General features: G+C 72.0%; 53 protein-coding genes (2 of these 53 cut by a window edge). 22 read left to right on the top strand and 31 right to left on the bottom strand.

Translation table 11 applies throughout. From position 1 onward, the window contains the following. Positions 1–1,130, bottom strand: partial view of a helicase HerA-like domain-containing protein gene (locus FFT10_RS05070; RefSeq protein ID WP_137731697.1) — the 5' portion only. The gene continues 424 nt to the left of window position 1, outside the view; 1,130 of the gene's 1,554 nt are visible here — the first part of the coding sequence; it begins with the start codon at positions 1,128–1,130; the stop codon falls past the left edge of the window. Positions 1,131–1,240: 110 nt separating this feature from the next. Here FFT10_RS05070 and FFT10_RS05065 point away from each other — a divergent pair, with 110 nt between their 5' ends. The 9 genes from FFT10_RS05065 to FFT10_RS05025 all read left to right on the top strand — a co-directional run bounded on the left by FFT10_RS05065 (position 1,241) and on the right by FFT10_RS05025 (position 8,669). Then, a complete protein-coding gene (locus FFT10_RS05065; RefSeq protein ID WP_137731696.1) occupies positions 1,241–1,972 on the top strand; it encodes a YebC/PmpR family DNA-binding transcriptional regulator in 732 nt (243 codons plus the stop codon). Continuing rightward, positions 1,969–3,252 carry a phosphoribosylamine--glycine ligase gene (purD, locus tag FFT10_RS05060; protein ID WP_137731695.1) on the top strand — a complete coding sequence of 428 codons (1,284 nt, stop codon included), beginning with the start codon at positions 1,969–1,971 and terminating at the stop codon, positions 3,250–3,252. The genes FFT10_RS05065 and purD overlap by 4 nt, the downstream gene beginning before the upstream one ends. A 49-nt stretch (positions 3,253–3,301) precedes the next feature. Continuing rightward, positions 3,302–4,219, top strand: a complete 918-nt coding sequence (gene hemF / locus FFT10_RS05055; protein ID WP_137731694.1) for an oxygen-dependent coproporphyrinogen oxidase — start codon at positions 3,302–3,304, stop codon at positions 4,217–4,219. Beyond that, positions 4,219–4,848, top strand: coding sequence for a nicotinate (nicotinamide) nucleotide adenylyltransferase (gene nadD, locus FFT10_RS05050; protein ID WP_137731693.1), 630 nt, complete (start codon positions 4,219–4,221; stop codon positions 4,846–4,848). Before hemF ends, nadD begins: the two co-directional genes overlap by 1 nt. Positions 4,849–4,859: 11 nt before the next feature. Continuing rightward, positions 4,860–5,714, top strand: a complete 855-nt coding sequence (rsfS, locus tag FFT10_RS05045) for a ribosome silencing factor (RefSeq protein WP_137731692.1) — start codon at positions 4,860–4,862, stop codon at positions 5,712–5,714. A 21-nt stretch (positions 5,715–5,735) separates the two neighbouring features. After that, entirely contained in the window at positions 5,736–6,206 is a 471-nt protein-coding gene (rlmH, locus tag FFT10_RS05040) for a 23S rRNA (pseudouridine(1915)-N(3))-methyltransferase RlmH (RefSeq protein ID WP_137731691.1), read from the top strand. A gap of 3 nt (positions 6,207–6,209) precedes the next feature. After that, positions 6,210–6,821, top strand: a complete 612-nt coding sequence (locus FFT10_RS05035) for a Maf family protein (protein WP_137731690.1) — start codon at positions 6,210–6,212, stop codon at positions 6,819–6,821. Positions 6,822–6,859: 38 nt separating this feature from the next. Continuing rightward, complete coding sequence (rng, locus tag FFT10_RS05030) at positions 6,860–8,332, top strand: ribonuclease G (RefSeq protein WP_137731689.1); 1,473 nt, start codon at positions 6,860–6,862, stop codon at positions 8,330–8,332. Between the two features lie 118 nt (positions 8,333–8,450). After that, positions 8,451–8,669, top strand: coding sequence for a response regulator transcription factor (locus FFT10_RS05025; protein ID WP_228026957.1), 219 nt, complete (start codon positions 8,451–8,453; stop codon positions 8,667–8,669). Between the two features lie 27 nt (positions 8,670–8,696). Here FFT10_RS05025 and FFT10_RS05020 read toward each other — a convergent pair whose 3' ends face one another. Then, complete coding sequence (locus tag FFT10_RS05020) at positions 8,697–9,296, bottom strand: TetR/AcrR family transcriptional regulator (protein ID WP_162520695.1); 600 nt, start codon at positions 9,294–9,296, stop codon at positions 8,697–8,699. Between the two features lie 122 nt (positions 9,297–9,418). On the opposite strand from FFT10_RS05020, the gene FFT10_RS05015 reads away from it, so the two are divergent. Continuing rightward, positions 9,419–10,603, top strand: a complete 1,185-nt coding sequence (locus tag FFT10_RS05015) for a pyridoxal phosphate-dependent aminotransferase (protein WP_137731686.1) — start codon at positions 9,419–9,421, stop codon at positions 10,601–10,603. A gap of 88 nt (positions 10,604–10,691) precedes the next feature. Next, positions 10,692–11,393 carry a class I SAM-dependent methyltransferase gene (locus FFT10_RS05010; protein WP_137731685.1) on the top strand — a complete coding sequence of 234 codons (702 nt, stop codon included), beginning with the start codon at positions 10,692–10,694 and terminating at the stop codon, positions 11,391–11,393. A 6-nt stretch (positions 11,394–11,399) separates the two neighbouring features. Here FFT10_RS05010 and FFT10_RS05005 read toward each other — a convergent pair whose 3' ends face one another. From FFT10_RS05005 to FFT10_RS04990, 4 genes are all read right to left on the bottom strand, one after another. Further along, positions 11,400–11,801, bottom strand: coding sequence for a hypothetical protein (locus FFT10_RS05005; protein WP_137731684.1), 402 nt, complete (start codon positions 11,799–11,801; stop codon positions 11,400–11,402). Beyond that, on the bottom strand, positions 11,798–12,397 hold the full coding sequence (locus FFT10_RS05000) for an exopolysaccharide biosynthesis protein (RefSeq protein WP_137731683.1): 600 nt from the start codon (positions 12,395–12,397) through the stop codon (positions 11,798–11,800). The genes FFT10_RS05005 and FFT10_RS05000 overlap by 4 nt, the downstream gene beginning before the upstream one ends. Positions 12,398–12,488: 91 nt before the next feature. Beyond that, positions 12,489–12,893: a TerB family tellurite resistance protein gene (locus FFT10_RS04995; protein ID WP_137731682.1), complete on the bottom strand. Its 405-nt coding sequence runs from the start codon at positions 12,891–12,893 to the stop codon at positions 12,489–12,491. Positions 12,894–12,923: 30 nt separating this feature from the next. Further along, entirely contained in the window at positions 12,924–13,271 is a 348-nt protein-coding gene (locus FFT10_RS04990; RefSeq protein ID WP_137731681.1) for an HPF/RaiA family ribosome-associated protein, read from the bottom strand. A gap of 100 nt (positions 13,272–13,371) precedes the next feature. On the opposite strand from FFT10_RS04990, the gene FFT10_RS04985 reads away from it, so the two are divergent. Further along, on the top strand, positions 13,372–14,256 hold the full coding sequence (locus FFT10_RS04985) for a LysR family transcriptional regulator (RefSeq protein WP_137731680.1): 885 nt from the start codon (positions 13,372–13,374) through the stop codon (positions 14,254–14,256). Positions 14,257–14,262: 6 nt separating this feature from the next. Here FFT10_RS04985 and FFT10_RS04980 read toward each other — a convergent pair whose 3' ends face one another. The 4 genes from FFT10_RS04980 to FFT10_RS04965 are packed head-to-tail and all read right to left on the bottom strand — an operon-like array spanning position 14,263 to position 17,110. Further along, positions 14,263–14,922, bottom strand: a complete 660-nt coding sequence (locus tag FFT10_RS04980) for a LysE family translocator (RefSeq protein WP_137731679.1) — start codon at positions 14,920–14,922, stop codon at positions 14,263–14,265. 5 nt (positions 14,923–14,927) lie between these two features. Next, positions 14,928–15,470, bottom strand: coding sequence for a chromate transporter (locus FFT10_RS04975; RefSeq protein ID WP_137732058.1), 543 nt, complete (start codon positions 15,468–15,470; stop codon positions 14,928–14,930). Between the two features lie 20 nt (positions 15,471–15,490). Then, a complete protein-coding gene (locus FFT10_RS04970; protein ID WP_174246076.1) occupies positions 15,491–16,084 on the bottom strand; it encodes a chromate transporter in 594 nt (197 codons plus the stop codon). Between the two features lie 18 nt (positions 16,085–16,102). After that, entirely contained in the window at positions 16,103–17,110 is a 1,008-nt protein-coding gene (locus FFT10_RS04965; protein ID WP_137731677.1) for a D-2-hydroxyacid dehydrogenase family protein, read from the bottom strand. An 88-nt stretch (positions 17,111–17,198) separates the two neighbouring features. Here FFT10_RS04965 and FFT10_RS04960 point away from each other — a divergent pair, with 88 nt between their 5' ends. Continuing rightward, positions 17,199–17,711, top strand: a complete 513-nt coding sequence (locus FFT10_RS04960) for a DUF1993 domain-containing protein (RefSeq protein ID WP_137731676.1) — start codon at positions 17,199–17,201, stop codon at positions 17,709–17,711. Between the two features lie 22 nt (positions 17,712–17,733). On the opposite strand, the gene FFT10_RS04955 is transcribed toward FFT10_RS04960, so the two are convergent. Further along, complete coding sequence (locus FFT10_RS04955) at positions 17,734–18,111, bottom strand: hypothetical protein (protein ID WP_137731675.1); 378 nt, start codon at positions 18,109–18,111, stop codon at positions 17,734–17,736. After that, complete coding sequence (locus FFT10_RS04950) at positions 18,108–18,575, bottom strand: hypothetical protein (protein ID WP_137731674.1); 468 nt, start codon at positions 18,573–18,575, stop codon at positions 18,108–18,110. The genes FFT10_RS04955 and FFT10_RS04950 overlap by 4 nt, the downstream gene beginning before the upstream one ends. Positions 18,576–18,760: 185 nt before the next feature. Here FFT10_RS04950 and FFT10_RS04945 point away from each other — a divergent pair, with 185 nt between their 5' ends. Further along, entirely contained in the window at positions 18,761–21,217 is a 2,457-nt protein-coding gene (locus tag FFT10_RS04945) for a penicillin acylase family protein (protein ID WP_137731673.1), read from the top strand. A gap of 45 nt (positions 21,218–21,262) precedes the next feature. Here the strand turns inward: FFT10_RS04945 and FFT10_RS04940 are convergent, their stop codons facing one another. Together FFT10_RS04940 and lexA are read right to left on the bottom strand one after the other, a co-directional pair. Further along, positions 21,263–21,565, bottom strand: coding sequence for a helix-hairpin-helix domain-containing protein (locus FFT10_RS04940; protein ID WP_137731672.1), 303 nt, complete (start codon positions 21,563–21,565; stop codon positions 21,263–21,265). A gap of 25 nt (positions 21,566–21,590) precedes the next feature. Further along, the gene (gene lexA, locus FFT10_RS04935) at positions 21,591–22,286 is read right to left on the bottom strand and encodes a transcriptional repressor LexA (protein WP_137731671.1); all 696 of its coding nucleotides are present in this window, start codon (positions 22,284–22,286) and stop codon (positions 21,591–21,593) included. A gap of 55 nt (positions 22,287–22,341) precedes the next feature. Between lexA and FFT10_RS04930 the strand changes: the two genes are divergently transcribed. Beyond that, entirely contained in the window at positions 22,342–23,307 is a 966-nt protein-coding gene (locus tag FFT10_RS04930) for an asparaginase (RefSeq protein ID WP_137731670.1), read from the top strand. Here the strand turns inward: FFT10_RS04930 and FFT10_RS04925 are convergent. The 3 genes from FFT10_RS04925 to FFT10_RS04915 form a co-directional block, all read right to left on the bottom strand. Next, a complete protein-coding gene (locus FFT10_RS04925; RefSeq protein WP_137731669.1) occupies positions 23,282–24,913 on the bottom strand; it encodes a choice-of-anchor I family protein in 1,632 nt (543 codons plus the stop codon). The two genes, FFT10_RS04930 and FFT10_RS04925, sit on opposite strands and share 26 nt — an antisense overlap. Before the next feature lie 120 nt (positions 24,914–25,033). Then, a complete protein-coding gene (locus tag FFT10_RS04920) occupies positions 25,034–25,459 on the bottom strand; it encodes an organic hydroperoxide resistance protein (protein ID WP_137731668.1) in 426 nt (141 codons plus the stop codon). Positions 25,460–25,501: 42 nt separating this feature from the next. Then, positions 25,502–26,035 (bottom strand): MarR family winged helix-turn-helix transcriptional regulator, encoded by a 534-nt coding sequence (locus FFT10_RS04915; RefSeq protein WP_137731667.1) that lies wholly within the window; start codon positions 26,033–26,035, stop codon positions 25,502–25,504. 199 nt (positions 26,036–26,234) lie between these two features. Here FFT10_RS04915 and FFT10_RS04910 point away from each other — a divergent pair, with 199 nt between their 5' ends. Next, positions 26,235–27,689, top strand: a complete 1,455-nt coding sequence (locus FFT10_RS04910; RefSeq protein WP_137731666.1) for a DUF2868 domain-containing protein — start codon at positions 26,235–26,237, stop codon at positions 27,687–27,689. After that, entirely contained in the window at positions 27,686–29,251 is a 1,566-nt protein-coding gene (locus FFT10_RS04905; protein ID WP_137731665.1) for a DUF3482 domain-containing protein, read from the top strand. Before FFT10_RS04910 ends, FFT10_RS04905 begins: the two co-directional genes overlap by 4 nt. On the opposite strand, the gene FFT10_RS04900 is transcribed toward FFT10_RS04905, so the two are convergent. The 8 genes from FFT10_RS04900 to FFT10_RS04865 form a co-directional block, all read right to left on the bottom strand. Next, on the bottom strand, positions 29,233–29,820 hold the full coding sequence (locus tag FFT10_RS04900) for a DUF5655 domain-containing protein (RefSeq protein WP_137731664.1): 588 nt from the start codon (positions 29,818–29,820) through the stop codon (positions 29,233–29,235). The genes FFT10_RS04905 and FFT10_RS04900 overlap by 19 nt on opposite strands. 99 nt (positions 29,821–29,919) lie before the next feature. Next, positions 29,920–31,965, bottom strand: coding sequence for an ABC-F family ATP-binding cassette domain-containing protein (locus tag FFT10_RS04895; protein ID WP_137731663.1), 2,046 nt, complete (start codon positions 31,963–31,965; stop codon positions 29,920–29,922). Further along, entirely contained in the window at positions 31,962–32,855 is an 894-nt protein-coding gene (gene prmB / locus FFT10_RS04890; protein ID WP_137731662.1) for a 50S ribosomal protein L3 N(5)-glutamine methyltransferase, read from the bottom strand. Before prmB ends, FFT10_RS04895 begins: the two co-directional genes overlap by 4 nt. Beyond that, positions 32,852–34,006: a succinyl-diaminopimelate desuccinylase gene (dapE, locus tag FFT10_RS04885; RefSeq protein ID WP_137731661.1), complete on the bottom strand. Its 1,155-nt coding sequence runs from the start codon at positions 34,004–34,006 to the stop codon at positions 32,852–32,854. Before dapE ends, prmB begins: the two co-directional genes overlap by 4 nt. 12 nt (positions 34,007–34,018) lie before the next feature. After that, positions 34,019–35,218 (bottom strand): PilT/PilU family type 4a pilus ATPase, encoded by a 1,200-nt coding sequence (locus FFT10_RS04880; RefSeq protein ID WP_137731660.1) that lies wholly within the window; start codon positions 35,216–35,218, stop codon positions 34,019–34,021. A 30-nt stretch (positions 35,219–35,248) separates the two neighbouring features. Further along, positions 35,249–36,082 carry a 2,3,4,5-tetrahydropyridine-2,6-dicarboxylate N-succinyltransferase gene (dapD, locus tag FFT10_RS04875; RefSeq protein WP_137731659.1) on the bottom strand — a complete coding sequence of 278 codons (834 nt, stop codon included), beginning with the start codon at positions 36,080–36,082 and terminating at the stop codon, positions 35,249–35,251. Between the two features lie 20 nt (positions 36,083–36,102). After that, positions 36,103–37,317: a succinyldiaminopimelate transaminase gene (gene dapC, locus FFT10_RS04870; protein ID WP_137731658.1), complete on the bottom strand. Its 1,215-nt coding sequence runs from the start codon at positions 37,315–37,317 to the stop codon at positions 36,103–36,105. Between the two features lie 42 nt (positions 37,318–37,359). Then, positions 37,360–38,820, bottom strand: coding sequence for a TIR domain-containing protein (locus FFT10_RS04865; protein ID WP_162520694.1), 1,461 nt, complete (start codon positions 38,818–38,820; stop codon positions 37,360–37,362). Between the two features lie 82 nt (positions 38,821–38,902). Here FFT10_RS04865 and FFT10_RS04860 point away from each other — a divergent pair, with 82 nt between their 5' ends. Continuing rightward, positions 38,903–40,804: a B12-binding domain-containing radical SAM protein gene (locus tag FFT10_RS04860; protein ID WP_137731656.1), complete on the top strand. Its 1,902-nt coding sequence runs from the start codon at positions 38,903–38,905 to the stop codon at positions 40,802–40,804. A 4-nt stretch (positions 40,805–40,808) separates the two neighbouring features. Here the strand turns inward: FFT10_RS04860 and FFT10_RS04855 are convergent, their stop codons facing one another. Genes FFT10_RS04855 through queF form a run of 4 tightly spaced genes read right to left on the bottom strand, consistent with a single transcriptional unit; the run spans position 40,809 to position 43,354 of the window. Beyond that, entirely contained in the window at positions 40,809–41,276 is a 468-nt protein-coding gene (locus FFT10_RS04855) for an SET domain-containing protein (RefSeq protein ID WP_137731655.1), read from the bottom strand. Then, on the bottom strand, positions 41,276–41,659 hold the full coding sequence (locus FFT10_RS04850; protein WP_137731654.1) for a VOC family protein: 384 nt from the start codon (positions 41,657–41,659) through the stop codon (positions 41,276–41,278). Before FFT10_RS04850 ends, FFT10_RS04855 begins: the two co-directional genes overlap by 1 nt. A gap of 46 nt (positions 41,660–41,705) precedes the next feature. Continuing rightward, on the bottom strand, positions 41,706–42,926 hold the full coding sequence (locus FFT10_RS04845; RefSeq protein WP_228026956.1) for an MFS transporter: 1,221 nt from the start codon (positions 42,924–42,926) through the stop codon (positions 41,706–41,708). Then, positions 42,923–43,354: a preQ(1) synthase gene (gene queF / locus FFT10_RS04840; protein WP_137732056.1), complete on the bottom strand. Its 432-nt coding sequence runs from the start codon at positions 43,352–43,354 to the stop codon at positions 42,923–42,925. Before queF ends, FFT10_RS04845 begins: the two co-directional genes overlap by 4 nt. 211 nt (positions 43,355–43,565) lie before the next feature. Here queF and smc point away from each other — a divergent pair, with 211 nt between their 5' ends. From smc to FFT10_RS28555, 3 genes are read left to right on the top strand one after another with little or no spacing between them, the layout of a single operon-like run. Then, entirely contained in the window at positions 43,566–47,102 is a 3,537-nt protein-coding gene (gene smc / locus FFT10_RS04835) for a chromosome segregation protein SMC (protein WP_137731653.1), read from the top strand. Next, positions 47,102–48,208, top strand: a complete 1,107-nt coding sequence (locus FFT10_RS04830; protein ID WP_228026955.1) for a cell division protein FtsZ — start codon at positions 47,102–47,104, stop codon at positions 48,206–48,208. Before smc ends, FFT10_RS04830 begins: the two co-directional genes overlap by 1 nt. Positions 48,209–48,259: 51 nt before the next feature. Beyond that, positions 48,260–49,690, top strand: coding sequence for a sensor histidine kinase (locus tag FFT10_RS28555; RefSeq protein WP_137731652.1), 1,431 nt, complete (start codon positions 48,260–48,262; stop codon positions 49,688–49,690). A 1-nt stretch (position 49,691) separates the two neighbouring features. Here FFT10_RS28555 and gorA read toward each other — a convergent pair whose 3' ends face one another. Beyond that, positions 49,692–51,044: a glutathione-disulfide reductase gene (gorA, locus tag FFT10_RS04820; RefSeq protein WP_137731651.1), complete on the bottom strand. Its 1,353-nt coding sequence runs from the start codon at positions 51,042–51,044 to the stop codon at positions 49,692–49,694. Between the two features lie 159 nt (positions 51,045–51,203). Here gorA and FFT10_RS04815 point away from each other — a divergent pair, with 159 nt between their 5' ends. Next, positions 51,204–53,051, top strand: coding sequence for an ATP-binding protein (locus tag FFT10_RS04815; RefSeq protein WP_137731650.1), 1,848 nt, complete (start codon positions 51,204–51,206; stop codon positions 53,049–53,051). Positions 53,052–53,094: 43 nt separating this feature from the next. Here the strand turns inward: FFT10_RS04815 and FFT10_RS04810 are convergent, their stop codons facing one another. Beyond that, on the bottom strand, positions 53,095–54,431 hold the 3' portion of the coding sequence (locus FFT10_RS04810; RefSeq protein WP_137731649.1) for a M1 family metallopeptidase. It continues 1,351 nt past the right edge of the window; 1,337 of the gene's 2,688 nt are visible here — the last part of the coding sequence; its start codon lies off the right edge, out of view; the stop codon is at positions 53,095–53,097.

Genomic DNA, 54,431 nt, shown 5'->3' with positions numbered 1-54,431 from the left:
ACCCGCTCGGTCACGCTGGGCCGGCCCTTGGCATCGAGGAAGCTCACCAGCGCCTCGCCCACGCCCAGCTCGGTGATGGCGGTCTCGATGTCCAGCCCCGGGTTGGCGCGCATGGTGCTGGCGGCGCTCTTCACCGCCTTCTGGTCGCGCGGGGTGAAGGCGCGCAGGGCATGCTGCACCCGGTTGCCCAACTGGCCCAGCACGGTGTCGGGCACGTCCAGCGGGTTCTGGGTGACGAAGTACACCCCCACGCCCTTGGACCGCACCAGGCGCACCACCAGTTCGATGCGCTCGAGCAGCACCGCCGGCGCGTCCTTGAACAGCAGGTGGGCCTCGTCGAAGAAGAACACCAGCTTGGGTTTCTCAAGATCACCCACCTCGGGCAGCAGCTCGAACAGCTCGCTCAGCATCCACAGCAGGAAGGTGCCATACAGCCGCGGCGCGTTCATCAGCTTGTCGGCGGCCAGCACGTTGATCACGCCCATGCCGTCGGTGGTCTGCATGAAGTCGCTGATGTCGAGCATCGGCTCGCCGAAGAACTGGTCGCCGCCCTGCTGCTCGATCTGCAGCAGGCCGCGCTGGATGGCGCCGATGCTGGCCGCGCTGACATTGCCGTAGCTGGTGGTGAACTGGCTGGCGTTGTCGCCCACATGCTGCAGCATGGCGCGCAGGTCCTTCAGGTCCAGCAGCAGCAGGCCCTGGTCGTCGGCGATCTTGAACACCATGTTCAGCACGCCGGCCTGGGTGTCGTTCAGCGCCAGCATGCGCGCCAGCAGCAACGGACCCATGTCGCTGACGGTGGCGCGCACCGGGTGGCCGGATTCGCCGAACACATCCCACAGCGTGGTGGGGCAGGCTTGGGGCGCGGGGGTGTCGATGCCACGCTCGGCCAGGATGCCGGCCAGCTTCGGGCTGATGCTGCCGGTCTGGCTGATGCCGGTGAGGTCGCCCTTCACGTCGGCCATGAACACCGGCACGCCGATCTTCGAGAAGTTCTCGGCCAGCGTCTGCAGGGTGATGGTCTTGCCGGTGCCGGTGGCGCCGGTGATCAGGCCGTGGCGGTTGGCCAGGGCGGGCAGCAGCTCGCAGCGGATGTCGCCACGCTGGGCGACGAGGATCGGATCAGCCATCGGAAAGCGCTCCAGCGGGACTACGGTGCCAGCAGTCTAGCGGCCCGTCAGCCGGCCGCAGGCGGCCACCACTTAAACTCGCGGCCTCAAGCACAAGGAGCAAGACCCCCATGGCAGGGCATTCCAAATGGGCCAACATCCAGCACCGCAAGGGCCGGCAGGATGAGAAGCGCGGCAAGATCTGGACGCGGATCATCCGCGAGATCACTGTGGCCGCGCGCCAGGGCGGGGGAGATGTCTCGGCCAATCCGCGCCTGCGCCTGGCCATCGACAAGGCCAAGGCGGCCAACATGCCGGCCGACCGCATCAAGTACAACATCGACAAGGCCTCGGGCGCGCTGGAAGGCGTGAACTACGAGGAAATCCGCTACGAGGGCTACGGCATCGGCGGCGCGGCGATCATCGTCGACACCATGACCGACAACCGTGTGCGCACCGTGGCCGAGGTGCGCCACGCCTTCAGCAAGTACGGCGGCAACCTGGGCACCGAGGGCTCGGTGGCCTTCCAGTTCAAGCACTGCGGGCAGCTGGTCTTCGCCCCCGGCACCAGCGAGGACAAGGTGATGGAAGTGGCGCTGGAAGCCGGCGCCGAGGATGTGATCACCGACGACGACGGCGCCATCGAGGTGCTGTGTGCCCCGCCTGACTACGAAGCGGTGAAGCACGCGCTGGAGGCCGCCGGCCTGAAGCCCGAGATCGCCACCGTCACGATGCGTGCCGAGAATCCGGTGGCCCTGTCGGGTGAGGATGCCGAGCGCATGCAGAAACTGCTGGATGTGATCGAGGACCTCGACGACGTGCAGGACGTGTTCCACAACGCCGAGATGGCCGATTCCGCATGAATGTTCTCGTGATAGGCGGCGGTGGCCGCGAGCATGCCCTGGCCTGGAAGCTGGCGCAGAGCTCGAAGGCGCAGCAGGTGTACGTGGCGCCGGGCAACGGCGGCACCGCCCGCGATGCCCGCCTGAAGAACGTGGCCCTCACCGACCCGGTGGCCCTGGCCGATTTCGCCCAGGCCAACAAGGTGGCGCTGACGGTGGTGGGCCCCGAGGCGCCGCTGTCGGCTGGCGTGGTGGATGTGTTCCGTGCCCGCGGCCTGCGCATCTTCGGGCCGACGCAGGCGGCGGCGCAGCTGGAATCGTCCAAGGCCTTCGCCAAGGACTTCATGGCGCGCCACAACATCCCCACCGCCCACTACGCCACCTTCACCGATCCGGCCGCCGCCCATGCCCACATCGACACAGTGGGCGCGCCCATCGTCGTCAAGGCCGACGGCCTGGCCGCCGGCAAGGGCGTGGTGGTGGCGATGACGCTGGACGAGGCCCATGCGGCGGTCGACTTCATGCTGGTCGACAACACCCTGGGCGTGGTGCACAACGCCGGCGGCGCACGGGTGGTCATCGAGGAGTTCCTGGTCGGCGAGGAAGCCAGCTTCATCGTGCTGGTGGACGGCAAGAACGTGCTGGCCCTGGCCAGCAGCCAGGACCACAAGCGCCTGGGCGACGGCGACACCGGCCCCAACACCGGCGGCATGGGCGCCTACAGCCCGGCCCCGGTGGTCACGCCCAATGTGCATGCCAAGGCCATGCAGGACATCATCCTGCCCACCGTGGCCGGCATGGCCAAGGACGGCATCCCGTTCACCGGCTTCCTGTATGCCGGGCTGATGATCGACGCCCAGGGCCGGCCCAAGACGCTGGAATTCAACACCCGCATGGGCGACCCCGAGACCCAGCCCATCCTGATGCGCCTGAAGAGCGACCTGGTCGACGTGCTGCTGCATGCCACCGACGGCACGCTCGACAAGGTGGAGCTCGACTGGGACCGCCGCCTGGCGCTGGGCGTGGTGATGGCCGCCGCCGGCTACCCGGCCGATCCGCGCAAGGGCGATGCCATCGCCGGCCTGCCCGTCGACCGCGAAGATGCGGTGGTGTTCCACGCCGGCACCGCCATCGACGACACCGGCACGCTGCGCGTGACCGGCGGCCGGGTGCTGTGCGTCACTGCATTGGGCGATTCGGCCAAGCTGGCGCAGCAGAAGGCCTATGAGCACCTGGGTGGCATCCGCATCGACGGCGTGCAGTACCGCCGCGACATCGGCCACCGCGCCATCAAGCGCTGACCCGGCCACGACGACAACAGGCGGCCGCAGGCCCCGACGAGGAGACCCGATGGACACCAACGCCGTGCGCGGCTACCTGCTGGGCTTGCAGCAGCGCATCGTCGATGCGCTGCAGGCGGCCGACGGCAAGGCCTTCACCACCGATGCCTGGGTGCGCGCGCCCGGCGAGCGGCTGCAGGGCGACGGCAAGACCCAGCTGGTGGAAGACGGCGCCCTGCTGGAACGCGGCGGCTGCAACTTCAGCCATGTGAAGGGGCCGCAGCTGCCGCCTTCGGCCACCCAGCACCGGCCCGAACTGGCCGGCGCGCCGTTCGAGGCCATGGGTGTCAGCCTGGTGTTCCACCCGCGCAATCCGATGGTGCCCACGGTGCACATGAACGTGCGCATGTTCGCCGCGCTGCCGGCCGGCAAGGACCCGGTGGTGTGGTTCGGCGGCGGCATGGACCTGACGCCGTACTACGGCCAGGAAGACGACGCCCAGCACTTCCACCGCACCTGTGCCGACGCGTTGGCGCCGTTCGGTGACGGGCTGTACCCGCGCTTCAAGGCCTGGTGCGACGAGTACTTCTTCCTCAAGCACCGCGGCGAGCCGCGTGGCATCGGCGGCATCTTCTTCGACGACTTCGCCGAGCTGGGCTTCGACCAGAGCTTCGCCATGCTGCGCGCGGTGGGCGATGCCTTCCTGCCGGCCTACCTGCCGATCGTCGAACGCCGCCGCAACCTGCCGTTCGGTGAACGCGAGCGGGATTTCCAGGCCTACCGCCGTGGCCGCTATGTCGAGTTCAACCTGGTATTCGACCGCGGCACGCTGTTCGGCCTGCAATCGGGCGGGCGCACCGAGAGCATCCTGATGAGCATGCCGCCCATCGTGAAGTGGCGCTACGACTGGAAGCCCGAGTCCGGCACGCCCGAGGCGCGGCTGTACACCGACTTCCTGCGTCCGCGCGACTGGCTGGCCGGGGGCTGATGGCCGTCCGCAAGATCGGCCTGCTGGGTGGCAGCTTCGACCCGCCGCACCTCGCCCACCTGGCGCTGGGCCGGCTGGCCATGCAGCAGCTGGCGCTGGACGAACTGCGCTGGCTGCCCGCGGGCGCGCCCTGGCAGAAGGCCGGCCGGCAGATGGCCCCCGGCGCCGACCGCGCAGCGATGCTGGCCGCGCTGCTGCACGGCGAGCCCTGCCAGGTGATCGACACCCGCGAGCTGGCGCGCAGCGGCCCCACCTACACCATCGACACCGTGCGTGAACTGCAGGCCGAGACGCCCGGCGCCGACTGGTTCTTCATCCTGGGCCAGGACCAGTACGGCCGTTTCGACACCTGGCGCGACTGGCCCGAACTGCTCCAGCGGCTGACGCTGGCGGTGGCCGGCCGCGCCGGCACACCGCCCACGCCACCGGCGGCGATGGCGGCGGTGCCACACCGGGTGGTGGCCTTGCCGTTGCCAAGGCACGACATCGCCGCCAGTGACATCCGCCGCCAACTCGCCGCCGGCGCCACCGGTGCGGCCCTGGCCCCGCTGGTGGGGCCGGCCGTGGCCGGCTATATTGACCAGCACCAGCCCTATCCCCGGGGCGATGCACACCATCAACAAGGCTGAATCGAGGCTGAATGGACATTCGCAAACTGCAACGGGCCATCGTCGATGGCCTGGAAGACGTCAAGGCCCAGGACATCCTGGTCTTCAACACCGAGCATCTCTCGCCGCTGTTCGAGCGGGTGATCATCGCCACCGGCAGCAGCAACCGCCAGACCAAGGCGCTGGCCTCCGGCGTGCGTGAATCGGTGAAGGCGGCGGGCTTCCCGGTGCTGGCCACCGAGGGTGGCGACAACGGCGAATGGATCATCGTCGACTGCGGCGCCGCCGTGGCCCATGTGATGCAGCCGGCCATCCGCGAGTACTACCGCCTCGAAGAGATCTGGGGCGGCAAGCCGGTGAAGATGAAGCTGGGCGCCGCCAAGACCGGCCTGGTCAAGGCCAGCGAGCCCGATGAGGACGACGACGCCCCGGCCATGGCGCCCGAGCGCAAGGCCGCTGCCCGCAAGGCCGCAGCCCCCGCCAAGCAGGGCCCGGCGCGCGCCGCCAAGGCGCAAAAGGTGGCTGTGAAGCCGGCCGTGGTGGCCAAGAAGGCGCCTGCCAAGAAGGCCCCGGCGCGCAAGCGGGCCGGTGAGCCGGCGGTGCGCACCACCAATGCCGAGCGCGCTGCGGCCGCCGCGGCTGCCATCGCCGCCAAGGCTGCCGAGGCCCAGGCCGCTGCCGCCAAGTCCGGCCGCAAGCCCGCCGCCCGCAAGGCCGCGGCTGGCAAGACCGCCGCGCCCGCCGGTCCCAAGGTCAAGACCATCGTCGTCAAGCCGGTCGCGCGCAAGACCGCGGCGGTGAAGACCGCTGCCGGCCGCGCCCCCGCCCGCAAGGCGGCGCCGGCCAAGAAGGCGGCAGCGCGCAAGACCCCGGCGCGCCGCGGCTGACGCCCGGCGCCCGCGGTCGCCATGCGCCTGCTGCTGGCCTCGGTCGGCCAGAAGCCGCCGACCTGGGCGGAGGCCGCCTACGACGACTTCGCCAAGCGCTTTCCGCCCGAGCTGCGGCTGGAGCTGAAGGCGGTGAAGGCCGAGCCGCGCACCACCGGCAAGACGGCGCCCCAGCTGATGGCCGCCGAGGCGCAGCGGCTGGAGGCGGCCATCCCCAAGGGCGCCCGCCGCGTGGTGCTGGACGAACGTGGCAGCCGGCTGACCACGGTGCAGCTGGCCGAGCGCCTGCGCTTCTGGCTGGGCGACGGCCGCGACGTGGCCCTGCTGGTGGGCGGCCCCGACGGGCTGGACCCGGCGCTGAAGGCGACAGCCGACGAAACCCTCCGCCTCAGTGACCTGACCCTGCCGCATGCCTTTGTGCGGGTGCTGCTGGCCGAGGCGCTGTACCGCGCCTGGAGCGTCACCACCAACCATCCGTACCACCGCGAGTGAGCGATGCAGGATCTGATCTACCTCGCCAGCCAGAGCCCGCGCCGCCGCCAGCTGCTCGACCAACTGGGCGTGCGCCATGACCTGCTGGTGCCCGCACCCGGCGCAGAGGCCGATGCGGCCGAGGCGCTGGAAGCGGTGCTGCCGGGCGAGCTGCCGGCCGCCTATGTGCAGCGGGTCACCGCCCTGAAGCTGCAGGCCGCCCGCGCCCGGCTGAAGGCCCGTGGCCTGCCGCCCGCGCCCATCCTGTGCAGCGACACCACGGTGGCCATCGGCCGGCGCATCCTGGGCAAGCCGGCCGATGCCGATGAAGCCCGGGCCATGCTGCGGGCACTCAGCGGCCGCAGCCACCGGGTGCTCACCGCCGTGGCCGTGGGCACGGCGCGGCGCGGCTGGGCCGCACTGAGTGTGTCCACCGTGCGCTTCGCGCCGCTGGACGACGTGCTGATCGACGCCTACATCGCCAGCGGCCAGCCCTTCGGCAAGGCCGGCGCCTATGCCATCCAGAGCCAGCTGGCGGGCTGGATCCCCGAGGTGCGCGGAAGCTACTCCGCTATCATGGGACTGCCCCTCTTCGAGACGGCCCAGTTGCTGAGACAAGCGCGCGTGCGGTTCTAGATCCGTGCCTCACGGCGCACGCAGAAGACACCCGCGCCATGCATGACATCCTGATCAACTGGACCCCGCAGGAGACCCGCGTCGCCCTGATCGAGAACGGCGCGGTGCAGGACCTGCACATCGAGCGCACGCTGGAGCGTGGCCTGGTTGGCAATGTGTATCTGGGCAAGGTGGCGCGGGTGCTGCCGGGCATGCAGAGCGCCTTCATCGACGTGGGCCTGGAGCGCGCCGCGTTCCTGCATGTGGCCGACCTGCACGGCGGTGGCCACCACCCCAAGCACGACGTGGCGGTGCAGGTGCCGATCGAGCGCCAGGTGTTCGAGGGCCAGACCCTGATGGTGCAGGTGATCAAGGATCCGATCGGCACCAAGGGCGCGCGGTTGTCCACCCAGGTCAGCATTGCCGGGCGCATGCTGGTCTTCCTGCCGCAGGACAACCACATCGGCATCTCGCAGAAGATCGGCTCGGCCGAGCTGCGCGAGCAGCTGCGCCTGCGCATGCAGAAGCTCACCGCCACGGCCGACGGCACGCCCACCGGCGGCTTCATCCTGCGCACCAATGCCGAAGACGCCAGCGACGACGAGCTGGCCGACGACATCGCCTACCTGCGCAAGGCCTGGGCGGCCATCCGCGCCCAGGGCATGAGCCAGCCGCCGGGCACGCTGCTGCATGAAGACCTGAACCTGGCCCAGCGGGTGCTGCGCGACCTGGCCACCGACAGCACCCAGTCCATCCGCATCGACAGCCAGCTGCAGTTCGATGCACTGAAGTCATTCGGTGCCGCCTACACGCCAGGATCAGCGGCCAAGCTGGAGCTGTACAAGGGCGAGCGGCCGATCTTCGACCTGTTCGGCATCGAGGAGGAGATCGCCCGCGCGCTGGCCCGCCGGGTGGATCTCAAGAGCGGCGGCTACCTGATCATCGACCAGACCGAGGCCCTGACCACGGTGGATGTGAACACCGGCGGCTTTGTCGGTGCGCGCAACTTCGACGACACCATCTTCAAGACCAACCTGGAGGCGGCCGGCGCCATCGCCCGCCAGCTGCGGTTGCGCAACCTGGGCGGCATCATCATCGTCGACTTCATCGACATGGTGCGCGACGACCACCAGGCCGCGGTGCTGGCCGAGTTCCGCAAGCAGCTGAGCCGTGACCGCACCAAGGTCACGGTCAGCGGCTTCACCCAGCTGGGCCTGGTGGAGATGACGCGCAAGCGCACCCGCGAGAGCCTGGCCCACATGCTGTGCCAGCCCTGCCCCACCTGTGAAGGCCGCGGCCAGGTCAAGACCGCGCGCAGCGTCTGCTACGACGTGCTGCGCGAGATCCTGCGTGAAGCCCGGCAGTTCAACCCCAAGGAATTCCGCGTGGTGGCCAGTGCGGCGGTGGTGGAGATGCTGCTGGACGAGGAGAGCCAGCACCTGGCCGGGCTCAGTGATTTCATCGGCAAGCCGATCTCGCTGAGCACCGAGCCCAGCTTCAGCCCCGAACAGTACGACATCGTCCTGCTGTAGCGCCACGACACCCCGCACGCCTTGTTGTACCATTCGGTACGAAAACATTCGGCCGCCGTGGTGGTGCGCCGACCGAGCGGAGCAACTGTGGATGCGCAGGCCAGGCAAGGCGGGGTTGGTGACCGAACGCGGCGATGCGCCGCACCGTGACCTGTCGGCGCGCGAGCGCCAGGTGCTGCAGGGCCTGCTGGCCGGCGATGCGATGGACGCCATCGCCGCCCGGCTGCAGCTCAGCGCCAAGACCGTGGCGAACTACCAGTCGCTGATCCGCCGGAAGCTCGGCGTGGGCTCGGCGATGGCGCTGTTCCGCTACGCCCAGCGGCACCGCCTGTTCTAGTGCCGAGGCGGCCCCGGCGCAGCGCACTCAGACCAGCGCCGACGTGGCCAGCACCAGCCAGGCCCGCACCGTCGCGGATGGCACGCCGGCTGCACGCTGGCTGAAGGCCAGCCCGACCTGCTCATGCAGGTAGCCGGCGGCCAGCGCCGGATCCAGATGGCCACGCCAGTTGCCGCGGGCAGCACTGTCCCGGAAGAGCCGGGTGTACACCGCCAGCATGTGCGTCTCCAGGTCGGCCAGGCCGCGCTGCGTCTGCGGGCCGAAGCGCGAGCGTGTGGCGCGCATCTTCGCGTACAGGCAACCGGCCGCCATGCCGGGGTCGTCGCTGACGATCCGGATCAGCGTGTCCAGCTTGTCGGCCAAGGCGGCCGGACTGGACAGCAAGTCCTCCAGCGGGCCCAGCACCGACTGGGCGTAGTGCGCCAGCACGGCGGCGGTCAGGCCATCCTCGCTGCCGAAATCCCGGTAGAGCGACGGCTTCGACACACCGGCCAGCTGGCACAGGGCGTTGATCGACACCGCCGCCCGGTCGTCCTGCCAGTAGGCCTGCATGGCCGTCTCCAGCAGGGCCGCCCGGTTCCTGGTGACGGGGCGACCCCGGCGCGGGCCTGGTTCGGTGGTGTTCATGGCAGCTGCATTGTGTCGCCCGGCAACCGACCGATCCACGCGCAAACCCGGCTGCCTGATCCTCGGCGCGTGACAATGCGTCCGGTCCACCCCACCGTCTTCCATTCCGTCGACCTTCGTCCATGCGCACCGCTTCCATCCTCGACCGGGTTGCCGGCCTCGGCTCCGACAAGTGGCGGGTGCACTTCCGCGCCCGGCAGATGATCGCCAGCGGCGAGCCGGTCATCCTGCTGACCATCGGCGAGCCCGACCAGCCCACGCCCGACGACCTGATCGCCGCCACCCACCGCGCCCTGCAGGCCGGCCGCACCGGCTATTCCAACGGCCGGGGCGAGGCCCGTGTGCTGCAGGCGCTGGCCGCCAAGTACAGCGCCCGCAGCGGCCGCACCGTGGGCACCGACCAGTTCATCTGGGTGCCTGGCACGCAAAGCGCGCTGTACCTGCTGCTGACCGGCCTGGTCGAAGCCGGCGACGAGGTGCTGGTGGCCGACCCCTGCTACGCCACTTACCACGGCCTGGTGCGGGCCACGGGTGCCGTCACCGTGCCGGTGGCGCTGCGGCAGGACCGCGGCTTCCGCCTGGATGCCGACGATCTGGCCCGGGCGGTGACGCCGGCCACGCGGCTGATCTTCCTGAACTCGCCGCACAACCCCACCGGTGCGGTGCTCACGCGGGACGACATCCGCGCCATCGGCGCCGTGGCGCGGGCGCATGACCTGTGGATCCTCAGCGACGAAGTCTATGAAGCGCTGATCTTCGGCGGCGGCGCGTCGTTCGCCTCGCCGTTCGACGAGGCCGACCTGGCCGACCGCACGGTGGTGGCCTCGTCGCTGTCGAAGTCGCATGCCGCGCCGGGCTTCCGCGCCGGCTGGGCGGGCGGCCCGGCGGCCTTCATCAGCCGGCTGCTGCCGCTGGCCGAATCGATGCTGTTCGGCGCCCAGCCCTTCATCGCCGACATGGCCACCGAGGCACTGTCGCGCGACTTCGCCATCACCGCGCAGATGCGCGATGCCTATGCCCGCCGTGCGGCCCTGGTGGCCGAGGTGCTGGGCGCCGTGCCGGGCCTGCGGGTGCACGCGCCGCAGGCCGGCATGTTCGTGATGCTGTCGGTCGACGGCCTGGGGCTGGATGGCGAAGCCTTCGCCGACCGGCTGCTGACCGAGGCGCAAGTGGCGGTGATGCCCGGTGCGGCCTTCGGCGCCGCCGCCGCCGGCATGGTGCGCATGAGCCTCACCGTGCCCGATGCGGCGCTGGCCGAGGGCTGCGCACGGCTGGCGGCGCTGGCCCGGCGGCTGGCGGCGCGCTGAGCGGCGTGCGCACGCTGCGGCCCCAGCGGCCGTAGACTCGGCCACCGCTTTCCACCAGAAGCCGCCCGTCCGGGCTTCGTGCCCCACGATGCCCGGCTACCGCACCAAGCAGGAGTCCATCGCCATTGCCGGCGAGGACGACCTGCAGATCCGCTCCCTGCTCGACCTGCAGCAGCATGCCGACCCGCTGGGCGAGGCGGCGCAGCTGGGCATTTCGTCGGCGCAGTGGCCGCTGTTCGGTCTGCTGTGGCCGTCGGGTGCGCACCTGGCGGCGCGGCTGGCGCTGCGGCCGGTGGTGCTGGCCGAGCGCATACTCGAGATCGGCTGCGGCCTGGGCCTGGCCAGCCTGGTGGCCCACCGCCGCGGTGCCGACGTGACCGCCAGCGATGTGCACCCCCTGGCTGCCGCCTTCCTGCGCGAGAACCTGCGCCTGAACCAGTTGCCGCCGATGAAGTACCGCCACGGCCCCTGGACCGCGCCCGCGGTGCCGGCCACGGGCGATCTGCGGGGCCTGTTCGATCTCATCATCGGCAGCGACGTGCTCTACGAGCGGGACGACGATGCCGCGCTGGCCGGCTTCATCCAGCGCCACGCGGCGCCGGTGGCCGAGGTGTGGATCGTCGACCCCGACCGCGGCAACCGGCCGGCCTTCAACCGGCAGATGGCCGCGCGCGGCTTCGCGCGGGAGGAACTGCGCCTGGCCCATGCGCTGCCGGTGGGCGCCGGCACGCTGCCCAGCTACAAGGGCCGGCTGCTGGTCTACCGGCGCGGCCTGCCGGTGCCGGATTGACGGGCCTCAGGCGCTGGCCTGCTGCCGCGCCGCCGCCGGCGCGCGGATGGCCACCACCAGCACGCTGCCGGCCACGCCCAGCAGCACCAGCACCAACAGGCCCAGGCCCCAGCCGATCCAAAGCACGGGCGTCAGCCAGGACAGCATGCCGGGGGCGTGCGCCAGCAGCGATTCGACCCATGGGCCGAGCATCGTCAGCCAGGCCTGCAACTCGCCGATGGCGCCCAGCGGCAGCCAGTCGCCCAGCCAGGCGGGCACACGCCAGCTCCCCAGCCAGTCCATCCAGGCGCCGTCGCCCAGGGCCCGCCAGTCGGGGCCGGTGATCAGCAGGTGGACCAGCCAGCAGAGCAGGCTCCAGGCCAGGGCGCAGAGCGCGGTCACGCTCCAGACGAGGGCATGCCAGATCACCGCAGCCACTCCAGCAGCCGGCCCAGTCCCCATTGCCAGGCCAGCACGCCCAGGCCGGCGGTGTAGGCCACCGCGGCGCCACCGGCCAGCAGCGACAGCAGCACCGCCAGGCCATCACGGAACGCCAGGCCGAGGCCCAGCAGGCTCAGCGCCAGTGCCGGCAGCACATTGCCGAAGGGGATGGGCAGGAAGATCAGCGCGCCCATCAGGCCCACCTTGGGCGCCAGCCAGGGCTGCGGCCCGTCGATCATGCGGGGCAGGCGCTCGCGCGACCAGCGGCTGGCCAGGTCGTAGAACCGCGCCAGCAGGCCCAGCACCCGCTGCGCCCAGTGCGCCGGCATCTGCCAGCCGGCCACCCGGCTGGGCAGTTCATGGGCGGCCTGGCCGCGCCACATCGCCAGGGCCATCAGCAGCAGGCCGATGCCCAGCATGTTGCCCACGCCGGGCACCGGCAGCACGCAGGGCGCCGACAGCAGCACCAGCAGGGTGCCGCGGGCGGCGTTGCCATGCACATCGGCCAGGTGGGAGAGGGCCACCGGCTCGCCGGTGAGGGCGTTGGCGGCGTCGCGCAGGCGCTGGTGCAGGGTGTCGGTCATCGGCTGGCCATGGGATGGTGACCCCGGTTGACCGTCGCCGGGGCCGGCTGGTTCCCCAACGTCCTGTGCAAACCCTCCCGGCCCCGGCCATTCATGCCGGCAGCATGTCGCGGTGCAGGCCCCAGTGGTCGACGGCCGCCATCAGCATCACCGATTCACCTTCGGCCACATGGTCGTCGGCCTCGACGATGGCCAGGCACAGCTGCAGCAGCGTGCGGCGCAGTGCGGGGTCGTCGATGTCGGCCATCAGCGCGGCCAGCGTGGCCTGGTCGACCTGGCAGGCATCGCCCCAGCTCAGGTGCATGCTCGACAGCAGGTCTTCGCAGAAGCCGTGCACGACGGTGTGCAACTCGGTGCGGCCCAGGCCCAGCTGCACATGGGCGTCCAGCCGGTCGAGCATGTCGAGCTCGCGTTTGGACAGGTGGCCGTCGGACAGCAGGGCCAGGGCCAGGATGCGGCCGGCGGCCTGCGGGCTGTTGCGGGGATAGTGGCGCATGGTCATCTCCTCGTGGACTGTGGCGGGGGCTCAGCCGTTCGGCAGCGCCGGCGGGTGGCGCGGCGTGCCGCGCGGGCGGCTGCGGCCGCGCTGCCACAGGCGCAGCAGCACCCGCGCTGCGCGCGACAGCGCGTTGTCGATGGCGCTGCGCCAGTCGCGCGCCAGGGCGGTGATCACCACCTTGCCGCTGCCGTCGGTGTCCAGTTCCACCTGGCAGCGCTTGTCCACGCCGCCGCGGGGCCCGTTGACGTCCGACAGGCGCACCGTGGCGCGCGGCACCAGCCACTGGATGCGCCGCAGCACGAACTGCAGACGCGTCACGGCCAGGTGGCGCAGGTTGGCGGCTTGCGGGTCGCGGGACTCGAAGATCACTTGCATGGCAAACGCTCCTAGGGGTTGCGGGAGCCCGCACGATAGGCAGCGAAAGCTGCTCGAAAAAGCAGACAATGACTGAACGACTGTTCTGCTGAGCCTGAAGATGAGCCTGGAATTCAGCTACCGCCACCTGTACTACTTCTGGGTCGTCGCCAAGGAAGGCGGCATGGCCAAGGCGGCCGGCCGGCTGGGCATGGCGGTGCAGACCGTCAGTGCCCAGGTGCGCGAGCTGGAACGTGCGCTGGGCCAGCAGCTGCTCAAGCCCGCCGGCCGCGGCCTGGTGTTGACCGACGCCGGCCAGGCCGCGCTGCGCCAGGCCGAGCAGATCTTCGCGCTGGGCGAGCAGCTGCCGGCGGTGGTGCGCGACGCGGTGTCGGCGCCCCAGGTGCGGCTGGCCGTGGGCATCAGCGATGGCTTGTCCAAGCTGGTGGTGCGCCAGTTGCTGGAGCCGGTGATGGCCGCGCCGCGGCTGCGCCTGCTGTGCCACGAGGACGAGTTCGACCGCCTGCTGGCCGACCTGGCCTTGCACCGGCTGGACGTGGTGCTGTCGGACCGGCCGGCGCCGGCCAACCGCAACCTCAAGGTCTACAGCCACCCGGTGGGCAGCTCACCGCTGGCCTGGTATGCGCCGCCGGCGCTGCTGGCCCGGGCGTCCGAGGGGTTTCCGCAGAACCTGGCCACGCTGCCGGTGCTGCTGCCCACCGCCCATGCGGCCATGCGGCAGCGGCTGGACACCTGGTTCGAGCGCCGCGGCGTGCATCCGCAGGTGGTGGGTGAATTCGAGGACAGCGCGCTGCTGGTCACCTTCGGCGCGGCCGGCATGGGCGTGTTCCCGGCGCCGGTGGCGGTGCACGACAAGCTGGTGGCCAGCGACGGCCTGCAGCGCTTTGCCGACGGCGACGGCCTGGAAGAGCAGTTCTACGCCATCGCCACCGAGAAGAAGGTGCTGCACCCGCTGGTGCAGCGGCTGCTGCCGCAGCCCCGCTGAGCAACGTCAGCGCCCCGGCGCCCCCAGCGCCAGCTTCAGCCCCAGCGCGACGAACAGCGCGCCCACGCCGCGGTTCAGCCAGGGCCCCAGCCGCTGCCAGCCTGGCCGGGCCGCCAGGCGGCGGTGCAGCACCGCGCCCAGCCCCGCGATGGCCAGGCTGACCACGGTGCTGTTGACCACGAACACGCTGCCCAGCAGCACGAAGGCCCAGCCCGGATGGGCCGGCGCCGGCACGATGAACTGCGGCACGAAGGCCAGGAAGAACAGCGCCACCTTGGGGTTCAGCGCATTCGTCAGGAAGCCCTGGGCGAACAGCCGGCGCAGCGCGCGCGCCGGGTCGGGCGGCGGCGCGCCGGTGGCTGCGCCGGCACGCGCGCGCAGCAGGCCGATGCCCAGCCAGACCAGGTAGGCCGCGCCGGCCCATTGCAGCAGTGCCAGGGCCGCCGGCGACTGCGCCAGCAGCGCGCCGATGCCCAGTGCCGCGGTGGCGATGTGCACCGAACAGCCGGCGCTGATGCCCAGCGCCGCGGCCGCCCCGGCGCGGAAGCCCTGGGCCGCGCTGCTGCGCAGCACCAGCGCCATGTCGACCCCCGGCGTGATGTTCAGCAGCAGGCCGGCGGCCACGAACAGCGGCAGCTGCTGGATGTCGGCGAGCAGCGCGGGCATGCCGCTCAGCCGGGTTGCAAGGCCAGCGCGCCGGCCACCGCACCGGCGGCGATCAGCCACATCGGGCTGACGCGGGTGCGCACGCTGGCCAGCACCGTGCCCAGCACCAGCAGCGCGGCCACCCATTCGCTGCGCACCGGTGCGGTCAGCACCCAGCCGGTGGACAGCAGCAGGCCCAGGGTCAGCGGCGTCAGCCCGGCGGTGAAGGCCCGCAGGGCGATGCTGTCGGCGCGCCGCCGGCCATAGCGCCCCACGGCAAAGGCCAGCACCGACGACGGCCCCATGATGCCGGCCATGGTGGCCAGCACGCCCGCCACGCCGGCCACATGCCAGCCCATCACCGCCACGAACAGGATGTTGGGCCCCGGCGCCGCCTGGGCGATGGCCACGCCGGCGGTGAACTGCGCATCGCTCATCCAGCCCTGCTGGCCGACCAGGTAGCGCTGCATGTCGGGCGCGGTGGTGATGGCACCGCCCACCGCCAGCAGCGACAGCAGGCTGAAGTGCAGCCACAGGCCCAGCAGGTCGGTCCAGCCCAGGCCGTGCATGGCCAGCGCTTGCGTCCAATTCACCGGGCGCCCTCCGCCGCGCGCAGGCGCCGCCAGGCCAGCGCCATGCCCAGGCTGCCCAGGCCCAGCACCACCCACACCATCGGCCAGCGCAGCCCGCCCACCAGGGCGAAGGTGCCCACGCCGATGGCGGCGCTGGCCGGCAGGCCCAGCGGGTTGCCGCGCAGCGTGCGCGCCAGCTTCACCCCGGTCGCGATGATCAGGCCGGCGGCCACCGCGCCCATGCCGCGCAGCGCACCGGCCACGGCCGGATGGGCCGCCTGCTGCTGGTAGGCGATGGCCAGCCCCAGCACGATGAACAGCGGCACCAGCAGCAGCCCGCCGCAGGCGGCCAGCGCACCGCGCCAGCCGAAGAAGCGGTCACCGATGACGATGGCCATGTTGATGATGTTGGGCCCGGGCAGCACCTGGCCCAGGGTCAGCAGCTCGACGAACTGCTGCGGGCTCAGCCAGCGCAGGCGCTCCACCAGCTCGCGGTGGGCCACCGGCAGCACGCCGCCGAAGCCCTGCAGCGCCAGCCGGTTGAAGGCCAGGAACAGCGCGCCCAGGCCGTCCGGGCGCTGCAGCGGCGCCTCGGCCGCGGCGTCAGCCACCGGCAGGGCGCCCGGGCCTCACCGGATCACCTTCAACGCCTCGGGGTTGACGATGTGGCTGGGCTCGTTGCGGATGAAGTTGATGACGTTGTCGAAGGCCTGGCCGAAGTACAGCTCGTAGCTGTCCTGCTCCACATAGCCGATGTGCGGCGTGCAGATGGCGTTCTCCAGCCGCAGCAGCGGGTGGCCCTGCAGGATGGGCTCGGCCTCGAACACATCCACCGCGGCCAGGCCGGGGCGGCCCTTGTTCAGCGCCGAGACCAGGGCGTTGTCCTCCACCAGCTCGGCGCGCGAGGTGTTGACGAACAGCGCCGTGGGCTTCATCAGCGCCAGGTCTTCCAGCTTGATCAGGCCGCGGGTCACGTCGTTCAGGCGCAGGTGCACGCTGAGCACATCGGTCTCGGCGAAGAACTGCTGGCAGCTGCCGGCGGCCTGGTGGCCGTCGGCCACGGCACGGGCGCGCGAGGCCTCGCTGCCCCACACCAGCACCTGCATGCCGAAGGCACGGCCATAGCCGGCCACCAGCGAGCCGATCTTGCCGTAGCCCCACACGCCCAGCGTGCGGCCGCGCAGCACCAGGCCCAGGCCGAAGTTGGGCGGCATGCTGGCGGCCTTCAGGCCGCTCTGCTGCCAGGCGCCGTGCTTGAGGTTGCCGATGTACTGCGGCAGCCGGCGCATCGCGGCCATGATCAGCGCCCAGGTCAGCTCGGCGGCGGCCACCGGCGAGCCGGTGCCCTCGGCCACCGCAATGCCCAGCCGGGTGCAGGTCTCGATGTCGATGTGCGAGCCGATGCGCCCGGTCTGCACGATCAGCCGCAGCTTGGGCAGCTTCTCCAGCAGCGCCCGCGGGAAGTGGGTGCGCTCGCGGATCAGCACCAGCACCTCGGCGTCGCGCAGCCGCACGGCCAGCTGGCCGATGCCCTTGACGGTGTTGGTGAAGACCTTGGCGTTGTAGGGCTCCAGCCGCGCCGCGCAGCGCAGCTTGCGCACGGCATCCTGGTAGTCGTCGAGGATGATGATGTTCATGGTGGTGCAAACATTGTGCCGCCTCCGGCGCGGCTGGCCGGCGCCGCCTAACATCGCGGCCCCGATCCACACACCACCGGAGACCCCCATGACGATCTCGATGCACCAGGCCAGCGTTCCCCTGTTCAGGCGCCAGCTGGGCGCGCTGCTGGCCTGGCTGGACAAGGCCGAAGCACACGCCACGGCGCGCAAGTTCGACCCCAACAACTACCTGCAGCTGCGCCTGGCGCCGGACATGCTGCCCTTCGTGTCGCAGATCCGCATCGCCAGCGACGCGGCCAAGGGCTGTGTGGCCCGCCTGGCCGGCGTGGAGCCGCCGAAGTTCGAGGACAACGAGGCCACGCTGGCCGAGTTGCGCGAGCGGGTGCGCAAGACCCTGGCCTACCTGGACAGCGTGCCGGCCGACGCGGTGGACGGCAGCGAGGGCCGCGACATCGTGATCCCGATGCGCCCGCCGCGCGAGCCGGTGCAGATGAAGGGCCTGTTCTTCCTGCAGCACTGGGCGCTGCCGAACTTCTACTTCCACGTGACCACGGCGTATGCGCTGCTGCGCCACGCGGGCGTGGAACTGGGCAAGGGCGACTTCCTGGCCGTCGGCTGACGGCGCGGCCGACGGGGCCAGGCTACAGCCGCGCGCCCCAGGCCTGCAGCTCGCCGTTGCCGGGGAAGGCGCTGTCGAGCACCCGGGTCAGGTCGTTGCGGGTGCGGCGGCTGTACTCGTCCTGCGTCTCCAGCGCGGCCAACACCGCGCCGCGCAGCATCCACAGGTCCACCGGCTCGTGGGCCTGGCGCACCTGGCGGCGCAGCCAGTCGCCGCGCATGCCGTCCAGCGATTCGATCGCCGCCATGAACTGCTGCTTCAGGTCGACAAAGGTCCGGCGCGCGGCGATGCGGGCATGGCGGTCCTGCGGCAGGCCGGGATCGGGCAGCACCGCATCGGCCCCTGCCGTACCGAAGTAATGCCGCGGCGGGCGGACGGGGGTGGCGACAGCGGTGTTCATGGTTCCAGCGGGGCCAGCACCGAGCGCGGCGCGCGGGTGGGGAAATGGCGGTTCAGACGGGCCAGCCGGCGCTCGGCCTCGCCCTGGCTGAGGGCCATCGACACCTCGCCGTACAGGCTGGAGCGCAGGTGCCACATCTCGCGCAGCGAGCGGGCGCGCTCGATGCGCTCCAGCAGCTGCTGCACCGGCAGGCTGTCCAGGTCACACAGGCTGTCGCGGAACTCGTTCTTCACCAGGGCCAGGCGGTTCACCGGCCGGGCCTGCTCGGGCAGCCAGGGGGCGGCCTGGTGCAGCATGCGGCTGGTCCATCGCTGCATGCGGCCGCGCCAGCTCAGCGACGACGGGAACAGCTCGGGCGGGCAGACCTCGACCCGGCTCTGCGTCAGCGTGCTCTGCGCGCCGCCGGGGCGGCGCGCCACCCAGCGGGGGATCCAGGAGGAGATCGGGGCGTGCAACGGGTTCATGACAGCTTTGTCGGCAGCAGGGGGTCCAAGCTGTAGCGATTGTTGGAGCCGGGCTGCCGCGGCCATGGTGTGAACAGCGGCACGAAGCGCTGCCACTTTGCGCACGCGGCGTGGCCACCGGCAACGGCTGGTAGGCTCGCTGCCTTCCATCCACACCCATGCCCTGCGGGGCCGGAGACATCTGCATGTTTGGCCGTTGGTTCCGCCGCCTGTTGACCCTGGTGCTGCTGCTGCTGGTGACGGCCGCGCTGGTGGCCTGGACCTATGCCCAGCGGGTGCTGCCGCAGGCCGAGGGCCGCCTGGTGCTGCCGGGCGCCAAGGCGCCGCTGCAGATCCTGCGCGATGCCAACGGCATCCCCACGATCCGCGCCGCCAGCGTGCGCGACGCGATGTACGGCCTGGGCGTGGCCCATGCGCAGGACCGGCTGTGGCAGATGGAGACGCACCGCCGCATTGGCGCCGGCCGGCTGGCCGAGGCCTTCGGCGAGGCGGCGGTGGACACCGACCGCTTCCTGCGGGTGCTGGGCGTGCGCCGGGTGGCGGCGGCGCAGTGGGCAGCGGCTTCGCCGGCCTCCCGCGAAGCGCTGCAGGCCTATGCCGACGGCGTGAACGCGGTGATCAGCAACCTGAGGGCGCGGCCGCCGGAATTCCTGGTGCTGGGCCTGCAGCCCGAGGCCTGGACGCCGGAGGACAGCCTGGCCTGGGCCATCATGATGGCCTGGGACCTGGGCGCCAACTGGCACACCGAGCTGATCCGCCTGCGCCTGGCGCTGAAGATGCCGCAGGCCCGCATCGACCAGCTTCTGCCGCCCTACCCGGGCGACCCGGTGCCCAAGACCATGGACTACGCCGCCTTCTACCGCGGCCTGAAGCTCGACGGCCAGCAGGCCCTGGCCGAGCCGGCGCTGCTGCAGCTGCTGGCCATCGCGCCCGAGAGCGGGATCGAAGGCACCGGCAGCAACAGCTGGGTGCTGGCCGGCAGCCGCACCACCACCGGCAAGCCGCTGCTGGCCAATGACCCGCACCTGAAGCTGTCGACGCCTGCGCTGTGGTACTTCGCCCGGCTGGAGGCGCCGGGCCTCGACGTGGCCGGCGCCACCATGCCCGGCCTGCCGGGCGTGGTGGTGGGCCAGAACCAGCGCATCGCCTGGGGCTTCACCAACACCGGCCCCGATGTGCAGGACACCTACCTGGAGCGCATCCACCCCGACGACCCGGCGCAGTACCAGACGCCCACCGGCTGGGCCCGCTTCGAGGCCCGGCAGGAGGTGATCCGCGTCAAGGGCCGACCGGATGTGACGATGACGGTGCGCAGCACCCGCCATGGCCCGGTGCTGTCGGATGCCGTGCTGGCCGGCCTGGGCGACGACAGCGGCAGCACCCTGGGCCCCAAGGCCAAGCCGGCCTATGCGGTGGCCTTGCGCTGGACCGGGCTGGACACCGACAACGACATCATCGCCACGTCATTGCAGTTCAACATGGCGGGCTCGGTGGACGCCTTCATCGCCGCCAGCCGCAGCTGGCGGGTGCCGATGCAGAACATGGCGGTGGCCGATGCCGATGGCCGCATCGCCCTGGTCTCGCCCGGCCGGGTGCCGCAGCGCGCGCCCGACAACGACCTGCAGGGCCTGGCGCCGGCGCCGGGCTGGGAGGCGCGCTACGACTGGACCGGCTTCATCCCCGAAGACGCGGTGCCGCTGATCCGCGACCCGGCGTCCGGCCACATCGCCAATGCCAACCAGCGGGTGACGTTGCCCGACTACCCGCACTTCATCACCCACCACTGGGCGCTGCCCTTCCGCTTCCAGCGCATCGAGCAGCTGATCGCCGCCCAGCCCACCCACAGCCTGGCCGACCTGGGGCGCATGCATGGCGATGTGAAGTCGCTCGCGGTGGTGCAACTGCTGCCGCGGCTGCAGAAGGCGCAGTCCGCCCATCCGCTGGCGGCCGCAGCCCAGGCCCAGCTGGCCAGCTTCGACGGCACCATGGCGGCGGACAAAGCGGCGCCGCTGATCTACTGGGCCTGGCACCGCCACCTGACGCAGCAGGTGCTGACCGACGAGCTGGGCGCGCCGCTGTACGACCGCCTGCTGGGCCAGCGCGGCTACTTCGACGCGCTGGAAGGCGTGCTGGCCAGCGGCGATGCCTGGTGGTGCGACGACAAGGCCACCCCCGCGGCGGAGACCTGCGCTCAGCAGATCGACCGTGCCTTCAGCGCCGCACTGGACGAACTGCAGGCGGCCCAGGGTGCGGACGTGGCGGCCTGGCAGTGGGGCAAGGCCCACATCGCCCGCTCGGAGCACCGGCCGTTCTCGAAGGTGAAGCCGCTGGCGCGCTGGTTCGAGGTGCGCACGCCGGTGGGCGGGGACAGCTACACGGTCAACGTGTCGCGCGTTAGCCTGAAGGCCGACGGCACCACCGGCGAGTACTACCTCAGCGAGCACGGCGCCAGCCTGCGCGGCCTGTACGACCTGGCCGACCGCGCCAACAGCCGGGTGGTGCACAGCACCGGGCAGAGCGGCATCCCGTGGTCGCCGCTGTTCCGCCACTGGGCCGAACCGTGGCGGCGGGTGGAGGGCGTGCCGCTGTTCGTGCCGGCCAGTGCGCTGGTGCAGACCCTGGCGATCAGCCCGGCGCCGTGAGGCCGGCCAGCGGGCGGCGCTTTCCGGCACGGCCCACAACGGCGCTCAGAGCGCGCCGTACAGCCGCTTGCGCTGGGCGGTGTAGGCCCACCAGGGCGCGGGCGCTGCGCCGCGCATGAAGTCGGTGGCGGCCATGAAGGTGTCGAGCACGCAAGGGTCCTGCCGCTTGCCGCTGTGGGTGCACAGTGCCTGGTACAGCACGAAGGCATCGCGGCTGGCCAGCTCCCGCGGGTGGGCGATGCCCAGGGCCCGCAGGTCGGCCGCCATCGCCGGGCCGATGTTGGGCAGCTGTTCCAGCTGCTGGCAATCACCGGCCGACGCGGCCTTGGGTGCCTTGACGCGCAACATGGTGTCGGGCCGGCCGGAGCCGCCGCTACATCATCATGTGGTTGCGGATCAGGCCGACGGCGATGCCTTCGAGTTCGAATGCATCGCCCGGGCCCACGACGATGGGCTGGAAATCGGGGTTCTCGGGCAGCAGTTCCACGCCATGGCGGGTGCGGTGCAGGCGCTTGACCGTCACCTCGTCACCCAGCCGGGCCACCACGATCTGGCCGTTGCGGGCGTCGCTGGCCTTCTGCACCGCCAGCAGGTCGCCATCGAGGATGCCGGCGTCGCGCATGCTCATGCCGCGCACCCGCAGCAGGTAGTCGGGCTGGCGGGCGAACAGCGTGGCCTCGACGCCGTAGGTCTTGTCGACATGCTCCTGCGCCAGGATGGGGCTGCCCGCCGCCACCCGGCCGACCAGCGGCAGGGTGAGCTGCATCAACCCCGGCAGCGGCAGCGAGAACTGCTTGTTGCGCGAGGCATTCAGCGCGCGCAGGGTGTCCGACCGCAGGCGGATGCCGCGCGAGGTGCCGCCCACCAGCTCGATCACGCCCTTGCGGGCCAAGGCCTGCAGGTGTTCCTCCGCGGCGTTGGCCGACTTGAAACCCAATTCCGCCGCGATCTCGGCGCGGGTGGGCGGCGCACCGGTGCGTTCGATCGCGCTCTGCACCAGGTCCAGAATCTGCTGCTGGCGGGCGGTGAGCTTGGGGCTGTCGCTTGTGGGGTAGTCCGTGCGATCCATGGTGGTTGCCTGCGTTTTCATCCAGTGACTGTATTTTCATCCATGTCAGGGCGTCATGACAAGCACGATTGAGCATTCCGCGGGCACCGTGGTCATCCTGGGCACCGGCGGCACCATCGCCGGCGCCTCCAGCGTGGCCGGCGACAACGTCGGCTACACCGCTGCCCAGCGCAGCGTGGCCGACCTGCTGGCCGCCGTGCCGGCGCTGGCCGGCAGTCCGGTGGAGGCCGCACAGGTGGCCCAGCTCGACAGCAAGGACATGGACGCCGCCACCTGGCAGGCCCTGGCCCGGGCGGTGGCGCGGCAGCTGGCGCGGCCGGCGGTGCAGGGCATCGTCATCACCCACGGCACCGACACGCTGGAAGAGACCGCCTGGCTGCTGCAGGCGGTGCTGGCGCCGGCCAAGCCGGTGGTGCTGGTGGCGGCGATGCGCCCGGCCACCGCGCTGGCCGCCGACGGCCCGCAGAACCTGCTGGATGCGGTGGCGGTGGCCCGCACGCCGGGCGCCCGCGGCGTGGTGGCGGTGCTGGCCGGCCAGGTGCATGCCGCCGACCGGGTGCGCAAGGTGCACACCTACCGCACCGATGCCTTCAGCTCCGGCGATGCCGGCCCGCTGGGCGTGGTGGAGGAGGGCGTGCTGCGCCGCTTCACCGACTGGCCGACCGGCACGCCGCTGGGGCTGGACCTGCTGGATGCCGACCCGACCGGTTGGCCGTGGGTGGAGATCGTCACCAGCCATGCCGCGGCGCGCGGCGAGGGCGTGCGCGCTCTGGTGGCAGCCGGCGTGCAGGGCCTGGTGGTGGCCGGCACCGGCAACGGCTCCATCCACCATGCGCTGGCCGCGGCGCTAGATGCGGCCAGCGCCGCCGGCCTTCCGGTGTGGCGGTGCAGCCGCTGTGCCGGCGGTGTGCTGGTGCCCGCGCCAGGCGCCGTGCCCAGCCCGGCTGCCGGCATGTCGCCCTGGCAGGCCCGGCTGGCGCTGCAGCTGCAGCTGCTCAGCGCGCGGCGCGGCGGCGGCTGAGCGCCAGCACGCCGGCCAGGCCGGCCAGCATCAGCGCGTAGGTGCCGGGCTCGGGCACGGCGGTGATCTGGTACATGGCCGAGACGCCGGCCACGCCGTCGTCGGGGATGCCCTCGTTGGCCACCAGCAGGTAGTGCTGGCCGCCGCTGCTGAAGGCCAGCAGGCCTTCTGCGCGGATCTCGCCGGTGTCGCCACCGTCGATCAGCTGCAGGAAGCTCACTGCCGTGGGATCGGTGATGTCGAACAGGGCCACGGCGCTGCGGGTGGTGCGCTCCAGGCCGATGGCCACGATCTGGCGCCCGGCCAGGGTGAACAGGGCCACGCCCTCGGGCTCCACGCCCTTGTCGTCGCTGCGGCCGTCGTCGTACAGGCCGGCGGCGATGGCGGCCTGCTCGATCAGGTTGCCGCTGTCGTAGACCAGGGCACCGTTCTCGTCGCGGATGCTGAACGAGCGGCCACCCAGCGTGACGATCTCCGACATCCCGGCCGGGCTGCCGTCGCCGGTGGCGCCATGCAGCAGCACGTTCAGGCGGCCAAGGGCACTGTTCGGCTTCAGCTGGGCCTGGGTCGGCAGGTCGACACCGTTGAACACGGCCGGGTTGAGGCTGAAATCGCCGCTGCTGAAGCGCTTGATGTCGGCGTCGTCGACGAAGGCGTCACCCTCGTTGGCCATGACGAAGAAGCTGCGCCCGCCAGCCTGGTAGCTGGCCACGGCATCGGGCATGTAGAGGCCCTTGACCGGCACGTTGCGCAGGCTGATGCTGCCGTCGTTGTTCGACGGGTCGATGGCGTTGCGCGGCAGGTTGAAGTCCTTGCTGCCGAGACCGACGATCTGCGTCACCACCGGCGCCGGGCCCGCCAGGTTGACCAGCGCCACCGCATTGTTTTCCTGCAGCGTGACCATGGCGCGCTGGCCGTCGCCCGACAGCGCGATGTACTCCGGCTCCAGGGCCACCGAGGCCGACACGCCGGCCTGGATGCGCACGCCGGCCGCGCGCAGCGCGGCTTCCTGGCCATTCCAGGCGCCGAAGCCCAGGCTGCTGACGACCGAACTGCCGGGTGATCCGGCGTTGTAGTCGATCAGGCTGATGCTGCCGGCGGGGTTGATGGCATTGCTCTGGCGCTCGCCTTCGTTGGCCACCAGCAGGCGGGTGCCACCGGCGGCCCAGGTCACCATGTCGGGCACGGCACCCACCTGCACGCCGCCCAGGTGGGCTGCGCCGTTGGCGGCCAGGCCGGCGGTGTTGAAGAACTGCACCGAACCCGGGTTCTGCACCGTGCTGTTGCTGAACGACACCGCGGCCGTGCCGTTGTGGATGGCGATGCTGTTGATGCTGCCGAAGGCACTGGCATCGAAGCTGGCCACGCGGTGGCCGGCCAGGTTCAGCACGTCGATGTGCTTGCCCCCGACCACGAACACGTGGCCGGTGCCGGCGTCCCAGGCGGCGATCTCCGCGCCGAAGCCCAGGGCCGGGCTGCCGTGGTTGAACGACCACAGCTTGGTCACCGCACTGACCGGCGACGGGCCGGCGGCATGGGCAGACACGGTCCAGAGGCTGGCCAGCGCGACAGCGGTGGCGACCAGGGTGCGCGGGAACGGGTGCATGGTGGCGTGCAGAGTTGGCAAAACCCTGCACGCTAGGTGCCCGGCGTGACAGATGCGTGACGGCGGGCTGGCGGCCACCGGACCAGATGGCCGCCCCCGCCGGTTCACATCCCTGTCACATCACACCACCGTCAACGTCACATCGATGTTGCCGCGGGTGGCGTTGCTGTACGGGCACACCTTGTGGGCGGCGGCCACCAGCTGCTCGGCAGCGTCGCGCTCGAAGCCGGGCAGGGTGATGGCCATGGCCACCTGGATGCCGAAGCCGCCCGGGATCGGGCCGATGCCGACGGTGCTGGTGATGCTCACGTCGTCGGGCACCTTGATCTTCATGCCGGCGCCGACGGCCTTCATCGCGCCGATGAAGCAGGCGCTGTAGCCGGCGGCGAACAGCTGCTCGGGGTTGGTGCCGGCGCCGCCGGCGCCACCCAGTTCACGCGGGGTGGAGAGGTCGACCTTGAGCGCGCCGTCCGACGAGCTGGCGGTGCCGGTGCGGCCGCCGGTGGCGGTGGCGGTGGCGGTGTAGAGAACCTTGTCGAGTGCCATGGTGGTGCCTTTTGCAGTGGGTGGGAAGAAGGGCCCGTGCGGTCAGGGCCGGGGTGGAACGGCCGCGGCGGGGTCCGACGCGGCGGGCGGGGAAACGGGTTCGGCCATGCTGGCTGTCAGCTGCCGGCGCAGCTGGTGCAGCTGGGTGGCCAGGCTGCCGATCTGCTGCAGATCGCAGGCGGTGGCGCAGGCGATGGCCTGGGGCACGGCCACGGCCTGCGCGCGCAGCGCCTGGCCGGCGGGTGTCAGGCGCAGCAGCACACGCCGCTCGTCGGCCACATCGCGCTGGCGCTGCACCAGGCCCAGGCTCTCCAGGCGCTTGAGCAGCGGTGTCAGCGTGCCGGAGTCCAGCGTCAGCCGCTCGCCCAGCTGGCTGACGGTGATGCCATCGCCCTCCCACAGCACCAGCAGCGCCAGGTACTGCGGGTAGGTGAGGCCCAGCGGTGCCAGCAGCGGCTTGTAGGCCTTGGTCATGGCCAGCGAGGCGGCGTACAGCGCAAAGCACAGCTGGTGGTCCAGCGCCAGCCAGTGGGTGGCCGGCGTGGCTGCTGTGGCACTGGCGGTTTGGCGTGGCATGGCGCGATGATAGAGCACAATTGAATTGTGTGAAATATAAATGACCGGCGCTGACCGGGGTGCGTGCCGGTGTGCCGCTGCCGGCAGGGCCGTCCTGCAGGGCCAGGCTGGGCACGGCCGCCCGGCACAATGCCGCCACCGGCCGAGTGCACAGGCGCCCGCCCATCCACCGTTGCCGCACTCCGCTTGCGGCCTTGCCATGACCGAGACCGACGCCCGTGCCGTGCTGCTGATGCGCTCCTGCGAGCAGGCCGCGCTGTTCGGCGCCGACGATGCAGCCTGGGCCGGCCGCGAGGCCCGCCAGCAGCTCGGTGCGGTCGCCCCGCCCGCCACCTGGCTGGCCCGCCGTGCCCACCTGGGCCTGTCCCGGCTGGCCGAGCGGCAGCCGGCCCTGCGCCCGGCCCTGCAGGCCGTCCGGGCGCCGCCCCGGGCTGCGCTGGCAGCCCTGCTGCTGGCCGGCGCGCTGGGCTTCGGCCTGCTGGGCGACGGCCTGGGCCAGACGCACCAGGTCAACCTGCTGGCCATGCCGCTGCTGGGCTTGCTGGCCTGGAACCTGGTGGTGGTCTTGCTGGTGGCCGTGCAGGCGCTGCGGCCCCGGTCGGCCAGCCTGGGCCACGGCGCCGGTGCGGCCGTTGCCCGGCTGGGCGCCTGGCTGGCCCGGCACACGCCGGGCCGCAGCACCTGGCCGGCACCGGCGCGCGACGCGCTGGCCCGGTTCTCGGCCGATTGGCTGCGCCACAGCCAGCAGCTGCAGGCAGCGCGCGGCCGCTGCTGGCTGCATGCCGCCGCCGCGCTGCTGGCTGGCGGCGCCGTGGTGGCGCTGTACGCCCGCGGCCTGGTGTTCGACTACCGCGCTGGCTGGGACAGCACCTTCCTGCAGCCGGCCCAGGTGGGCGCCGTGCTGCAAGGCTTGCTGGGCCCGGCCTCGGCCCTGGCCGGCCTGCCGCTGCCCGATGCCACTGCGCTGGCCAGCCTGCGCCTGGCCAGCGGCGGCGGCGAGAACGCCGCGCCCTGGATCCACCGCTGGGCGCTGACGCTGGGGCTGGCCGCGGTGCTGCCGCGCCTGCTGCTCGCCGGCTGGTCCTGGCGCACGGCCCGCCGGCTGGCGGCCGACCTGCCGTTGCCTGACGCGCCCGATTTGCAGCGCCTGCTGGACAGCTGCAGCGCCGCACCCCGCCCGGTGGCCGTGCTGCCTTACAGCTACCGGCTGGACGCCGCCCGCCAGGCCGCAGTCGGTCCGGCGCTGGCCACCTGGCTGGGCGCCGGCCTGCAGTGCGCCGTGCAGCCCACGCTGGCCCTGGGCGACGAGGACCGGCTGCCGCACTGGCTGCCGGCCGTTTTCGCCCGCCTGCCCGCGTCCGATGCCAGCCAGCCCGCGCCGCTGCTGGTGCTGCTGTTCGCGCTGACCGCCACGCCCGAGCGCGAAAGCCATGGCGCGGTGGTGCAGGCCCTGGTGCAGGCGCTGGCCGCGGCGCCGGCGCCGCGGCCGCAGCTGCGCGTGGCCGTCGACATGGCCGGCTACCGCCAGCGCCTGGCCGGCCCCGATGGCGACGAACGCCTGGCCCAGCGCCGCGCCGCCTGGGAGGCACTGCTGCTGGGCCTGGGCGTCGTGCCCGGCTTCATCGAGCTGGCCACGCCGGCGGGCAGGCCATGACCAACACCGTGTCGATCAGCCTGGTCTCGCACACCAACGTGGGCAAGACCACACTGGCCCGCACCCTGCTGGGCCGCGATGTGGGCGAGGTGCGCGATGCCGCCCATGTCACCGAGGTGGCCGAGCCGCACCTGCTGGTCGAGTCGCCCGAGGGCGACCGCCTGCTGCTGTGGGACACGCCCGGCTTCGGCGACAGCGGCCGGCTGGCCCGCCGCCTGGCGCAGGCCGGCAACCCGCTGGGCTGGGTGCTGACCGAGGTGTGGGACCGTTGGCGCGACCGGCCGTTCTGGGCCAGCCAGCGCGCCATCCGCCATGTGCTGGGCGAGGCCGATGTGGCGCTGTACCTGGTCAACGCCGCCGAACAGCCTGACGACGCCGGCTACCTCGCGCCTGAACTGCAGGTGCTGGGCCTGCTGGGCAAGCCGGTGGTGGTGCTGCTGAACCAGCTGGGCCCGCCCGGCAGTGCCGCGGCCGAGGTGCAGCAGCTGCAGCAATGGCAGACCCACCTGGCGGCCCTGGCGGCGCAGCCCGGCAGCGCCCAGGTGCAAGCGGTGTTGCCGCTGGACGCCTTTGCCCGCTGCTGGGTGCAGGAAGGCGTGCTGCTGCAGGCTGTGGCGGCGGCGCTGCCGGCCGGCCGTCAGCCCGCCATGCAGCGGTTGACTGCTGCCTGGGCGCAGCGCCAGCAGACGGTGTGGCGCCAGGCCATGGCCATGCTGGCCGGCCGCCTGGCCCGCGCCGCCGCCGACCGCGAGACCTTGCCCGATGCCGGCTGGCGCGCGCCGCTGCAGCGCCTGGCTGCCGGCCTGGGCCAGGCCCTGGGCTTGCCGTCCGGTGGCGATGCCGACCCGCAGGCCCGCGCCATGGCCGCGCTGGCCGCGCGCCTGGACACCGACATCCGCCACGGCACCGACGCATTGATCCAGCTGCACGGCCTGGCCGGCCAGGCCAGTGGCGAGGTGCTGGACCAGCTGGCCCGGCACTTCGCCCGCCGCATGCCGGTGGACGAGGGCCGCGCCGCGCTGTGGGGTGGCGCGGTGGCCGGCGCGCTGGCGGGGCTGAAGGCCGACATCGCCAGCGGCGGCCTCACGCTGGGTGGCGGCCTGCTGGCCGGTGGTGTGCTGGGGGCGCTGGGTGCGGCGGGTGCGGCCCGTGGCGTCAACAAGCTGCGCGGCGTGCAGGCGCCGCTGCTGGCCTGGGACGACGCGGTGCTCGACGGCCTGCTGCGCGCCGCGCTGCTGGGCTACCTGGCGGTGGCGCACCACGGCCGTGGGCGGGGCGACTGGCAGCCGACCGAGCCGCCCGCCGTCTGGGGCGAGGCGGTGGACGCCGCGCTGGCGGCCCGGCGTGCGGCGGTTCAGACGCTGTGGCGGGAGCGCGCCGGCTGGCTGGCCGATGCGCCAGCGGCGGCCGACCTGGACCGCTGGCAGACCGCCGTGGCGGCGCTGCTGGCCGAGGCCAGTGCCGATGTGCTGCACCAGCTGTACCCCGACGGGGCGCGCGTGGCGGCGCTCCGGCCTGCCGCAGGCCGTGCGGCTGCCAGCATTCAGCCCGCCGCGTCGTAGGCCTGCCGCAGCCAGACGGCCAGCGCTGCATCGATGTCGGACGCCTGCGTGAGGCGGGTGGTGGCCTGGCACATGCCCCCGGGCGGCTGCAGCTTCAGCCGCGGGTGGGCTGGCAGATCCTTGGCATTCAGGCCGATTTCCACGCTGTCCCTGGTGGCCGGCCCGATCATCGCGAACTGCTTCTTGCGGCGCAGGCTGACACAGGCCTTCTTGGGTGCTTCTTCGAACGGGCCGAAGTCCCGGACGCGGGCCATCACGGCGTCGTGCAGCGGGCGAAGCGCAGACTTGGCACCGCTGTAGATGGCGTCCAGCGGGTCGTCGGCCGCTGCAGGCGGTGCGTTGGCGGGCGCGCCGCCTGCCAGGTCGGGCAGTGGCTTGCCGATGAACAGTGCCACGGCATTGGCGTCGCCGTACCCGAGCTTGAAGTGTTCCATCAGCCAGCTGCGCCGCTCACCGTGCTTGGCCGCGCCAATGGCCACGACGGCATCCTGCAGCTCGGCGATCGACTTGCCGGTGCGGGACTGGATGTTCTTCAGCTGGGTGATCGTGGCGGCTGCCGGGTCGGCCATGGCGGTCTCCTGTCTCCCTGGCGCCCAGGGGATGGTTGACCCTGGATGATGCGCGCGCTGCCGGCAAACAGCCAGTGCCGGCAGCGCGCGCCGCGGCCCTCAGCCCGCCTCGCCGGTGATCGCCTCGATCTCGGTCTGCAGTTCCAGCCAGCGCTCCTCCAGCATCGCCACCTCGGCGTTCAGGTGGTTCAGCCGGCGGCCGGTCTCGGCGATGTCGGGGCCGCTCAGCTTTCCGCCGGCCAGCTCGGCTTCCAGCTTGACGCGCTCGGCCGCCAGCTTCTCCATGCGGCCGTCGATCTGCTGCACCTCGGCGCGCAGCGGGCGGGTGCGGTTGGCGATCAGGTTGCGCTGCTGGCCGCTCTGCTTGCGGTCCTGCGGGTTGTCGCGCTTGAAGGCGCCGGGGCTCTTGGCATCGGGCGCGCTGGCGCGGGCCACGGCCTTGGGGCTGAGGCTGGGCGCCGCCACCGCGGGCGACGACAGGATCGGCGCCGGCCCGGGCACCGGCGGCGGCGGCAGGCCGCGGGCGTTGGCCCGGCTCACTTCCAGCAGCCACTTCTGGTAGTCGTCCAGGTCGCCGTCGAAGGGCAGCACGCCACCCGAGGTGACCAGCCAGAACTCGTCGCACACCTCGCGCAGCAGGGCGCGGTCGTGGCTGACCAGCATCACCGAGCCTTCGAACTCGTTCAGCGCAATCGACAGCGCCTCGCGGGTGTTCAGGTCCAGGTGGTTGGTGGGCTCGTCCAGCAGCAGCAGGTTGGGCTTGCCCCAGACGATGGTGGCCATCACCAGGCGCGCCCGCTCGCCGCCCGACAGCGTGCCCACCTTCTGGTGCACCATGTCGCCGGCAAAGCGGAACTGGCCGAGGAAGTTGCGCAGGTCCTGCTCACGCGCCTCCTGCCCGGTGGCGCCGCTCTCGCGGGCCAGGCGCACCATGCGCTGCATCGGCGTGTCGTCCTCGCTCAGCAGGTCCAGCTCCTGCTGGGCGAAGTAGCCCACCGCCAGGCCCTTGCCTTCGGCAAATTCACCGTCCAGCGGCTGCAGCGCATGGGCGATGGTCTTGACCAGGGTGCTCTTGCCCTGGCCGTTGGCGCCCAGGATGCCGATGCGCTGGCCGGCCATCACGCTGCGGGTGATGTGCCGCACGATGGTGACCGGCGGCTGGCCGGCTTCCAGGTTCGGATAGCCGCACGACAGCTCGCGCATCGTCAGCATCGGGTTGGGCAGGTTCTGCGGCTGGCGGAAGCTGAACTCGAACTCCGCATCCACCAGCACCGGGCCCAGCTTGACCATGCGGTCCAGCGCCTTCACCCGGCTCTGTGCCTGCTTGGCCTTGCTGGCCTTGGCCTTGAAGCGGTCGATGAAGCGCTGCAGGTGGGCGATCTTCTCCTGCTGCTTGCCGAAGGCGGCCTGGGCCTGCTCCAGCCGCTCGGCCCGCATGGTCTCGAAGGCGCTGTAGTTGCCGCCATAGCGCGTCAGTTGCGCGTTGTCCAGGTGCACGGTGACGTTGGTGATCGCGTCGAGGAACTCGCGGTCGTGGCTGATCACCAGCATCAACCCGTTGTAGCGCTTGAGCCAGCCTTCCAGCCACACCAGCGCATCCAGGTCCAGGTGGTTGGTCGGCTCGTCCAGCAGCAGCAGGTCGGCCGGGCACATCAGCGCGCGGGCCAGCTGCAGCCGCATGCGCCAGCCGCCGGAGAAGCTGTTGACCGGTGCATCCAGCTGGTCGGTGCGGAAGCCCAGGCCCAGCAGCAGGGCCTGGGCGCGGGAGGCGGCGTCGAAGGTGCCGGCCTGCTCCAGCAGCACATAGGCCTCGGCGATGGCGTGGCCGTCTTCGGCGGCCTCGGCGGCGGCCAGCACGGCGCGGGCCTCCATCAGCGGCAGGTCGCCTTCCAGCACGAAGTCGGTGGCGCCCTGGCTGGTCTCGGGCATGTTCTGCGCCACCTCGCCCAGGCGCCAGGTGGGCGGCATCTCCAGATCGCCGGCATCGGCCTGCAGCCGGTTGGCGATCAACGAGAACAGGCTGGACTTGCCCGCGCCGTTGCGCCCCACCAGGCCCACCTTCTCGCCGGGGTTCAGGGTCACGCTGGCGTTCTGCAACACCACCTTGACGCCGCGGCGCAGCGTCAGGTTCTTCAACTGGATCATGGGGACAGGGGCAGGGTGGAGGGCAGGGCGGTGAGGGCCGCGCGGGTGAGCAGCAGCACCTGGTCGTCACCGGCGCTGGTGGGCAGCCATACCACGTCCAGCGTGGGGAAGGCGGCGTCGAAGTGCGGCCGCTCATGGCCGATCTCCAGCACCAGCACGCCAGCGGGCGTGAGGTGCAGCGCTGCCTGCTGCAGCAGGCGGCGGATGAAGTCCATGCCGTCGGCGCCGCCGGCCAGCGCCAGCGCGGGTTCGGCGTTGAACTCGGCCGGCAGCGCGTCCATCGACGACTGGTTGACGTAGGGCGGGTTGCACAGGATCAGGTCGTAGACCCGGTTGGACACGGCCGCCAGGCCGTCGCCCTGGTGCAGCGTGATGCGGTCGGCCAGCTGGTGGCGGTCGACGTTCAGCCGGGCCACGGCCAGCGCGTCGGCGCTCAGGTCGGCGGCGTCCACCGTCACCTCGGGCCAGGCCATCGCCGCCAGCACCGCCAGGCTGCCGTTGCCGGTGCACAGGTCGAGCACGCGGCGGGTGCGGTCGCTCAGCCAGGCGTCGATGCTGCCCTCGGCCAGGGGCTCGGCGATCAGCGAGCGCGGGATGATGCAGCGCGCATCCACGGTGAACGGCACGCCCTGCAGCCAGGCTTCGCCGGTCAGGTAGGCCGCAGGCTGGCGGGTGCTGATGCGCTGCTCGATCAGCGCGTGCACGGCGGCCAGGTGGGTGTCGTCCACCTCCAGCTCTTCGACGTCATCCAGCCCGTCCAGCGGCATCTGCAGCCGCCACAGCACCAGCCAGGCGGCCTCGTCGAAGGCATTGGTGGTGCCTTGCCCAAATGAAACGCCCGCCTCTGAGAGGCGGGCGCTGCAGGCCTCGATCAATTCGATGACGGTCATGTCAACAGGCGTTCCAGCGTGCGCAGGTAGATGTTCTTCAGCGGTGTGATGTCGGCCACCCGCACGCATTCGTCCACCTTGTGGATGGTGGCGTTGATCGGGCCGAATTCGACCACCTGCTCGCAGATGGGCGCGATGTAGCGGCCGTCGCTGGTGCCGCCGGTGGTGCTGAGCACCGGGCGGATGCCGCACTCGGCCTCGATGGCATCGCCCAGCGCCTGGCTCAGGCTGCCCGGGCGGGTGAGGAAGGGCGAGCCGCCCAGTGTCCAGGCCAGGCTGTAGTCCAGGCCATGCTGCTGCAGCAGGGCGTCGACCCGGGCCTTCAGGCCCTCGGGCGTGCTCTCGGTGGAGAAGCGGAAGTTGAAGTCCACCTCCACCGTGCCGGGGATGACGTTCAGCGCGCCGGTGCCGGCGTGGATGTTGCTGACCTGCCAGGTGGTGGGCGGGAAATGCTCGTTGCCGTCGTCCCAGGTGGTGGCGGCCAGCGCGGCCAGCGCCGGCGCCAGCTGGTGGATGGGGTTGCGCGCCAGTTGCGGATAGGCCACGTGGCCCTGCACGCCGCGCACCGTGAGGCGCGCCGAGAGTGACCCGCGGCGGCCGTTCTTCACCATGTCGCCCAGCCGGTCGACCGAGGTGGGCTCGCCGACGATGCAGCAGTCCAGCCGCTCGCCGCGGGCCTGCAGCGCCTGCACCACCCGCACCGTGCCGTCGGTGCTGGGGCCCTCCTCGTCGCTGGTGAACAGCAGGGCCAGGCTGCCGGCATGCCGGGGATGGGCTTGCACGAATTCCTCGGCCGCCACCGTCATCGCGGCGATGGAGGTCTTCATGTCGGCTGCACCGCGGCCGTAGAGCAGGCCGTCGCGGTGGCTGGGCACGAAGGGGTCGCTGGTCCAGGCGGCCAGCGGGCCGGCGGGCACCACATCGGTGTGGCCGGCCAGCACCACGGTGGGCCCGGGCCGGCTGCCGCGGTGCACCGCCCACAGGTTGGTGACGCGGAAGCTGTCGGGCCCGCACAGCAGGGTTTCGCAGGCAAAGCCCAGCGGCGCCAGGCGTTCGGTCACCAGGGCCTGGCAGCCGGCGTCGTCGGGCGTGACCGAGCGGCGGGCGATCAGTTGTTCCAGCAGGCGCAGCGTGGCCAGGTCGTCGGTCATCGGGTCAGGCGCTCAGGCCGTCAGGGTGGGAAAGCCGCCGCCGCGGCGCGGCACGAAGCCGTCGGGCACGATGTCGACGATGAAATCGGTGTACTCGGGCGCGTCGTCGTCCTCGCCGATCTTGCGCGGCGTGGCGCGCGAGACCGGGCCGGATTCGTTCTGCAGCCGCCAGATCAGGTTGGTCACCGAATCGGAATGGGCCAGGCCTTCCTCGCGGCTGATGACGCCGCTGCCGATCATCCGCGCCAGCGCTTCCTCGAAGCTGCAGGAGCCGTCGGCCATCGACTTCTCCATCGCCTCCTTGACGCCGACGAAGTCGCCCTTTTCGATCAGCTCGGCCACCAGGTTGGTGTTGAGCAGCACCTCGACCGCCGGGATGCGCCCGCCGGCCTCGGCCCGCAGCAGGCGCTGCGACACGACGGCGCGCAGGCCGGCGGCCAGGTCGCCCAGCAGCACCGGGCGTGCCTCGGGCGTGTAGAACGACAGGATGCGGCCCAGCGCATGGTGGCTGTTGTTGGCATGCAGGGTGGCCAGCACCAGGTGGCCCGACAGCGCATAGCTGAGCGCCGCGCTCATGGTCTCGCGGTCGCGGATCTCGCCGATCAGGATGCAGTCCGGGCTCTGGCGCAGCGCGTTCTTCAGCGCGATCTGCAGGCTCTCGGTGTCGCGGCCCACCTCACGCTGGTTGACCACGCACTTCTTGCTCTGGAAGAGAAACTCGATCGGCTCCTCGATGGTGAGGATGTGGCCGGGCAGGGTGCGGTTGCGCAGCTCCAGCATGGCCGCCAGCGTGGTGCTCTTGCCCGAGCCGGTGGCGCCCACCATCAGGATCAGGCCGCGCTTCTCCAGCACCAGCTGGCCCAGCAGGGACGGCACGTTCAGCGTGTCGAGTGCCGGGATCACATGCGGGATGTGGCGCACCACGCCGGCCACCGAGCCACGCTGCTTGAAGGCCGAGATGCGGAAGCTGCCCACCCGGTCGATGGCCACCGCCAGGTTCAGCTCGCCGGTGTCGTCCAGCTCTTCCAGCTGCTGCGGGCTCAGCACCTCGGCCAGCAGCTGGCGCGGCTGCTGCGGCGTCAGCACCTGGTCGCTGAGCTGCAGCATCTGGCCGTGGATCTTGATCAGCACCGGCATGTTGGCCGACAGGAACACATCCGACGCCTGGCGCTCGGCCATCAGGCGCATCACGCGATCCATCCTGCCGCTCATGTCGGTGCCTTGCCTGCTGCTGCGGTGCTCTTACGGGCGGAGCAGATCGTTGATGCTGGTCTTGCTGCGCGTCTGCGCATCCACCCGCTTCACGATGATGGCCGCGTACATGCTGTAGGGCTGGCCATTGGCCGCTGTCTTGGGCAGGTTGCCCGAGACCACCACGCTGCCGCTGGGCACGCGCCCGAAGGTGGTTTCGCCCGTCTCGCGGTTGAAGATCGGCGTGCTCTGGCCCAGGTACACGCCCATGCCCAGCACCGAGTTCTCTTCCACGATCACGCCTTCCACCACCTCGGAGCGGGCGCCGATGAAGCAGTTGTCCTCGATGATGGTGGGGTTGGCCTGCAGTGGCTCCAGCACGCCGCCGATGCCGACGCCGCCGCTCAGGTGCACGTTCTTGCCGATCTGTGCGCAGCTGCCCACGGTGGCCCAGGTGTCGACCATGGTGCCGTCGTCCACGTAGGCGCCGATGTTCACGTAGCTGGGCATCAGCACCACGCCCTTGCCCAGGTAGCTGCCGCGCCGGGCCACGGCCGGCGGCACCACCCGCACGCCGCTGGCGCGGATGGCGGCCTCGTCGATGTGGCTGAACTTGGTCGGGACCTTGTCGAAGAAGGTCAGCGCGCCGGCGTGCACCGGCTGGTTGTCGTTCAGGCGGAAGCTCAGCAGCACGGCCTTCTTCAGCCACTGGTGCACCGTCCAGTCGCCCACGCCGTTTCGGCTGGCCACGCGCAGGCGGCCGGCGTTCAGCTCGCCGATGGCATGGTCGACCGCCTCGCGGATCGATGGGTCGGCGGTGGTGGGGCCCAGGCTGGCACGGCCTTCCCAGGCCAGGTCGATGGTGTTCTGCAGGTCGGTGGTCATGGTCGGTCGGCCTTGGCGGCTCAGGCAGGTTGGAAGGTTCTGGTGAATGCGGCGATGCGGTGGGCGGCTTCCAGGCATTCGTCGGTGCCCGCCACCAGGGCCATGCGGATGCGGCCGGTGCCCGGGTTGTGGCCCTGGGCGGTGCGGGCCAGCAGGCTGCCGGGCAGCACGGCCACATTGTATTGAGCGAGCAGCTCCAGCGCGAAGCGGATGTCGTCGCCGGGTTTGCCATCGGAAGATGGGACACCGGCCCACAGGTAGAAGCCGGCGTCGGGCAGTGCCACGTCCAGGACGGCGGCCAGCACCGGCGTCACCTGGGCGAACTTGGTGCGGTACAGCGCTCGGTTGGCCACCACATGGGCCTCGTCGTTCCAGGCAGCCACGCTGGCGGCCTGCACCACCGGCCCCAGGGCACTGCCGTGGTAGGTGCGGTAGAGCAGGAACTGCTTGAGGATCGCCGCATCCCCGGCCACGAAGCCCGAGCGCAGGCCCGGCACGTTGCTGCGCTTGCTCAGCGAGGTGAAGGCGATCAGGTTGCGGAAGTCGGTCCGCCCCAGCTTCGCCGCGGCTTCCAGCCCGCCCAGCGGCGGCTCGTCGCGGAAGTAGATCTCGCTGTAGCACTCGTCGCTGGCGATGACGAAACCGTGCTTGTCGCTCAGCGCGAACAGCGCCTCCCATTCCGACAGCGGCATCACCGCGCCGGTGGGGTTGCCCGGCGAGCAGACGTACAGCAGCTGGGTGCGGGCCCAGGTGGCGTCGTCGATGCTGTCCCAGCGCACCGCGAAGTTGCGTGCCGGGTCGCTGTTGGCATAGACCACGCTGGCACCGGCCAGCAGGGCCGCGCCCTCGTAGATCTGGTAGAACGGATTGGGGCAGACCACGGTGGCGCCGGGGCGCGTGGGGTCGACGATGGTCTGGGCGATGGCGAACAGCGCCTCGCGGCTGCCGCCCACCGGCAGCACCTGGGTGACCGGGTCCAAGGCCAGGCCGTAGCGGCGCTGCAGCCAGCCGGTGAAGGCTTCGCGCAGCCGCGGCTCGCCGGCGGTGGGCGGGTAGACCGACAGGCCCTTGAGCCCGGCCACGATGGCTTCTTCCACCAGCGCCGGCGTGGCATGGCGCGGCTCGCCTATGCCCAGGCTGATGGCCTTGAGCGCCGGGTTGGGGGTGATGCCGGCAGTCAGCGCGCGCAGGCGCTCGAAGGGGTAGGGGTGCAGCTTGCCCAGCAGGGGATTCATGGCAGCGATTATCGGGGCCGCACCGCCGGCGCCGCGGGCGACTCACCGCGCCGGGATTTCCTTGCCGTTGGCATAGGTTTTGATCGCGCGCTGGCCGCTGGGCGACGTCAAGGTCAGGCGTCCATCGGGCAGGCCGTTGATGAAACTGCCGCTGAGCCGGTTGCCGTTGGCGAAGGTGAGCACGCCGGCGCCGCTGGGCTTGCCGGCGATGAATCCACCTTCGTAGCGCAGGCCGGATTGCAAGACCAGGGTGCCCTGGCCTTCGCGCCTGCCGTTGAAGGAGCTGCCGACGTACTGCTCCTGCGCTGACGTCTGGGTGCCCATGCCGTGCGCCTGGAAGCCCTTCACCTCGCCCTCGTAGCGGCCCTTGTCTGCCGCCACGATCACGGCGCGTCCGACCAGTTCGCCGCGCACGAAGCTGCCCTCGACGCGCGAACCGTTCGCCAGGGTCACCACACCCCGGCCGGTCGGCTTGCCGTTCTCCAGCACGCCGGCGTAGCTGAAGTCGGGCCCGACCAGCCGCACCGGCCCGACCGGCACGCCCTCGCGCATCAACGCATGCGGGGTGCCTTGCGACTTGCCGTCCTTGAACTGCTCCAGCACGCCATTGCCATCGGCCAGGCCGAAGGCGCAGCCACCGGCCCAGCTGTGGCTGAGGCCCGGCTCCGGATCGGGATCGGCGACCAGGCAGCCCTCCCGCGTGGTGATCCAGGGCCCGGCGCGGCTGCGCGCCTGCGCGGCGTGCGCGCCAGCCGGGTGCTTGACCAGGTAGCGCGCAAAGTCCGCCGGCTTGCTGCTGGTCTGGATCAGGTCCCAGTCCGCCTGCTCGGCGCTGGCCGTTGCGCGTGGGGTCGGGCCGGGCGACGGCACCGCGGCGGCCGATGGTGCGGGCGCATCCGCCCGCTGCCAGGGCGCCCAGGCAGCGATGCCACCGGCCAGCAGGCCCGCCGCCACCAAGCCGCCAATCCAGGCCGCCACGCCTGGCCGCCGGGTGGCAGATGGTGGCGATGCAGTGGCCGGGCCGCCGGCCGGCGCCGCGCCGGTGGCCTGGCCGATCCGCAGCGAGCGGCACAGGCGCTTGCAGCTGTCCTCCCAGGCGCGGTCGTCGACTTCGAGGTTCTGGCGGTCGCACAGGCCGCGCAGCGCGGCCGGCAGGTCGTCCGGGCTGGGCATCGCCGCGCCGCCCACCAGGGCCGGAATCACCCGCACATCCCGGTCCAGCGCCGCCACGATCTCCAGCCGGGTGAAGTCGTCCGGGTTGTCCAGCCGGCGCTGGCCGGCGGCGTCGCGCGTGTCGAGCCAGTGCGGACCGATCAGGGCGATCAGCACATCGCACGATCCCACGGCCTCGTGGATGTAGTCGGCGAACTTGACGCCGGGCGGGATCTCCTCGACGTCCATGAAGATCCGGGTGCCGGGAAGCTCGCGCGCCAGTGAGTCGTGCAGGCGGCCCGCCCAGCCCGTGCTGTCGCTGCGCCGGTAGCTCAAGAAGATGCCGCCCATGCTCCACCCCCGCCTCTTCGGGCCATCGTATAGCGTGGTGCGCCGCATGCAAGGGTGGGCTGGCCGACAATCCGTCCCCAGAATGACTGCGCCTGACCTCCGCGTGCTGTCGCTCATCCCGCCGATGACGCAGCTGAACACGCCGTACCCCTCCACCGCCTACCTCACCGGCTTCCTGCGCGGCCGCGGCGTGCACGCGGTGCAGGACGACCTGGCCCTGGCGCTGGCGTTGCGCCTGCTGTCGCCGGCCGGCCTGGCCGACCTGAAGCGCCAGATCGACGCGGTGCCGCAGGGCGAGCGCACGGTGCGGGTGCATGCCTTTGCAGAGGCCTATCCTCGCTACGCCGGCACCATCGCGCCGACCATCCGCTTCCTGCAGGGACAGGACCCGACGCTGGCCCACCGCATCGTCGGCCGCGCCTTCCTGCCCGAAGGCCCGCGCTTTGCCACGCTGGAGGCGTACGACGACGATGGCGCCGGCCCGCTGGCCTGGGCCTTTGGTGCGCTGGGTGTGCAGGACCATGCCCGCCACCTGGCCACGCTGTACCTGAACGACCTGGCCGACGTGGTGCGGGAGGCGGTGGACAGCCGCTTCGAGTTCGTCCGCTATGCCGAGAGCCTGGCCCAGAGCCAGCCGACCTTCGACCCGCTGGCCGCCGCGCTGGCCGCGCCGCCCACGCTGCTCGATGCCTACCTGCAGCAGCTGACGCTGGACAGCCTGGCCCGCCACCGGCCCACCGTGGTGCTGATCTCGGTGCCGTTCCCCGGCGCGGTGTATGCCGCCTTCCGCATGGCCCAGACCATCAAGGCCCACGATGCGGCCATCACCACCGTGCTGGGCGGCGGCTATGTCAACACCGAGCTGCGTGAACTGACCGAGCCGCGGGTGTTCGACTATTTCGACTTCCTGACGCTGGACGCCGGCGAGCGCCCACTGCTGGCGCTGCTGGAGCACCTGCAGGGCCGGCGCAGCACCCAGCGCCTGGTGCGCAGCTTCCACCGCGTCGATGGCGCGGTGAAGTACACCAACTTCGTCGAGCCTGACATCGCGTTCGACGATGTCGGCACGCCCACCTGGGACGGCCTGCCGCTGCAGCAGTACCTGAGCCTGCTGGACATGCTCAACCCGATGCACCGCCTGTGGAGCGACGGCCGCTGGAACAAGCTGACCGTGGCCCATGGCTGCTACTGGAAGAAGTGCAGCTTCTGCGATGTCAGCCTGGACTACATCGCCCGCTACGACGCCGCCACCGCCGAGACCCTGTGCGACCGCATCGAGGCCATCGTCGCCGAGACCGGCCAGACCGGCTTCCACTTCGTCGACGAGGCGGCGCCGCCCAAGAGCCTGAAGGCCCTGGCCGCCGAGCTGCAGCGCCGGCAGCTGGGCATCAGCTGGTGGGGCAACATCCGCTTCGAGAAGAGCTTCACCCCCGATCTGTGCCAGCAGCTGGCCGACAGCGGCTGCATCGCCATCAGTGGCGGGCTGGAAGTGGCCAGCGACCGGCTGCTGACGCTGATGAAGAAGGGCGTGTCGGTCGACCAGGTGGCGCGGGTGACCAAGGGCTTCAGCGAGGCCGGCATCCTGGTGCATGCCTACCTGATGTACGGCTTTCCCACGCAGACGGTGCAGGACACGGTGGACGCGCTGGAGTATGTGCGCCAGCTGTTCGCCGAAGGCTGCATCCAGAGCGGCTTCTGGCACCGCTTCTCGACCACGGTGCATTCACCGGTGGGCCAGACGCCGCAGGATTACGGCGTGCAGCTGCTGCCGCTGCCGCCAGTCAGCTTCGCCAAGAACGACATCGGCTTCATCGACCCCACGGGCACGGACCACGATGCCCTGGGCCGCGGCCTGAAGAAGGCGCTGTACAACTACATGCACGGCATCGCGCTGGAGCAGGATGTGCGGCGCTGGTTCGACATCCGCGTGCCCAAGCCCAAGGTGGCGCGCGACCGCATTGCGCGGGCGCTGCAACAGACCTGAGCAGCTAAAGCCAGCCGATGCAGCCGGGTGCGCCGCAGCGGCAGGCCAGCGTGCCCTCGTGGTGGGTCTCGCCGTAGTTGACCGTGATCTCCTCGCCCACGGCGATGGGCTGGACCGCGTAGAACTCGACCCGGCCATCGCGGATCTGCAGCCGGGCATTGGGGGCGCAGCTGTGGTTGGTGAAGCGCATCGGGTCGCTGCTCTGGCTGGCGTCGATGGCCTTCTTCTCCGACACCTCCACGATCATGATGCGGGCCTTGCCGGCGGCGCGGCGCCGCGCCTCGCTGACCGAGATGCTCTCGCCGCGGATCTCGCCGATCTTGCGGTGCGGCGGGATGGCTTCGGCGGCAAAGGCGCCGAAGCCGTCGATGCCGCTCTTGCGGGCCACGACGTCGAACTTCTGGTACGCCGGGCGACCGGTGGGCGCGGTGGGCTCGGCCACGGGGGCGGGGGTGCGGTGCAGTTGCGGCATCAGAGGTCCTGTCCCACGTCGATGCGGTTGCCGTCGGGATCGGCGAAGACGAAGGTGCGCATGCGGTAGTCGGCATCGCGCAGCGCCTTGACGATGGTCGCGCCGTGGGCCACGAGGTGGTCGTGCAGCGCGGCGGCGTCGTTGACCATCAGGTGGGCCACGTTGTGCGCGCCGCCGCGGTGCTGCGGCTCCAGCTGCAGGTGCAGCTCGGCGCCCTGTTTCTCCAGGATGACGAAGGCGACGGGATCGCCGTTCTGGAACACGTTCGCAAAGCCCAGCACGCCGGTGTAGAAGGCCAGCGCGCGCGGCAGGTCGGCCACCAGCACCTGGGCGGCGATGCGGCCGAAGGCCAGGCCGGCGGGCAGAGGATGGGGTTGGGACATGGTGGTGTTTCCGGGGCCGGCGTGCACAGGCTGGCTGGCAAGCAGTCTACCGAGCCGCCGCGGGGCCGCGTTCGATGCGCCAGGCCACCAGCCCGACAGCCACGCCGACGATGGCCGCGCCGGCCGCCACCCAGCCGGCGCTGGACCAGCGGCCGCTGGCCGCCACCAGCGCGGCGATCAGCGGCGTGCCGGCAAACTGCCCCAGCTGCGAGCCCTGCATGAACAGGCCCTGCAGCGCGTTGATCTGCTGCGGGCTGCGCGCCAGCGCGGCCGAGCTGCTCATCACCGCCGCCGGCATCACGCCGCCGATGAAGCTGCAGGCCACGCAGGCGGCATAACGCAGCCCATCCGGCAGGCCGTCGAGGAAGAAGGCCAGGCCCAGCAGGCCGGTGGCGCTGTGGGCCAGCGCCAGCAGCTGGCCACGGGCCACGCCGCGCTGCACCAGCGCGCCGCCCAGCAGGTTGCCCGGCACGCAGGCCAGCAGCATCACGCAGGTCAGCAGTGCCACCCAGCCGGCCGACAGGCCGCGCTGCTCCTTCAGCATGGTGGGCAGCCAGACGATCAGCGCAAAGTGCTGCACCGCCCACAGGCCGAAGCCGGCAGACAGCAGCCAGGGCAGCGGCTGGCGCAGCACCGCCAGCGTGGCCAACGGGGCCGGGCCGTGGCCGCCGGCTGCTGCCGGCCTGTACCAGCGCCGCTGCCACCAGGCCGCGGCCGCGGCGACCAGCAGCACCACACTGGTCAACGCCCACAGGCCACGCCAGCCGGTGCCGGGCAGCAGCAGCGGCGACAAGGCCATCGCCAGGCCGGCGCCGGCGGGCATGTAGGTGCTCCACACGCCCAGTGCGAAGCGGCGGTCGGCGCCGGCCGCCGCGGCACTCACCAGCGCGGGCGCCGCCACCGCCACCGCCAGGAAGCCCGCGCCCTCGACGAAGCGGGTGAGCAGCAGCAGGTTCAGGCCACCCGGCCCGACCGGCAGGGCCAGCAGCGACGCGGCGGCGCTCAGCACCAGACCGCCCAGCACCATGCGCAGCGCGCCGATGCGCCCGGCCGCCAGGCCGAAGCCCAGTGCCGCCACCACCGCCAGCGTGGTCAGCATGGCCGACACCCAGCCGGCCTGCACCAGACTCAGGCCCAGCTCGGTGCGCAGCGTGGGCAGGGCCAGCGGCACCTTGCCCACGTTCATGCCCACCGCCACACCGCCGGCCACCGCGGCCAGCACCGCTGGCCAGTGGGTGCGTGCGCCGGCCGTGGCGGGTGGTGTCAAGCCAGCAGCCCGCGCTCCGTCGGCAGGCTGGGCAGATCCACCGCCGGCTGCGGCTTCCAGCCCTTCTGGCGGTGCTCGGCCACCACATTGGTGTAGATGCCGCCGCGCACATACCACTTGGCGGTGATGCGGGCATAGCGCGGCTGGGTGGCGGCCACGATGTCGTCCAGGATGGTGTTGGTCACCTTCTCATGGAAGGCGCCCTCGTTGCGGTAGCTCCAGAAGTACATCTTCAGGCTCTTCAACTCCACGCACAGCTGGTCGGCCACCATGTCGATGGTGAAGTGGGCGAAGTCGGGCTGGCCGGTCAGCGGGCAGTGGCAGGTGAACTCGGGCACCTGGAACTGGATCAGGTAGTCGCGCTGCGGGTTCGGGTTGGGGAAGACATGCAGTTCCTTGCTGGGCGCGCTGGGCGGGTTGGGCGGCATCGGCCGCTCGTTCAGCGCCGGAGCGGCAGCGGGGGTGGCAGGGGTCTTGCCGGCTTTCTTGGCCATGGTGGAGCGGGGTTTCGATGGGGGCGCGATGGTATCATCCAGCCTCTCTGGCGGCCCGGCGGGCACGCAATAAATCCATACAAATCAAAGACTTGCAGCGGCCGCTCAGCGTCCGCGGCAGGCCCCCGGGGCACACCAGAAGCGCATGCGCCTGAACCAGATCAAGCTCTCGGGCTTCAAGTCCTTCGCCGAACCCACCACCTTCCAGCTGCCGGGGCAGCGGGTGGGCGTGGTCGGCCCCAACGGCTGCGGCAAGTCCAACATCATGGACGCGGTGCGCTGGGTGCTGGGCGAAAGCAAGGCCAGCGAGCTGCGTGGCGAGAGCATGCAGGACGTCATCTTCAACGGCAGCGGCCAGCGCAAGCCCGCCAGCCGCGCCAGCGTGGAGCTGGTGTTCAGCAATGAAGACGCCCGCGCCGGTGGCTCCTGGAGCCAGTTCGCCGAGATCGCCGTCAAGCGGGTGCTCACCCGCGACGGCACCAGCAGCTACTTCATCAACAACCAGCCGGTGCGCCGGCGCGATGTGCAGGATGTGTTCCTCGGCACCGGCCTGGGCCCGCGGGCCTACGCCATCATCGGCCAGGGCACGATCAGCCGGATCATCGAGTCGCGGCCCGAGGAATTGCGGCTGTTCCTGGAAGAAGCCGCCGGCGTCAGCAAGTACAAGGAGCGCCGCCGCGAGACCGAGCACCGCCTGCGCGACACCCGCGAGAACCTGACCCGCGTCGACGACATCCTGCGCGAGCTGAACGCCAACCTCGACAAGCTGGAGAAGCAGGCCGAGGTGGCCACGAAGTACCACGCGCTGCAGAAAGCCGGCACCACCAAGCTGCACCAGCTGTGGTTCCTGAAGCAGCGCGACGCCGCCACCGAAGAAGCCCGCGTGGCCCAGGCCATCAGCGCCGCCACCAACGCGCTGGAAGCCCGGCTGGCCGAGCTGCGCCATGTCGAGGCCCAGCTGGAAGCGGTGCGCCAGGCGCACTACGCCGCCAGCGACCAGCTGCACACCGCCCAGGGTGACCTGGCCCAGGCCGCGCTGGAAGTCAGCCGCCTGGAAGAGCGCATCCGCTACGTCGTCGACAGCCGCCAGCGGGTGCAGCAGCGCCTGGCCGACCTGCATGCCCAGACCGGCCAGTGGCAGCAGCGCCGCGACGATGCCGCCGCGGAGCTGGAGACCATCGCCGAGCAGATCGCCGCGGCCGACGAGCAGGCCGAGATCCTGGCTGCCCAGGCCGAGGAACAGTCCATGCGCCTGCCCGAGGTGGAGGACGCGGTGCGCGCTGCCCAGGGCCGGGCCAATGCCCAGCGTGAGCAGGTCAATGCGGTGCAGCAGCAGATCCAGGTGCTGGCGGCGGAAAGCCGCAGCCTGGACGAGCAAAGCAAAGCCCTGCGCGCCCGCCGCGAGCGCCTGCACACCGAGCGCCGCGGCCTGGCCACGCCCGACCTGGCCCGGCTGGAGGCGCTGCGTGCCCAGAGCACCGACGCCGACGAGGCCAACGCCGTGGCCGAGGGCCAGCTGCAGGACCTGCAGGCCCAGGTGCCGGCCCTGGACGACCAGCGCCGCACCGCCCAGCAGGATGCCAATGCCGAGAGCGGCAAGCTCAACGACATCAGCGCCCGCCTGCAGGCCCTGCGCGCGCTGCAGGAGAAGGTGCAGACCGAGGGCAAGCTGAAGCCCTGGCTGGCCAAGCATGGGCTCGACGGCCTGCCCGGCCTGTGGACCCGGCTGCACATCGAGCCCGGCTGGGAGCCGGCGCTGGAAGCCGCATTGCGTGAGCGGCTGAACGCGCTGGCCGTGGGCCGCATCGACACCGTGCGCGCCTTCGCCGCCGATGCGCCGCCGGCCAAGCTGGCGTTCTACACGCCGCCGGCCAGCCCGCCCGCGCCGCAGCCGGCCCACGCCAACCTGCCGCGGCTGGCCAGCCTGCTGCGCCTGGGGCAGAGCGCCGACGACGCCGGCCTGCAGGCCCTGCTGGGCGATTGGCTGGAGGGCGTCTACACGGCAGACAACCTGGACGACGCGCTGGCCCAGCGCAGCCAGCTGGCCCATGGCGAGGTGATCATGACCCGCGCCGGCCATGCGGTCAGCGCGCATGCGGTGGCCTTCTATGCCCCCGATGCCGAGCAGGCCGGCCTGCTGGCCCGCGCGCAGGAGATCGAGCAGCTCGACCTGCAGCAGCGCGCCCAGACGCTGATCGCCGAATCCGCCCGCGCGGCCCTGGTGCGCGCCGAGGCGGCGCTGACCGAGGCCAACCTGCGCCTGGTGGCGGTGCGGCGCGAGGCCGCCGAGGCCCAGACCCGCGCCCACCAGCTGCAGGTGGACCTGCTGCGCCTGCAGCAGCAGGCCGATGCCACCCAGGCCCGCAGCGGCCAGCTGGATGCCGAGCTGGCCGAGGTCGACGGCCAGCTCGACGACCTGGCTGAGCGCCGTGCCATCGGCGAGGCCCGCTTCGAAGAGCTGGACCTGCAGCTGGCCGACACCCAGGAGCGCCACGCCACGCTGGAAGAGGCGGTGATCACCGCCGAGCGCCGCCTCAGCGATGCCCGCGAGCAGGGCCGCGCGCTGGAGCGCCAGGCGCAGGAAAGCCAGTTCCAGGCCCGCGCGCTGGCCGCCCGCCGCGGCGAGCTGCAGCGCGCCATCGAGACCGCCGCGCAGCAGGCCGAAGCCAACGTGCAGTCGGGCCAGCAACTGGAGCTGGAGCTGAGTCAGCTCAACGACAGCGCCGCCCAGGCCGGCCTGCAGACCGCGCTGGCGTTGAAGGTGGATCGCGAGCAGGCGCTGGGCGCGCAGCGCAGCCGCTATGACGAACTCTCGGCCCAGCTGCGCAGCGCGGATGAGCAGCGCATGCAGTTCGAGCGCAGCCTGCAGCCGCTGCGCGACGACATCACCAAGCTGCAGCTGGAGGCCCAGGCCGCCCAGCTCGGTGGCGCGCAGTACCTGGAGCAGCTGACCGCCGCCGGCGTCGACATGGCCGCGCTGGGCGCGCAGATCGAGGCCGACAAGGTCAAGCTCTGGGGCCTGCAGGGGGAGATCGACCGCATCCAGCGCGAGATCAATGCACTGGGGGCGGTGAACCTGGCGGCGCTGGACGAGCTGGCCGCAGCGCGCGAGCGCAAGACCTTCCTCGACGCCCAGTGCGCCGACCTGAACGACGCCATCGGCACGCTGGAAGACGCCATCCACAAGATCGACCTGGAAACCCGCGACCTGCTGGGCAAGACCTTCAACCAGGTCAACGAGCACTTCGGCCGCATGTTCCCCAGCCTGTTCGGCGGCGGCAATGCCCGGCTGGTGATGACCGGCGACGAGATCCTGGATGCCGGCGTGCAGGTGATGGCCCAGCCGCCGGGCAAGAAGAACAGCACCATCCACCTGCTCAGTGGTGGCGAGAAGGCGCTCACCGCCATCGCCCTGGTGTTCGCCATCTTCCTGCTGAACCCGGCGCCGTTCTGCCTGCTCGATGAAGTGGACGCGCCGCTGGACGACGCCAACACCGAGCGCTATGCCCGCCTGGTGGCCGAGATGAGCCACAAGGGCACGCAGTTCCTGTTCATCAGCCACAACAAGATCGCGATGGAAATGGCCGAGCAGTTGATCGGGGTCACGATGCAGGAGCAGGGCGTGTCGCGCATCGTCGCGGTGGACATGGACGCCGCGCTCAGCCTGGCGGAGGCGACCTGATGGCGCTGCTGCCCGATGTCTCGCTGATGGAAGGCCTGCTGGGCGTGGGCGCGCTGGTGCTGGTGGGCGTGGTGGCCCAGGGCTGGTGGTCGGCACGCCGCGCCAGCCCGCGCCAGGCCGAACTGGCCCGCGAGGCGCGGGTGGAGCCCGGCGGCCTGGGCGGCGCCATGTCGGGTGCCGTGGCCGATGCCGGCGCCAGCGCGCCGCTGGATGCCGCTGCCGCCGAGGTGGACGCCGAAGCCGCCGCCCCGCTGGCCGAGCTGCGCCCGGCCGCGCCGCGCAAGACCGCCCGGCTCGACCCGCTGATCGACGCCATCGCCACGCTGGCGCTGGAATCGCCGGTCACCGGCGACCTGGCCCTGGTGCACCTGCCGCCCAGCCGCCGAGCCGGCACCAAGCCCTTCCTGATCGAGGGCCTGAATGCCGAGACCGGCGAGTGGGAGCTGCCGGTGGCCGGCCAGCGCTACGGCGAGTTCCAGGCCGGCGTGCAGATGGCCAACCGCAGTGGCGCGCTCAACGAGATCGAGTACAGCGAATTCGTGCAGAAGCTGCAGGCCTTTGCCGACGGCGTGGGCGCGATGGCCGAGCTGCCCGACATGCTGGACGTGGTGGCCCGCGCCCGCGAGCTGGACGCATTCGCCGGCGGCCATGATGCCCAGCTGAGCCTGGACCTGCGGGCCAACGCCGCCGCCTGGAGCGTGGGCTACATCCAGCAGGCGGCGCAGCGCCACGGCTTCCTGCCCGGCGTGCTGCCCGGCCGGCTGGTGCTGCCCGGCGCCGAGGAGGGTGCACCGCCGGTGCTGGTGCTGGCCTTCGATCCCCAGGTGGCCTTGTCCGACGACCCCGGCGCCGCCGCGGTGCGGGTGGTGCAGCTGTCCCTGGATGTGCCGCAGACGCCCGAGGCGGCCGAGCCGTTCCCGGCCTGGCACCAGGCCGCCCGCCTGCTGGCCGCCGACATGGACGCGACCATGACCGACGACGCCGGCCGGCCGATCACCCTGCAGGCCTTTGCCGCGATCGGCGACGACCTGAAGCAGCTCTACCAGGCGCTGGACACACGCGACCTGGCCGCCGGCTCGCCGGCTGCGCGCCGGCTGTTCAGCTGAGCCGGCGCCGCTGGCAGGCCGGGCGCGCTCACCAGGTCGGAGGGTGCGCCGGTGACCGACACCGTCAACATGCCCATCGCCCTGACCGGGGGCGTGGTCTACCTGCTGATGGCGCTGACGGTCTGGAGCATGGGCCGCCGCACACCGCATGTCGATGTGGTGCGGCTGTGGACGCTGGGCGCGCTGTGTGCAAGCGCCGGCCTGCTGCTGATCTCCGGCCGCAATGTGCTGCCCATCGCCCTGGGCTACGGCCTGGCCGGGGTGATGGCGGCTGTGGCGATGCTGGTGCAGACCGCGGCCCTGCGGCGGCTGCTGGGGCGGCCCGGTGTCTGGCGTCCGATGCGCGGCCCGGTGGCGGTGGCAGCCGCCGTGCTGCTGGGGCTGGCCCTGGCCGACGACCGGCCGCGCCTGTTCGTCGCGTCCCTGCTGACGCTGGCCGTGTTGACGGCCACCCTGGCGTGGCATGCGCGATTGACGGCCGTGCAGCAGCGCTCCCGCAGTGCGGCGCTGCTGGCCTGGAGCCAGCTGGTGCTGGCGCTGGCGATGCTGGCCCGCGGCCTGAGCGTGGCCACCGGCCTGGCGCCCTACCAGCCCGGGCAGGGCGGACCGGCCTTCGTGCTGGTGCATGCCACGGCGGTGCTGTCGGCGCTGTACGGCAGCCTGGGCTTCATGGGGCTGCTGCTGGACATCACCCGCCGCGCCGAGGTGCGGTCCCGCGAGGGCCAGGTGGCCGAGGCCGTCCGGCGTGAGGCCGCGGAGCGCGCGGCGGCGGAACTGCGGGCCACGCTGGCGCAGCGCGACGCCCTGGCGGCCGAGCGCGAGCGCATGCTGCAGATGCTGGCGCACGAGATCCGCCAGCCGCTGCACAACGCCAGCGGCGCGTTGCAGGCGGCCGGCCAGGCCTTGCGCCAGGTGCCTGCGGCGGCCGGCGCCCAGGCCGGACACCCGGCCGACCAGGTGGCGTTGCGGCTGGGGCGTGCCGAGGCGGTGCTGGGCGAGGTGCGCGCCGTGCTCGACAACACCCTGGCCGCCGCCAGCCTGCTCAGCCGCAGCACGCCGCTGGCGGTGCAGGAGGTCGAGCTCGGCTTCCTGATCGACCTGGCCCTGGGCGACCTGGACGAGGCCCAGCGCCAGCGGGTGCAGTTGCAGTGGCAGACCGATCTGCGCCAGGTCGAGGTCGAGCCCGGCCTGCTGCGGCTGGCCTTGCGCAACCTGCTGGTCAATGCCTTCAGCCATGGCGGGCCGGGTGTCGCGGTGCAGCTGCGGGTGGCCGAACGCATCGACCCGCCAGCCCTGCTGCTGGCGGTGCTGGACGACGGCCCGGGCATGCCGGCCGTGGCGCCGCCGGCCGAGGGCCGCCCGGGCCTCGGCCTGGGCATCGTGCGCCAGGTGGCCGCCTTGCACGGTGGCCAGCTTGCGCTGCTGCCCAATCCGCCGCGCGGGCTGCAGGCGGTGCTGGTGCTGCCGTTGCCGGCAGCCTGATTCAGCCTGCTGACGGCACGGTGCGGCTGGGCTGGCGCATCAGCACGAACTCTTCCGCCGCCGTGGGGTGCATGGCGATGGTGCGGTCGAAGTGGGCCTTGGTGGCGCCGGCGGTCAGGGCCACGGCCAGGCTCTGCACGATCTCCGGCGCGTCGGCGCCGGCCATGTGCACCGCCAGCACACGCTGGCTGTCGGCATCGACCAGCAGCTTCATGGCGGTGCGCTCGGTGCCGCCGATGAAGGCCTGCTTCATCGGCCGGAAGTCGGTCTCGAAGACCTGCAGGCGGTGCCCCGCGGCCAGCGCTTCCTCCTCGCTCGGCCCCACGCTGGCCAGCGGCGGCAGCATGAACACCGCGCTGGCCACCAGGCGCAGGTCCACCGGCTGGTGGCCGGGGCCGAACAGGCGGTCGGCCAGCGCGCGGCCCTCGGCAATGGCCACCGGCGTCAGGTTCTTGCGGTTGGTCACGTCGCCGATGGCGCAGACGCCTGGCACGGCGGTGTTGCCCTGGTCGTCCACCGGCACCGCGCCGTGGGCATCCAGCGTCAGGCCCAGGCCGGCGGTGTTGGGCCGGCGGCCCGTGGCATTCAGCACCCAGGGGAAGGCCAGCATGCGGTCCTCGCCCAGCACCAGCAGGAACTGCCCGCCGTCACGCTGGATGCGCTGTGGCGCCGCGCCCGGGTGCAGGTCCACGCCGGCGGCCTGCAGCGCGCTGGCGGCGGCGGTGCGCAGCATCGTGTCGAATCCACGCAGCGGCAGGCGGTCGCGGTAGAACAGCGCCACCTGCACGCCCAGCCGGGCCAGCATGCTGGCGAACTCGACCGCGATGTAGCCGCCGCCCACCACGGCGGCCCGGGCCGGCAGGGTCTGCAGGTCGAGCAGGTCGTCGCTGGTGGCGCAGGCGTCGATGCCGGGGATGCTGTCGCGCACCGGCGCGCCGCCGGTGGCCACCAGGATGTGCCGCGCCGTCAGCTGGCGCTCGCCCACCTGCACCGTGTGCGGGCCCACCAGCCGGGCCCAGCCCTCGACCAGCTGCACGCCGCTGCCGGCCAGCATCTGGCGGTAGATGCCTTCCAGCCGCGTGGTCTCGGCCGCCTTGGCGGTCGCCCAGGTGGGCATGTCGAAGGCCGCCTCGGGCACCTGCCAGCCGTAGCCGCGGGCTTCCTGCAGCCCATCGCCGAACTGGGCGGCGTACATCAGCAGCTTCTTGGGCACGCAGCCGCGCAGCACGCAGGTGCCGCCCACCCGGCTGCCTTCGATGATGGCGACCTTGGCGCCATGCAGTGCCGCCCGGCGGGAGGCTGCCACGCCGCCGGAGCCGGCGCCCAGGGTGATCAGGTCGTAGTCGAAGGCCATCGGCAGGCTCCGTTGCTGTAGGGAGCCGGCACTGTCGCATGCGGCGCCATCGGCTGCATGCGTGAGGCCGCATTGGCGGATGCAGGCGGCCTGTGGCATCGTGGCCGGGTTGTGCCGCCCGGCCCTTGACCCGAGGACCCTGTGCTCCCTCCACCCCCCTTGACCACCAGCGAAGACGGTTTCGCCCTGGACGAGGCCGTGCTGCGGCAGCGCAAGGCCGCGACCGAGCGGCGTGTCTATGGCCGCCATGTGCCGGCGCTGCGTGCCGGCGGCTTCATGGTGCTGTGCATCGTGGCCGCGTTGCAGGCGCCGGCCGGGGTGCCGCTGCACCAGCAGCCCGCGTGGCTGGTGCTGGTGGCGCTGAACCTGGGCTATGCCACCATCGCCTGGGCGCTGCTGCACTGGGGCGCGGGCCGCAGCGGCCGGCTCGACCTGCCGCTGCTGCTCTTCCATGTCGATCTGCTGGTGTGGCTGGTCAACCTGCAGTTCCTGGAGCAGGCCACGCTGTTCTTCGCCTACTTCCTGCTGCTTCGGGTCGCAGACCAGGTGGGCTACGGCTTCCGCCGTGCGCTGTACTACGGTCATGTGGTCACCGCCGGTTACCTGGCCTATGCGCTGTGGATCGCGCAGGTGGAGCCGGCGCGCGCGCTGTGGCCTGAGCGGTTGGGCATCCTGGTCACGCTGTACCTGCTGTCGCTGTACCTGGCGCTGACCGGCCTGGTCACCGAGCGCCTGCGCCGCCGCACCCGCGAGGCGGTGCATGCGGCGCGCGCCCTGGTCGACCGCCTGGCACGGCAGGCGGCCGACCTGCAGTCGCAGACCGTGGAGCTGGAGCGCGCCCGCCGCCAGGCCGAGCAGGCCAGCCTGGCCAAGTCGCAGTTCCTGGCGGTCACCAGCCACGAGATCCGCACGCCGATGAACGGCATCCTGGGCGCGGCCGAGCTGCTGAACGCCACCCCGCTGAGCGCCGCCCAGCGCCACTACGTGCGCACCGCCCACCGTTCGGCCCGGGCGCTGCTGGCGCTGATCGACGACGTGCTGGACTTGTCACGCATCGAGGCCGGGCGGCTGCAGCTGCACCTGGCGCCCACCGACTTGCGCCAATTGGTCGACGACGCCGTCGACCTGGTCGACCTGGCGGCCCATGGCAAGCCGGTCACGCTGGGCCTGAACCTGCCGCCCAGCCTGCCGCAGCGGGTGCAGGCCGATGGCGTGCGCCTGCGGCAGCTGCTGGTGAACCTGCTGCACAACGCGGTGAAGTTCACCGACGAGGGCGCCGTGCGGCTGGAGGTGCAGGTGCTGGCACAGACCACCACCACGCTGACGCTGCGCTTCTCGGTGCACGACAGCGGCATCGGCATCCCGGCCGACCAGCTGGACGCCATCTTCGACGCCTTCACCCAGGTGGATGCCACCAGCACCCGGCGCCACGGCGGCAGCGGCCTGGGCCTGGCCATCGTGCACCAGCTGGCCACGCTGATGGGCGGCACGGTGCGGGTGGCGAGCGTGCCGGGCCAGGGCTCGCACTTCTGGGTCGACCTGCCGCTGGCGCTGGCGCCTGATCCGGCGCCGGCCGCTCCCGCCATCGCTGCACCCGTGGCGCCCGACGCCACCGGCGCGCGCCTGCTGCTGGCCGAGGACGATCCGGTCAACCAGATGGTGGTGGCCGAGATGCTGCGCCTGCTGGGCTGTGCGGTCGACGTGGTGGCCGATGGCGGCGCCGCCCACCAGGCGGTGCTGGACGGTGGCTACGACCTGGTGCTGATGGACTGCCACATGCCCGAGGTGGACGGCTTCGAGGCCACGCGCCGCATCCGCGCCGCGCCGGCCGGCGCTGCCCGCACGCCGGTGGTGGCACTGACCGCCGATGCGCTGGACAGCGACCGCCGGCGCTGCCTGGACGCCGGCATGGACGATGTGCTGACCAAGCCGGTCAGCAGCGCCCAGCTGGCCGCGGCCGTCGAGCGCTGGACCGGCCGCCCCACCCGGCCGGCCATGCAGTGGTGAGCGGTGGGCTCAGTCGGCCAGGCCGCTGGCCTGCCGAGTCCGTTCAGTCCGACAGGCCGCTGGCCTGCCGGGCGCGCCAGGCGGTGCACAGCCGCACCGCCTCCAGCGTGCGGGCCAGTGCGCCGCGGCCACCGGGCACGCGGGCCATCGCCGGCGCAAAGCCGGCCTCGATGCGGCGGGCCTCGTCGCTGCTGCAGGCGCCGTTGAACAGGCCGGGCAGGCGCGGCAGCTCCTCGCCGCCCAGCCGTGCCGCCAGGCCGGCCTGCTCCCGCAGCACGAAGGCCAGCACCTCGCCACGCTGGGCCGGGTCGGCCGCCTGCGCCCGCAGCAGTGGCCACAGGCTGTCGCGCAGGTCGATCTGCGGCTGCAGCAGCACGGCGCGGGCCTGGGCCGGCAACCCCGGCTGGCGGAACTGGCCCAGCGCGGTCAGCAGGTCGCCGCGCTCTGTGCGCACCGTGCTGGACTGCAGCACCCCCAGCAGTTGCTGGAACAGCACCGGCCCGCCACCGGGGCCAGTGGCATGGGCGGCGGCTGTCAGCACCGGCACGCGCAGGTCGGCCGGCAGGCTGGCACGGTCGGCCTGCCAGGCCCGGGCCAGCTGCAGCGCCTGCTGGCGCAGGCCGGCATCGTCGCCACGCACCGCCACCGCCGGCAGCAGGGCGGCGCGCAGCAGGCGGTCGTCGTCGCTGTCGGTCGGCAGGTGCTGCCAGCCCAGGGCGCGGGCTCGCGCGCCGAAGGCGGCCTGCCAGACCGCCGCCAGCGCCGCCTGTTCGCCCGGCGCAGCCAGCGGCTCCAGGTGCCGCAGCAGTGCCATCGCCGCCTGCACCACCTCGCCCGACGGGTGCACCGCAGCCGCCCGCACCAGGGCCAGCGCCTGGCGGCTGTCGACATCGCCGCTGGCATGCAGGCCGGTGGCGTCGTCCAGCAGGGCCAGCCATTCGCCGACCGACAGCCCCGGGGCGGCGGCCAGGCGGGCCAAGCCGTCGCCGGCGTACGCGGCGCGCCAGTAGCCGGCACCGCCGGCGTTGGCCTGCACCCAGGCGGGGCAGTCCGCATCCGGCAGCGGCAACGTGGCCTCGGCCTCGGTCATCAGCAGCCGGGTGCTGCCGGCTGGCGTGCGCACCTGCAGCGGCAGCTGCCAGCGCTGCGCCGACAGGCTGGGCGAACCCAGCGGCAGCAGGCGCGACTGGGCCAGCTGCAGCCGCGGCGGCCCGTCGCTGCACAGCAGCGTGACGGCCAGCCGCGGGATGCCGCCCTGGCGGGTGAAGCTGCGCACCGCGGCGGGCAGCGCCGGATCGGCCTCGCCCAGCGCATTGAAGAAATCGGCGCTGGTGGCGCTGCCCCAGGCGTGGCGGCCGATGTAGCGGCGCACGCCGGTCT

This window comes from Pseudaquabacterium pictum, from assembly GCF_005403045.1.
GTDB lineage: Bacteria > Pseudomonadota > Gammaproteobacteria > Burkholderiales > Burkholderiaceae_C > Pseudaquabacterium > Pseudaquabacterium pictum.
Note: the sequence above shows the minus strand (reverse complement) of the source record. Positions and strands in the feature narration are given on the sequence as shown.

Bases quoted from the DNA above. Each gene is read 5' to 3' on its own strand.
- FFT10_RS05065 (WP_137731696.1), top strand. From the start codon at position 1,241: ATGGCAGGGCATTCCAAATGGGCCAACATCCAGCACCGCAAGGGCCGG.
- purD (WP_137731695.1), top strand. From the start codon at position 1,969: ATGAATGTTCTCGTGATAGGCGGCGGTGGCCGCGAGCATGCCCTGGCC.
- hemF (WP_137731694.1), top strand. From the start codon at position 3,302: ATGGACACCAACGCCGTGCGCGGCTACCTGCTGGGCTTGCAGCAGCGC.
- nadD (WP_137731693.1), top strand. From the start codon at position 4,219: ATGGCCGTCCGCAAGATCGGCCTGCTGGGTGGCAGCTTCGACCCGCCG.
- rsfS (WP_137731692.1), top strand. From the start codon at position 4,860: ATGGACATTCGCAAACTGCAACGGGCCATCGTCGATGGCCTGGAAGAC.
- rlmH (WP_137731691.1), top strand. From the start codon at position 5,736: ATGCGCCTGCTGCTGGCCTCGGTCGGCCAGAAGCCGCCGACCTGGGCG.
- FFT10_RS05035 (WP_137731690.1), top strand. From the start codon at position 6,210: ATGCAGGATCTGATCTACCTCGCCAGCCAGAGCCCGCGCCGCCGCCAG.
- rng (WP_137731689.1), top strand. From the start codon at position 6,860: ATGCATGACATCCTGATCAACTGGACCCCGCAGGAGACCCGCGTCGCC.
- FFT10_RS05020 (WP_162520695.1), bottom strand. From the start codon at position 9,296: ATGAACACCACCGAACCAGGCCCGCGCCGGGGTCGCCCCGTCACCAGG.
- FFT10_RS05015 (WP_137731686.1), top strand. From the start codon at position 9,419: ATGCGCACCGCTTCCATCCTCGACCGGGTTGCCGGCCTCGGCTCCGAC.
- FFT10_RS05010 (WP_137731685.1), top strand. From the start codon at position 10,692: ATGCCCGGCTACCGCACCAAGCAGGAGTCCATCGCCATTGCCGGCGAG.
- FFT10_RS05000 (WP_137731683.1), bottom strand. From the start codon at position 12,397: ATGACCGACACCCTGCACCAGCGCCTGCGCGACGCCGCCAACGCCCTC.
- FFT10_RS04995 (WP_137731682.1), bottom strand. From the start codon at position 12,893: ATGCGCCACTATCCCCGCAACAGCCCGCAGGCCGCCGGCCGCATCCTG.
- FFT10_RS04990 (WP_137731681.1), bottom strand. From the start codon at position 13,271: ATGCAAGTGATCTTCGAGTCCCGCGACCCGCAAGCCGCCAACCTGCGC.
- FFT10_RS04985 (WP_137731680.1), top strand. From the start codon at position 13,372: ATGAGCCTGGAATTCAGCTACCGCCACCTGTACTACTTCTGGGTCGTC.
- FFT10_RS04980 (WP_137731679.1), bottom strand. From the start codon at position 14,922: ATGCCCGCGCTGCTCGCCGACATCCAGCAGCTGCCGCTGTTCGTGGCC.
- FFT10_RS04975 (WP_137732058.1), bottom strand. From the start codon at position 15,470: ATGCACGGCCTGGGCTGGACCGACCTGCTGGGCCTGTGGCTGCACTTC.
- FFT10_RS04965 (WP_137731677.1), bottom strand. From the start codon at position 17,110: ATGAACATCATCATCCTCGACGACTACCAGGATGCCGTGCGCAAGCTG.
- FFT10_RS04960 (WP_137731676.1), top strand. From the start codon at position 17,199: ATGACGATCTCGATGCACCAGGCCAGCGTTCCCCTGTTCAGGCGCCAG.
- FFT10_RS04955 (WP_137731675.1), bottom strand. From the start codon at position 18,111: ATGAACACCGCTGTCGCCACCCCCGTCCGCCCGCCGCGGCATTACTTC.
- FFT10_RS04950 (WP_137731674.1), bottom strand. From the start codon at position 18,575: ATGAACCCGTTGCACGCCCCGATCTCCTCCTGGATCCCCCGCTGGGTG.
- FFT10_RS04945 (WP_137731673.1), top strand. From the start codon at position 18,761: ATGTTTGGCCGTTGGTTCCGCCGCCTGTTGACCCTGGTGCTGCTGCTG.
- FFT10_RS04940 (WP_137731672.1), bottom strand. From the start codon at position 21,565: ATGTTGCGCGTCAAGGCACCCAAGGCCGCGTCGGCCGGTGATTGCCAG.
- lexA (WP_137731671.1), bottom strand. From the start codon at position 22,286: ATGGATCGCACGGACTACCCCACAAGCGACAGCCCCAAGCTCACCGCC.
- FFT10_RS04930 (WP_137731670.1), top strand. From the start codon at position 22,342: ATGACAAGCACGATTGAGCATTCCGCGGGCACCGTGGTCATCCTGGGC.
- FFT10_RS04925 (WP_137731669.1), bottom strand. From the start codon at position 24,913: ATGCACCCGTTCCCGCGCACCCTGGTCGCCACCGCTGTCGCGCTGGCC.
- FFT10_RS04920 (WP_137731668.1), bottom strand. From the start codon at position 25,459: ATGGCACTCGACAAGGTTCTCTACACCGCCACCGCCACCGCCACCGGC.
- FFT10_RS04915 (WP_137731667.1), bottom strand. From the start codon at position 26,035: ATGCCACGCCAAACCGCCAGTGCCACAGCAGCCACGCCGGCCACCCAC.
- FFT10_RS04910 (WP_137731666.1), top strand. From the start codon at position 26,235: ATGACCGAGACCGACGCCCGTGCCGTGCTGCTGATGCGCTCCTGCGAG.
- FFT10_RS04905 (WP_137731665.1), top strand. From the start codon at position 27,686: ATGACCAACACCGTGTCGATCAGCCTGGTCTCGCACACCAACGTGGGC.
- FFT10_RS04900 (WP_137731664.1), bottom strand. From the start codon at position 29,820: ATGGCCGACCCGGCAGCCGCCACGATCACCCAGCTGAAGAACATCCAG.
- FFT10_RS04895 (WP_137731663.1), bottom strand. From the start codon at position 31,965: ATGATCCAGTTGAAGAACCTGACGCTGCGCCGCGGCGTCAAGGTGGTG.
- prmB (WP_137731662.1), bottom strand. From the start codon at position 32,855: ATGACCGTCATCGAATTGATCGAGGCCTGCAGCGCCCGCCTCTCAGAG.
- dapE (WP_137731661.1), bottom strand. From the start codon at position 34,006: ATGACCGACGACCTGGCCACGCTGCGCCTGCTGGAACAACTGATCGCC.
- FFT10_RS04880 (WP_137731660.1), bottom strand. From the start codon at position 35,218: ATGAGCGGCAGGATGGATCGCGTGATGCGCCTGATGGCCGAGCGCCAG.
- dapD (WP_137731659.1), bottom strand. From the start codon at position 36,082: ATGACCACCGACCTGCAGAACACCATCGACCTGGCCTGGGAAGGCCGT.
- dapC (WP_137731658.1), bottom strand. From the start codon at position 37,317: ATGAATCCCCTGCTGGGCAAGCTGCACCCCTACCCCTTCGAGCGCCTG.
- FFT10_RS04865 (WP_162520694.1), bottom strand. From the start codon at position 38,820: ATGGGCGGCATCTTCTTGAGCTACCGGCGCAGCGACAGCACGGGCTGG.
- FFT10_RS04860 (WP_137731656.1), top strand. From the start codon at position 38,903: ATGACTGCGCCTGACCTCCGCGTGCTGTCGCTCATCCCGCCGATGACG.
- FFT10_RS04855 (WP_137731655.1), bottom strand. From the start codon at position 41,276: ATGCCGCAACTGCACCGCACCCCCGCCCCCGTGGCCGAGCCCACCGCG.
- FFT10_RS04850 (WP_137731654.1), bottom strand. From the start codon at position 41,659: ATGTCCCAACCCCATCCTCTGCCCGCCGGCCTGGCCTTCGGCCGCATC.
- queF (WP_137732056.1), bottom strand. From the start codon at position 43,354: ATGCCGCCCAACCCGCCCAGCGCGCCCAGCAAGGAACTGCATGTCTTC.
- smc (WP_137731653.1), top strand. From the start codon at position 43,566: ATGCGCCTGAACCAGATCAAGCTCTCGGGCTTCAAGTCCTTCGCCGAA.
- FFT10_RS04830 (WP_228026955.1), top strand. From the start codon at position 47,102: ATGGCGCTGCTGCCCGATGTCTCGCTGATGGAAGGCCTGCTGGGCGTG.
- gorA (WP_137731651.1), bottom strand. From the start codon at position 51,044: ATGGCCTTCGACTACGACCTGATCACCCTGGGCGCCGGCTCCGGCGGC.